At 70.7% G+C, this 56,293-nt stretch carries 51 protein-coding genes and 1 tRNA gene (1 of these 52 running past the window's edge); 30 read left to right on the top strand and 22 right to left on the bottom strand.

From position 1 onward, the window contains the following. The 3 genes from ACWEVS_RS04310 to ACWEVS_RS04300 form a co-directional block, all read left to right on the top strand. Window positions 1-30, top strand: partial view of a TetR/AcrR family transcriptional regulator gene (locus ACWEVS_RS04310; RefSeq protein ID WP_452549851.1) — the 3' portion only. The gene continues 573 nt to the left of window position 1, outside the view; only the last 30 of its 603 coding nucleotides appear in the window; its start codon lies off the left edge, out of view; its stop codon occupies window positions 28-30. A 35-nt stretch (window positions 31-65) separates the two neighbouring features. Then, window positions 66-1,340 carry an SMI1/KNR4 family protein gene (locus tag ACWEVS_RS04305; RefSeq protein ID WP_452549850.1) on the top strand — a complete coding sequence of 425 codons (1,275 nt, stop codon included), beginning with the start codon at window positions 66-68 and terminating at the stop codon, window positions 1,338-1,340. Window positions 1,341-1,472: 132 nt separating this feature from the next. After that, the gene (locus ACWEVS_RS04300; RefSeq protein WP_449918180.1) at window positions 1,473-2,456 is read left to right on the top strand and encodes a sporulation protein; all 984 of its coding nucleotides are present in this window, start codon (window positions 1,473-1,475) and stop codon (window positions 2,454-2,456) included. A 137-nt stretch (window positions 2,457-2,593) separates the two neighbouring features. Here ACWEVS_RS04300 and ACWEVS_RS04295 read toward each other — a convergent pair whose 3' ends face one another. The 5 genes from ACWEVS_RS04295 to ACWEVS_RS04275 all read right to left on the bottom strand — a co-directional run bounded on the left by ACWEVS_RS04295 (window position 2,594) and on the right by ACWEVS_RS04275 (window position 6,521). Continuing rightward, window positions 2,594-2,863: a GlsB/YeaQ/YmgE family stress response membrane protein gene (locus ACWEVS_RS04295; RefSeq protein ID WP_452549848.1), complete on the bottom strand. Its 270-nt coding sequence runs from the start codon at window positions 2,861-2,863 to the stop codon at window positions 2,594-2,596. A gap of 108 nt (window positions 2,864-2,971) precedes the next feature. Then, the gene (locus ACWEVS_RS04290; RefSeq protein WP_449918176.1) at window positions 2,972-3,181 is read right to left on the bottom strand and encodes a hypothetical protein; all 210 of its coding nucleotides are present in this window, start codon (window positions 3,179-3,181) and stop codon (window positions 2,972-2,974) included. Next, window positions 3,182-5,812 carry a WXG100-like domain-containing protein gene (locus tag ACWEVS_RS04285; protein ID WP_452549846.1) on the bottom strand — a complete coding sequence of 877 codons (2,631 nt, stop codon included), beginning with the start codon at window positions 5,810-5,812 and terminating at the stop codon, window positions 3,182-3,184. A 32-nt stretch (window positions 5,813-5,844) separates the two neighbouring features. After that, window positions 5,845-6,150, bottom strand: coding sequence for a hypothetical protein (locus tag ACWEVS_RS04280; protein WP_449918173.1), 306 nt, complete (start codon window positions 6,148-6,150; stop codon window positions 5,845-5,847). Next, entirely contained in the window at window positions 6,147-6,521 is a 375-nt protein-coding gene (locus tag ACWEVS_RS04275) for a YbaB/EbfC family nucleoid-associated protein (RefSeq protein WP_449918170.1), read from the bottom strand. Before ACWEVS_RS04275 ends, ACWEVS_RS04280 begins: the two co-directional genes overlap by 4 nt. 398 nt (window positions 6,522-6,919) lie before the next feature. Between ACWEVS_RS04275 and ACWEVS_RS04270 the strand changes: the two genes are divergently transcribed. After that, window positions 6,920-7,060, top strand: coding sequence for a hypothetical protein (locus tag ACWEVS_RS04270; RefSeq protein WP_449918168.1), 141 nt, complete (start codon window positions 6,920-6,922; stop codon window positions 7,058-7,060). Window positions 7,061-7,101: 41 nt separating this feature from the next. Here the strand turns inward: ACWEVS_RS04270 and ACWEVS_RS04265 are convergent, their stop codons facing one another. Then, entirely contained in the window at window positions 7,102-8,304 is a 1,203-nt protein-coding gene (locus tag ACWEVS_RS04265) for an FAD-dependent monooxygenase (protein WP_449918167.1), read from the bottom strand. Window positions 8,305-8,462: 158 nt separating this feature from the next. Here ACWEVS_RS04265 and ACWEVS_RS04260 point away from each other — a divergent pair, with 158 nt between their 5' ends. After that, a complete protein-coding gene (locus tag ACWEVS_RS04260) occupies window positions 8,463-9,347 on the top strand; it encodes a DMT family transporter (protein WP_452549843.1) in 885 nt (294 codons plus the stop codon). Here the strand turns inward: ACWEVS_RS04260 and ACWEVS_RS04255 are convergent. The 3 genes from ACWEVS_RS04255 to ACWEVS_RS04245 all read right to left on the bottom strand — a co-directional run bounded on the left by ACWEVS_RS04255 (window position 9,324) and on the right by ACWEVS_RS04245 (window position 12,668). Next, window positions 9,324-9,452: a hypothetical protein gene (locus ACWEVS_RS04255; RefSeq protein WP_452549842.1), complete on the bottom strand. Its 129-nt coding sequence runs from the start codon at window positions 9,450-9,452 to the stop codon at window positions 9,324-9,326. The two genes, ACWEVS_RS04260 and ACWEVS_RS04255, sit on opposite strands and share 24 nt — an antisense overlap. 321 nt (window positions 9,453-9,773) lie before the next feature. Continuing rightward, entirely contained in the window at window positions 9,774-10,946 is a 1,173-nt protein-coding gene (locus ACWEVS_RS04250) for a hypothetical protein (RefSeq protein ID WP_452549841.1), read from the bottom strand. A 114-nt stretch (window positions 10,947-11,060) separates the two neighbouring features. Then, window positions 11,061-12,668, bottom strand: coding sequence for a dolichyl-phosphate-mannose--protein mannosyltransferase (locus tag ACWEVS_RS04245; RefSeq protein WP_452549839.1), 1,608 nt, complete (start codon window positions 12,666-12,668; stop codon window positions 11,061-11,063). Window positions 12,669-12,746: 78 nt separating this feature from the next. Between ACWEVS_RS04245 and rsmI the strand changes: the two genes are divergently transcribed. Together rsmI and ACWEVS_RS04235 are read left to right on the top strand one after the other, a co-directional pair. Continuing rightward, window positions 12,747-13,595: a 16S rRNA (cytidine(1402)-2'-O)-methyltransferase gene (gene rsmI / locus ACWEVS_RS04240; protein ID WP_452549838.1), complete on the top strand. Its 849-nt coding sequence runs from the start codon at window positions 12,747-12,749 to the stop codon at window positions 13,593-13,595. 36 nt (window positions 13,596-13,631) lie between these two features. Then, window positions 13,632-15,161, top strand: coding sequence for a dolichyl-phosphate-mannose--protein mannosyltransferase (locus ACWEVS_RS04235; protein ID WP_452549836.1), 1,530 nt, complete (start codon window positions 13,632-13,634; stop codon window positions 15,159-15,161). Here the strand turns inward: ACWEVS_RS04235 and ACWEVS_RS04230 are convergent. Beyond that, complete coding sequence (locus ACWEVS_RS04230) at window positions 15,112-16,587, bottom strand: hypothetical protein (RefSeq protein WP_449918156.1); 1,476 nt, start codon at window positions 16,585-16,587, stop codon at window positions 15,112-15,114. The two genes, ACWEVS_RS04235 and ACWEVS_RS04230, sit on opposite strands and share 50 nt — an antisense overlap. Before the next feature lie 286 nt (window positions 16,588-16,873). Here ACWEVS_RS04230 and ACWEVS_RS04225 point away from each other — a divergent pair, with 286 nt between their 5' ends. Together ACWEVS_RS04225 and metG are read left to right on the top strand one after the other, a co-directional pair. Beyond that, entirely contained in the window at window positions 16,874-18,103 is a 1,230-nt protein-coding gene (locus ACWEVS_RS04225) for a glycosyltransferase family 2 protein (protein ID WP_449918154.1), read from the top strand. A gap of 75 nt (window positions 18,104-18,178) precedes the next feature. Next, complete coding sequence (gene metG / locus ACWEVS_RS04220; RefSeq protein WP_449918151.1) at window positions 18,179-19,723, top strand: methionine--tRNA ligase; 1,545 nt, start codon at window positions 18,179-18,181, stop codon at window positions 19,721-19,723. A gap of 48 nt (window positions 19,724-19,771) precedes the next feature. On the opposite strand, the gene ACWEVS_RS04215 is transcribed toward metG, so the two are convergent. From ACWEVS_RS04215 to ACWEVS_RS04205, 3 genes are all read right to left on the bottom strand, one after another. Next, entirely contained in the window at window positions 19,772-20,233 is a 462-nt protein-coding gene (locus tag ACWEVS_RS04215) for a GNAT family N-acetyltransferase (protein ID WP_452549834.1), read from the bottom strand. Between the two features lie 53 nt (window positions 20,234-20,286). Beyond that, on the bottom strand, window positions 20,287-20,589 hold the full coding sequence (locus ACWEVS_RS04210) for a DUF4326 domain-containing protein (RefSeq protein ID WP_452549832.1): 303 nt from the start codon (window positions 20,587-20,589) through the stop codon (window positions 20,287-20,289). Between the two features lie 147 nt (window positions 20,590-20,736). Then, window positions 20,737-21,849: a PP2C family protein-serine/threonine phosphatase gene (locus ACWEVS_RS04205; RefSeq protein WP_452549830.1), complete on the bottom strand. Its 1,113-nt coding sequence runs from the start codon at window positions 21,847-21,849 to the stop codon at window positions 20,737-20,739. Between the two features lie 117 nt (window positions 21,850-21,966). Here ACWEVS_RS04205 and ACWEVS_RS04200 point away from each other — a divergent pair, with 117 nt between their 5' ends. Continuing rightward, complete coding sequence (locus ACWEVS_RS04200; protein ID WP_452549828.1) at window positions 21,967-22,824, top strand: TatD family hydrolase; 858 nt, start codon at window positions 21,967-21,969, stop codon at window positions 22,822-22,824. A gap of 115 nt (window positions 22,825-22,939) precedes the next feature. Here the strand turns inward: ACWEVS_RS04200 and ACWEVS_RS04195 are convergent, their stop codons facing one another. Together ACWEVS_RS04195 and ACWEVS_RS04190 are read right to left on the bottom strand one after the other, a co-directional pair. After that, window positions 22,940-24,103 (bottom strand): hypothetical protein, encoded by a 1,164-nt coding sequence (locus ACWEVS_RS04195; RefSeq protein WP_452549826.1) that lies wholly within the window; start codon window positions 24,101-24,103, stop codon window positions 22,940-22,942. After that, on the bottom strand, window positions 24,100-25,650 hold the full coding sequence (locus ACWEVS_RS04190; protein ID WP_452549825.1) for a serine/threonine-protein kinase: 1,551 nt from the start codon (window positions 25,648-25,650) through the stop codon (window positions 24,100-24,102). Before ACWEVS_RS04190 ends, ACWEVS_RS04195 begins: the two co-directional genes overlap by 4 nt. A 55-nt stretch (window positions 25,651-25,705) precedes the next feature. On the opposite strand from ACWEVS_RS04190, the gene rsmA reads away from it, so the two are divergent. After that, window positions 25,706-26,572: a 16S rRNA (adenine(1518)-N(6)/adenine(1519)-N(6))-dimethyltransferase RsmA gene (gene rsmA, locus ACWEVS_RS04185; RefSeq protein WP_452549823.1), complete on the top strand. Its 867-nt coding sequence runs from the start codon at window positions 25,706-25,708 to the stop codon at window positions 26,570-26,572. A 583-nt stretch (window positions 26,573-27,155) separates the two neighbouring features. On the opposite strand, the gene ACWEVS_RS04180 is transcribed toward rsmA, so the two are convergent. Continuing rightward, window positions 27,156-27,416 carry a hypothetical protein gene (locus ACWEVS_RS04180; RefSeq protein ID WP_449918133.1) on the bottom strand — a complete coding sequence of 87 codons (261 nt, stop codon included), beginning with the start codon at window positions 27,414-27,416 and terminating at the stop codon, window positions 27,156-27,158. 871 nt (window positions 27,417-28,287) lie between these two features. Between ACWEVS_RS04180 and ACWEVS_RS04175 the strand changes: the two genes are divergently transcribed. Further along, the gene (locus ACWEVS_RS04175; RefSeq protein WP_354905454.1) at window positions 28,288-28,659 is read left to right on the top strand and encodes an NlpC/P60 family protein; all 372 of its coding nucleotides are present in this window, start codon (window positions 28,288-28,290) and stop codon (window positions 28,657-28,659) included. A gap of 690 nt (window positions 28,660-29,349) precedes the next feature. On the opposite strand, the gene ACWEVS_RS04170 is transcribed toward ACWEVS_RS04175, so the two are convergent. After that, a complete protein-coding gene (locus ACWEVS_RS04170) occupies window positions 29,350-30,153 on the bottom strand; it encodes an arginase family protein (protein ID WP_452419423.1) in 804 nt (267 codons plus the stop codon). Between the two features lie 717 nt (window positions 30,154-30,870). On the opposite strand from ACWEVS_RS04170, the gene ACWEVS_RS04165 reads away from it, so the two are divergent. After that, window positions 30,871-31,773 carry a 4-(cytidine 5'-diphospho)-2-C-methyl-D-erythritol kinase gene (locus tag ACWEVS_RS04165; protein ID WP_449918130.1) on the top strand — a complete coding sequence of 301 codons (903 nt, stop codon included), beginning with the start codon at window positions 30,871-30,873 and terminating at the stop codon, window positions 31,771-31,773. Window positions 31,774-32,233: 460 nt separating this feature from the next. Beyond that, complete coding sequence (locus ACWEVS_RS04160; RefSeq protein WP_354905462.1) at window positions 32,234-34,042, top strand: ABC-F family ATP-binding cassette domain-containing protein; 1,809 nt, start codon at window positions 32,234-32,236, stop codon at window positions 34,040-34,042. A gap of 556 nt (window positions 34,043-34,598) precedes the next feature. On the opposite strand, the gene ACWEVS_RS04155 is transcribed toward ACWEVS_RS04160, so the two are convergent. Then, complete coding sequence (locus ACWEVS_RS04155) at window positions 34,599-35,090, bottom strand: MarR family winged helix-turn-helix transcriptional regulator (RefSeq protein WP_354905465.1); 492 nt, start codon at window positions 35,088-35,090, stop codon at window positions 34,599-34,601. Between the two features lie 56 nt (window positions 35,091-35,146). Between ACWEVS_RS04155 and ACWEVS_RS04150 the strand changes: the two genes are divergently transcribed. Together ACWEVS_RS04150 and ACWEVS_RS04145 are read left to right on the top strand one after the other, a co-directional pair. Then, window positions 35,147-35,923, top strand: coding sequence for a trans-aconitate 2-methyltransferase (locus ACWEVS_RS04150; protein ID WP_452549821.1), 777 nt, complete (start codon window positions 35,147-35,149; stop codon window positions 35,921-35,923). A gap of 135 nt (window positions 35,924-36,058) precedes the next feature. Next, window positions 36,059-37,504 (top strand): CYTH and CHAD domain-containing protein, encoded by a 1,446-nt coding sequence (locus ACWEVS_RS04145; protein WP_452549819.1) that lies wholly within the window; start codon window positions 36,059-36,061, stop codon window positions 37,502-37,504. On the opposite strand, the gene ACWEVS_RS04140 is transcribed toward ACWEVS_RS04145, so the two are convergent. The 4 genes from ACWEVS_RS04140 to ACWEVS_RS04125 all read right to left on the bottom strand — a co-directional run bounded on the left by ACWEVS_RS04140 (window position 37,492) and on the right by ACWEVS_RS04125 (window position 42,260). Next, window positions 37,492-38,301 carry an NUDIX hydrolase gene (locus ACWEVS_RS04140; protein ID WP_452549817.1) on the bottom strand — a complete coding sequence of 270 codons (810 nt, stop codon included), beginning with the start codon at window positions 38,299-38,301 and terminating at the stop codon, window positions 37,492-37,494. The genes ACWEVS_RS04145 and ACWEVS_RS04140 overlap by 13 nt on opposite strands. Next, window positions 38,294-40,354, bottom strand: coding sequence for an RNA degradosome polyphosphate kinase (locus ACWEVS_RS04135; protein WP_452549815.1), 2,061 nt, complete (start codon window positions 40,352-40,354; stop codon window positions 38,294-38,296). Before ACWEVS_RS04135 ends, ACWEVS_RS04140 begins: the two co-directional genes overlap by 8 nt. Before the next feature lie 54 nt (window positions 40,355-40,408). Further along, window positions 40,409-41,239 (bottom strand): TetR/AcrR family transcriptional regulator, encoded by an 831-nt coding sequence (locus ACWEVS_RS04130; protein WP_452549813.1) that lies wholly within the window; start codon window positions 41,237-41,239, stop codon window positions 40,409-40,411. An 82-nt stretch (window positions 41,240-41,321) separates the two neighbouring features. Next, a complete protein-coding gene (locus ACWEVS_RS04125; protein WP_452549811.1) occupies window positions 41,322-42,260 on the bottom strand; it encodes an acyl-CoA desaturase in 939 nt (312 codons plus the stop codon). 281 nt (window positions 42,261-42,541) lie between these two features. Between ACWEVS_RS04125 and ACWEVS_RS04120 the strand changes: the two genes are divergently transcribed. The 14 genes from ACWEVS_RS04120 to ACWEVS_RS04055 all read left to right on the top strand — a co-directional run bounded on the left by ACWEVS_RS04120 (window position 42,542) and on the right by ACWEVS_RS04055 (window position 55,878). Continuing rightward, window positions 42,542-42,613 (top strand) — tRNA-Gln (locus ACWEVS_RS04120). Window positions 42,614-42,752: 139 nt separating this feature from the next. Further along, on the top strand, window positions 42,753-44,201 hold the full coding sequence (gene glmU, locus ACWEVS_RS04115; RefSeq protein ID WP_354905480.1) for a bifunctional UDP-N-acetylglucosamine diphosphorylase/glucosamine-1-phosphate N-acetyltransferase GlmU: 1,449 nt from the start codon (window positions 42,753-42,755) through the stop codon (window positions 44,199-44,201). Beyond that, a complete protein-coding gene (locus ACWEVS_RS04110; RefSeq protein WP_354905483.1) occupies window positions 44,198-45,175 on the top strand; it encodes a ribose-phosphate diphosphokinase in 978 nt (325 codons plus the stop codon). The genes glmU and ACWEVS_RS04110 overlap by 4 nt, the downstream gene beginning before the upstream one ends. A gap of 115 nt (window positions 45,176-45,290) precedes the next feature. Next, window positions 45,291-45,944, top strand: coding sequence for an RNA polymerase sigma factor (locus tag ACWEVS_RS04105; RefSeq protein ID WP_452549809.1), 654 nt, complete (start codon window positions 45,291-45,293; stop codon window positions 45,942-45,944). Then, window positions 45,944-47,032, top strand: coding sequence for a CU044_5270 family protein (locus tag ACWEVS_RS04100; protein ID WP_452549808.1), 1,089 nt, complete (start codon window positions 45,944-45,946; stop codon window positions 47,030-47,032). The genes ACWEVS_RS04105 and ACWEVS_RS04100 overlap by 1 nt, the downstream gene beginning before the upstream one ends. Before the next feature lie 219 nt (window positions 47,033-47,251). Further along, entirely contained in the window at window positions 47,252-47,770 is a 519-nt protein-coding gene (locus tag ACWEVS_RS04095; RefSeq protein ID WP_449918104.1) for a hypothetical protein, read from the top strand. Window positions 47,771-47,968: 198 nt separating this feature from the next. Continuing rightward, complete coding sequence (locus ACWEVS_RS04090; RefSeq protein ID WP_449918102.1) at window positions 47,969-48,586, top strand: 50S ribosomal protein L25/general stress protein Ctc; 618 nt, start codon at window positions 47,969-47,971, stop codon at window positions 48,584-48,586. 70 nt (window positions 48,587-48,656) lie between these two features. Next, window positions 48,657-49,241, top strand: a complete 585-nt coding sequence (gene pth, locus ACWEVS_RS04085) for an aminoacyl-tRNA hydrolase (protein ID WP_354905495.1) — start codon at window positions 48,657-48,659, stop codon at window positions 49,239-49,241. A 72-nt stretch (window positions 49,242-49,313) separates the two neighbouring features. Further along, window positions 49,314-50,753 (top strand): sugar transferase, encoded by a 1,440-nt coding sequence (locus ACWEVS_RS04080; protein ID WP_354905498.1) that lies wholly within the window; start codon window positions 49,314-49,316, stop codon window positions 50,751-50,753. Continuing rightward, window positions 50,753-51,517 (top strand): 3'(2'),5'-bisphosphate nucleotidase CysQ, encoded by a 765-nt coding sequence (locus tag ACWEVS_RS04075; RefSeq protein ID WP_449918100.1) that lies wholly within the window; start codon window positions 50,753-50,755, stop codon window positions 51,515-51,517. The genes ACWEVS_RS04080 and ACWEVS_RS04075 overlap by 1 nt, the downstream gene beginning before the upstream one ends. 17 nt (window positions 51,518-51,534) lie before the next feature. Continuing rightward, a complete protein-coding gene (gene cysD / locus ACWEVS_RS04070) occupies window positions 51,535-52,449 on the top strand; it encodes a sulfate adenylyltransferase subunit CysD (protein ID WP_354905501.1) in 915 nt (304 codons plus the stop codon). Window positions 52,450-52,498: 49 nt separating this feature from the next. Beyond that, window positions 52,499-53,755 (top strand): sulfate adenylyltransferase subunit CysN, encoded by a 1,257-nt coding sequence (cysN, locus tag ACWEVS_RS04065; RefSeq protein ID WP_354905502.1) that lies wholly within the window; start codon window positions 52,499-52,501, stop codon window positions 53,753-53,755. 312 nt (window positions 53,756-54,067) lie between these two features. After that, window positions 54,068-54,961, top strand: a complete 894-nt coding sequence (locus ACWEVS_RS04060; RefSeq protein ID WP_354905503.1) for a sulfotransferase family protein — start codon at window positions 54,068-54,070, stop codon at window positions 54,959-54,961. Then, window positions 54,958-55,878 carry a glycosyltransferase family 2 protein gene (locus ACWEVS_RS04055; protein WP_452415734.1) on the top strand — a complete coding sequence of 307 codons (921 nt, stop codon included), beginning with the start codon at window positions 54,958-54,960 and terminating at the stop codon, window positions 55,876-55,878. Before ACWEVS_RS04060 ends, ACWEVS_RS04055 begins: the two co-directional genes overlap by 4 nt. Window positions 55,879-56,293: the final 415 nt, after the last annotated feature.

Raw genomic sequence — 56,293 nt, 5'->3', positions numbered from 1 at the left:
GGCGTCGTGCGGGAGAGTGCGGGCTTTTGACCCCGTAAAGAGGAATTCCAGGTACTCTGCCGGACGTGCGGCGATTGATCATGTCCCGCGGGGTCTGGCTGGCGCTGTTCGCGGCCGTCGTGGCGGCGGGGATCGTGGCGATCGTGCGTTCTCGCCGGCGCCCGCCGGTTCAGCGGGCTGAGGCGGCTCCCGCCACCCCCGTTCCCGCCCCCGCCCCTCCCGTCACCCCCGTTCCCGTCCCCGCCCAGAGCAGCAGGCCTAGGGCACCGTGGCCTCCGGCGCCGGTCCTCGGCACCCCCACCGCCGAGGATCTCCACCGTTACGCCGCCAGACCCTCCGTCCTGGACCACCCCGCGTTCGCGGAGATGGACGACCGGCCGAGGGTGCCGCTGGAGCCGGCCGTCCGACGCCGCCTGACCCGCTGGGGCATCGCCGGGCTGACGCTTCTCGTCCTGGCCGCCGGCACCCAGGCTCTCGAATCGGCCGTCTTCTCCAAGGAACGACCAGAGGAAGAGGCTCGCCAGGTCGCCTCCTTCGTGTCGCAGGACGCGCTGTGCGACAAGACCACCTCGGATGTCGATGCCAGGTGCCTCTTCGCCGCGATCGACGAGCGCCAGGCCGATGAGCGCCAGGTCGTCGAGCGCCAGGTCGTCGAGGGCGTGGAGACGCAGGCGCCGGCGCCGGTGCCGGACTACCAGCCGACGCCCGACGCCGACTGCCGGCCCGGCAGCGCCGGCCCGCGGGTACGGAAGGTCGACGCGAAGGTGGCCCGGGCGGTGAACCGGCAGTGGCGGCGGATCGAGGACTGGCTGAAGACGAACGCCCCGAAGTCCTATCGCACGCTGGGCAGGCCTGGAAGGGCCGAGGACATCGCGGCGGCGGAGGCGCGGATGGGCTCGCCGTTCCCCGACGACCTGCGGGCCTCGCTCCTCCGGCACGACGGGACGGTCGAGGTGAAGGACGTCTGGGGTTTCGGCTTCCTGGGCAACTGGAGCCTCAGCGTCGAGGAGATGCACGGCACGTGGCGGCAGCTGTGCGAGATCGACGGCGAAGACATCCGCGACGGGGGCTTCTCCGATCCGCGAACCGACTGGTGGGACGGGCGCATGCTGCCCATCGGCTCCGACGGGTCGGGGAACCACCTGGTGATCGACTCGGTGGAGCGTGACGTCGGCGACACCGATCACGAGGGCAGCATGACCTTCACGCCCGGAGGGCGCCCGATCCGCTCGTACTACGCCCTCCTGAAGGCCACCGCCGACGCCATGGAGGGCAACGGCTCCATCGGCTACTGGAAACCCAAGGCGGTCGCCGGCGAGCTCGACTGGGAAGTCCTCTGAGGCATGGGAAGGGGTCGTCGGTCACAAGCCGGCGGACCCACGCCTGACCTGCCTTGGAACCCGGCCCGCACGTTGATCGTTCAGGCGGGTGGCTGACACATGCCATCAACCGTCGACAGGGAGAGACAAGCCGTGGTCTTCAAACGGATGCTGGGCGCATTCGGTGTGGGCGCCCCCTCGGTGGACACCGTCCTGACCACTCCGCGCACCCAGCCGGGCGGGACGCTCACCGGCGAGGTACGGCTCAACGGCGGCGACTTCGACGCCGACATCGAGCACATCACCCTTGGCCTGGTCGCCCGGGTCGAGATCGAGTACGGCGAGGGCGAGGGAGCCGGAGTGGGTGAGTTCTCGCGCGCCCAGGTCTCCGGCCCGTTCGTCCTGCGCAAGGGCGAGGAGCGCACCATCGGCTTCAGCATCCCGGTGCCGTGGGAGACGCCGATCAGCGAGATCGGCGGACAGCAGCTGAACGGCATGGCGCTGGGCGTGCGCACCGAGCTGGCCATCGCCAAGGCCGTCGACAAGGGCGACCTGGACATGGTCTCGGTCGAGCCGCTGCCCTCCCAGCTGCGCATCCTCGAGGCGTTCCTCCAGCTCGGCTTCCAGTTCAGGTCGGCGGACCTGGAGGTGGGCCAGATCTACGGCTCCAGCCAGCAGCTGCCGTTCTACCAGGAGATCGAGTTCTACCCGCCGCCCCAGCACGCCGGGATCGTCGGCGAGGTCGAGCTGACCTTCGTCACCAACCCGGGCGGCCTCGAGGTCGTCCTGGAGGCCGACAAGCGGGCCGGCCGCTACTCGGGCGACTCCATCGGCCGCTTCACCATCAGCCACGACGACGCCATGCGCACCGACTGGCCGAGCGAGATCGGCCGCTGGCTCGCCGGTCTCAGCCAGTACGGCGGCCACCACGGCGGTTACGGCCACGAGGGGTACGGCCACGGCGACCACCACGGCGGTTACGGTCACCACCAGCACCACGAGCAGCACGGCGGGCCGGGGTGGGGCGCGGTGGCCGCCGCCGGCGCGGCGGGCGTGGTCGGCGGCCTGGTGGCCGGCGAGGTCATCGAGGAGATCTTCGAAGGTGACGAGGAGGAAGGCGGAGACGGCGACTGGTAGCGCGCCGCAGGGGCGGTCCGGACGACGAGCCTGACGGGCGGGCCGACCGGTAGCCGTCTCCGCGCCGGACTGTGCGCCACTCAGAACACCGGCCGGGCCACGAGTTCGTCTCGTGGCCCGGCCGGCGACGGTGGGACCTACGTGCGGCGCCTGCCGTACGCGCCGGCGGTGAGCGACACCCCGAGTGCGGCCAGCGCCACCTGGATGCCGAGCTCGATCCAGTCGATGCCCGCCGTGTCCGCCACCCCCAGGGTGGCCGCGACGGCGGTGCCGACGAGTGCCGCGACCACACCGATCACGATCGTCAGCCAGATGGGCATCCGCTGCCGCCCCGGTACGACCAGACGCCCCAGGGCGCCGATGACGATACCGATGAGGACACCGGAGATGATGCCGGTGATTTCCACGCTGCGACTCCCGAAGGTCGGCGATCTCTCTCGTTCCGGTCAACGAACGCCCCGCAGGCGTGGTTCCTCGGAGGGTGCGCGTCGAGAGCCGCCGCGGGAACGGGTGGGCTAGCCGACCGGCACGATCTCCACGTAGCCGTTGCTCCAGCCGGTGTACCACTCGAACACCTCTGCCGCGCTCAGCCCGCGCGACGCCATGGTCTGGACGAACATGTCATGGAGCTCCGCGGCGCTCGCGGTGAGCTCGCCGTCACCGGTGAGGTCGATCGTGCCCAGGAGCCGCCCGGTGTGGATCTCTCTGACCTGCAACACTGTCACTCACTCCTGATCGAAGATGGAGGTCGTCGCCGAGGCGTTCTCCGCGATTCTCTCCCATCGCTTCCAGACGCCGGCGAACCAGTCGCCCCGGCCCAGACCCTCGAAGTACGGCCGGACGGACTGGATCTGCCGGCTCAGCCGCACGACGTCGGAACGGCTCAACTCGTTCGGGATGTACTCGAAGCTGCTGACGATGTACCCGGACATGTCTCTCGACACCCAGTGGTCGGCGAACGGGCTGATCGTCACCTCGGCGATGCGGCCCACGTACTGCGGCGGAAGGCCCTCGAACGAGCCCGACATGTCGATGCCCCAAGGCTCCCCGTGCTCGTCGAGGATGATGTTGAGCCGGTTGGCGTCACCGTCGACGGCGAGCACGTGGAGCAGGCCCAGGAGCTTGGCCGCCAGGGTCGTCGGTGCGGGAAGGAAGCCGAGCGCCGTGCCGTCGCCGATGAAGGGCATCACGATCGTGTGGGGATCGAGACGGTGGATGGGCGGCACATTGGCACCGATGGCCTCGCCCAGGATCGACCCCAGCACCTCCGCGTCCGCCTGTCCTGTCCGCTCGACGACCTTGTGCACCCAATGGGACCCGTCGCTGAGGTGGTGCGAGGTCACGCTGCGCGCGGATACGCCGCCGGTCAACCTGTGGCCGTCCTCCTCCGGGCGGAAGCCTTCGAAGGCCCGGGCCAGTTCGGGGGGCAGGGGCCGGTGCCCGGGGTGCGGGGGGATGTTCGACGGTTGCGAACGTCCGACCTGGTCGGGGGGTCGGCTGATCGACTCGTCGATGCGGTTTCTCGGGGTTTGGGCGTCCGGCGCGTGCGGCAGCGGTGAGGTGGCGGCCTCGGGTGCGGAACGGGAGTTCCCGCCCTGTGCGGTCGACCGCGCGTAGTTGTCGAGGCTGTAGGCGATGCGCGGGTCGCGGGTCTCGGGTGAGCGCGGGACGGCGGCCTGCGTGGTGGGGGACGGGTGGTTGTCGAGGCTGTAGGCGATGCGCGGGTCGCGGATCTCGGGTGAGCGCGCGCCGCCGGAGCCGTCGCCGGAGGCGTGCCCGACCGGCTGTGGCGCGGCGCGGTCGCCGTCCGCCAGGTGCGTTCCCGGCCCTTGCCGGGACCCGTCGGCGTGCGTCGTCGGGCGGTCCGCGGGTGGATCCAGCGGACGGTTGATCAGGTCGTCGATGCTGCGTCTCGGACCCGTGGCGCTCGGCTCCGGCCGGGCGGGACGCGGCACCTCGTCGGCGCCTGCCCGCCGTGGGGAGAGATCGTTCGGACGTGCCGACGAGTCGTCGGCTCGGCGTCCCTCGACGATCGGCGTCCGGTCGCCGCCCTGACGCGACGGCCCTTCCTGCCTGGCTCCCGTCTCCGGTGCGGCGCGCGTCCCATGGCTCTCGGGGACGCCGCGTCCCGGGGCGGTTTCGGGAACCGCATGGTGCGGTGGGCCGGCCGGCACGCGCGCAGGTGCCGCAGGAGGGGTTCTCGGCCCCGGCGCGGCCGGTTCGCCCCGGACGGGGGCCGGGGGTTCGGGGCGCGTGATGAACGGGGGCGCGGCGATGTCCGCCTGGGCGGTGCGCGTGAAGAGGCCGGGCGTGCCCGTGTGATCCTTGGGCCCGACTCGGGTGGGGGCCTCCGGCGTGGTCTGGGCGAGGCTGGTGATGGCACCGTCGGCAGGCCCGAGGACGCGGCGAGGGGAACCCGGGGGTGGTCCGCCGTCGGGGTGAACGGCAGGCGGTGCGCCACCCCCTTCGACATGGCCCGGCACGTGCGCCAGCAGATGCTGGCCGTCCGCGCCCAGGGCGGCGGAGGTGCCGCTCTTGAGGATGAGGTCCCAGTCCAGCGGCTTGCCGTCCAGCGCCAGGCTGATCGCCGTGGTGGCCGACCCCGCGATGCCGTACTGCGCCATCTGGCCGGGCATCGTGGTGGTCAAGGCGGCCAGCAGCCTCTCGCCGAAGGCCGCCTCGGCACGGGCCACACCGGCCCGTAACGCCGGGGTGGCCAGCCGTCCCAGCCCGCCGCCCAGCAAGCCGGTCAGCAGTCCGTTGATCGCGCCGTCGCGCAGGCTGACCAGGAGCTGGTTCACGTCGACGTCGTCCCGCCGTCCCCCCAGGACCTGGGAGAGCTGCGTCGCGAAATCCATCCCCCCGCCGAAGACGGCGAAGGCGGCCATCAGCCTGAGTGTGTGCATGGCGATCTGCAGCGCGCTCATGCGCGTGATCTGCAAGAACGGCCGGAGCAGCCATGGTGCCTGCCAGAGCAGCAGCGGCAGCGCGACGATCAGGAAGACCACGATAAGCGTGATCATGCGTTGGGCGTGCTGGATCGTCACTCCGACGGCGTTCAGCGCGATCGCCGCGTCGATCAGTTTCTTGACCAGGTCGGCCTGCCGCCCGCCCACCGTCCGCTGCACGTGCGCCACGAAAGCCTGCTGGGCATCGCCGTCCCACGCGTCGCCCACCAACCTCGCCGTGGCCGGATCCGCCGCGGCCGTGCCCGCCACCACCCGGTGCGCCGTGGCGACGCAGGCGTCAGCCATCCGGAAGCACCGCTGCGGATCGCCCTCCGGCCAGGCCATCCCGGTGACCCAGTCCACGTACGGCCGCAGGAACTCCGGCACCACGCACCCGTCGAACCCCATGATCGACCGCCGTCAGCGCCTGTCGGTGCCGATCACACGTTCCGCCGGTTGGCCTGCTCGGTGACCTCGTAGACGTCGGCGTTCACGCGCAGGCCGGTGCCGGTGTAGGTGAGCTCGTCGAGATAGGCGTCGAACGCCGCGAAGATCTCTTCCTCGATCCGGGGGAGGTGCTTGGCCAGCTCCGCCCCGTACTGATCGCTGCCGAGTGCCGTCCTGTCCCTGTCGAAGGCCTTGCGCAGGGCCTCCTTGGCGTCGGCCACCTCGATGTGCCGGTCGCCGAACACGGCGCTCTCGCGCCGGATCGTCTGCCAGTCGGCGGAGTAACCTTGCCGGTTCATGCCGAACCGGGGTAAGGCAGCAAGGAGTCGAGGTCCGCGCCCTCGCCGAAGATCTCCTCGTACGGCAGGCCCTCGGGAAGCAGCGGGCCCACCAGTTCCCTCGACCGATCCGCCACGGCGGCCGTCGCGCGCGTGATCTGTTCGGTGATCGCGTTGGCGAGTTCGGTGGGCGACAACCTGCGATAGACCCTCGGGTTCAGCTCGATACGGCGCACCTGCCCACGCGGCCCCACCGTCACCGTGACCATCTCGTCGTCCGACTGAACGGAGACTTCCACCTTGTTGAGCTCGGCGTACGCCTCCTTGATCCGGCGCGCCTGCCGTTCGTACTCCTCGGTGAGCTCGCTGAGCGTCGCGCTGAACTCGTCCACCCCTGACTCACCTCCATCGACGCCATGACGCCTCATCCGCGAGGCGTGCGAGCCTCGTCTCCACAGCCGCCAGGGCGACCTGGCCGAGCGGCAGGTGGAGCGTGTGGCGACCATCTCTGGTCGATGGATCATGAGGGCGCCTGAGCGTAACATGACCGGCCCGGCGCGGACGAGGGTCGCGGCGGAGGTCAGGACGCGGCGTCTCCCGGGCGCGGCCGGTTCGAGGCGCCAGGTCCCCGTCCCGGTAGGCGGAGGTGAGGCCCCGTCCGACGTATGACCGGTGTTGACCGGCAGGTAGGCCAGGTCGCGGGCCATCGCCCTCGCCTGGCCGGTCACGATCCGGGATCCGGCCAGCGGCCGGCAGGCTGCCGCACTGCGTCCACGACGAGGAGGACCGGATGGTGCCGTCGTCCTGCCCTGCCATGGTCGACGACCTGCGTCACGAGCGGGCCCGCACCGGCGAGACGATCGGCCGGCTCCGGGCCTCCCAGCAGGTCGTCGAGGAGATGCTGGACACCGCGTTGAACAGGACCGCCTGAGCGGAATCGGGCTGTCCACGTCGCGCGGCGGCGGCGCGCCCTCAGTACTTCTTGAGCGAGATGGCCGTGGCGGCCTTGTGGATGGGCTCGACCATCTTGGCCGTCATCCGGTCCTTGCCCGGCAGGTAGTGCATCAGCGACAGCATCGTCATCGCGATCCTGACCTGGGCCTTGCTCCGCATCACCATCCGCTTGATGTTGGCGGGCCCGAGCTTCTGGTTGGCCGCGGCGAAGGGCCGCATCTCCCTCTCGTAGGCCGCGAAGCCGGCCTCGTGGTCGCCGCCCGCCGCGGCCAGCTCGCCGGCCAGGACGTAGGCGCCCACCAGTGCCAGGCTGGTGCCCTGGCCGGAGGCGGGGGAGGCACAGTAGGCGGCGTCGCCGACCAGCGCGACCCTGCCGGTGGACCAGCGGTCCATGTGCACCTGGCTGAGGGAGTCGAAGTAGAAGTCGGGCGCGTCGGCCATGCCCTGGAGCAGGCGCGGGACCTCCCAGCCCTCGGCCGCGTAGGCGTCGGCCAGGATCCGCTGCTGCTGGGCGCGGTCGCGGGGGTCGGGCGCGCCCTGCCCGTCCGCGGAGAACAGGAACATCGCCTTCGCGCCGGTGTCCTTGGCGGTGCTGTAGGTCAGCGCGGTACGGCCGGGGCCCACGTAGGTCAGCTCCCACCGGTCGAGGTCGAGGTGGTTGGGCACGCTGAAGATCGAGACGTAGTAGCCCATGTCGCGCACGAACCGCTGCTCGGGGCCGAAGGCCAGCCCGCGCGTGTTGGAGTGCAGCCCGTCGGCGCCGACCACCAGGTCGTACCTGGCCTGCCTGCCGCTGTCGAAGACGACGTCCACGCCGTCGGGGCCCTCGGTGAGGGAGGCGATGGAGTCGCCGAAGCGGTAGTCGACCGTGTCGCGGGTCAGGTCGTACAGCAGCTTGCTGAGGTCGCCGCGGAGGATCTCGGCGTCCTCGTGGACGCGGCCGCCGAACGTGTCGCCGTCCATGGAGGCCACCCGCTTGCCGGCCGCGTTGACGATCGAGCCGCCCTGGACGTCGGTCCGCTCGCGGCGGATCTCGTCGAGCAGGCCCATGTGGGCGACGACCTCGAGCGCGGCTCCCCTGATGTCGATCTTGTAGCCGCCCGCGCGGATCTCGGGTGCCCGCTCGACCACGGTGGGGGTGAACCCGTGGCGGTGCAGCCAGTAGGCCAGGGTCGTGCCGGCGATGCTGGCACCCGAGATCAGGACGGTGCGGTTCTTCATGGGAGGCTCCTGGGGGAGAGGGGGGTTCTGCCTGCAATCCAAACCATACATGCGTCTCATACGCTTGTGCAACACCCCTGTCTTAGACGTGCGTGTGAAAATGCGGGAGCCGATCCCCGCGAGCGTTCTGTCGGGGCGTGCTCGTAAGGTGGCGTCCCATGGAGAACAAGGCCCTCGTCGCCGCAGGCGTCACCGTGCTGCTGTGGGCCTCGGCGTTCGTCTCGATCCGCAGCGCCGGCGCCGAGTACAGCCCCGGAGCCCTCGCCCTGGGCCGGCTGCTGGCCGGGTCGGCGGTGCTGGCGGTGATCTGGCTGGCGCGTGGCGGCGGCGTCCCGCCCCGGGCGGCGTGGCCCGGCATCCTCGGCTCTGGCCTGCTCTGGTTCGGGCTCTACATGGTGGCCCTCAACTGGGGTGAGCAGCTCGTCGACGCGGGCACGGCAGCCATGGTGGTCAACATCGGCCCGATCGTGGTCGCCCTGCTCGGCGGCTGGCTGCTCAAGGAGGGCTTCCCCCGCGCCCTGCTCGCCGGGCTGGCCGTGTCATTCGTGGGGGCGGCGATCGTCGGGGTGTCGATGTCCGACGGCGGGCGCTCCTCGCTCGGCGGCGTGCTGCTCTGCCTGCTGGCGGCCGTCTCGTACGGCATCGGCGTCGTCTTCCAGAAGCCCGCCCTCCGCCACGCCAGCGCCTTGCAGGTGACGACGTTCGGCTGCTTCGTCGGCGCGGCCGCCTGCCTGCCGTTCGCCTGGCAGCTGGTCGAGGAGGTGTCCACGGCGTCGGTGGGCGCCACGCTCAACGTCGTCTACCTGGGCGTCTTCCCGACTGCCCTCGCGTTCACCACCTGGGCCTACGCGCTGGCCAGGACGACGGCCGGGAAGATGGGCGCCACCACCTATCTCGTGCCCGCGATCGTGGTGTTGATGTCGTGGGCCGCGCTGGGCGAGGTGCCCGGATGGCTGACGCTGCTCGGCGGCCTGCTCTGCCTTGCGGGGGTGGGTGTCTCGCGCAGCAGGCCCGTGCGGTCAGGCGGCCGGCGCGTGGGCTGACCTGGAGCCGGCCTGCCGGTCCGGTGGGACGAAGGAGATCAGCAGGCAGATCGCGCCGAGCGGGATGAGGTCCTTGCCGGCGACCGGCAGCCCGAAGCCGGGCACGACCCGAAGACGAACGAGTCGCCGCCCAGCGGCCTCCCGCGCCCCCCGCGCTTCCGCGCCCCCCGCGCTTCCGCGCCTTCCGCGCCTCCCGCGCTTCCGCGCCTCGCGCGCTTCCGCGCTTCCGCGCCTTCCGCGCTTCCGCGCCTTCCGCGCTTCCGCGCTTCCGCGCCTCCCGCGCTTCCGCCCGTCGTCGGGCGCTGTGCGCGCGGGCGCGGCGGGAGGCGGGGTGTGGGGCGCGGGAGGCGGGCCGCTTCCTTGTCGAGGGGGCGGAAGGGTCGCGGGAGGGGATCCGGCACGGACCCCCTGCCCCCGGCGGCGCGCTTAGACGCTCACGTACTTCCGTGGTCGAAGCGCGTGGGCCCGTAGCGCCGCCAGCGCCGCCGACTGCCCGGCGGGCGTCAGCCGTATCGAGCCGTCGAGGGTGACGCCGAGGCCCAGCGCCGTGACATGGCGCAGGAGCGTCGCCAGCGTGCCGGCGACGTCGTCGGGACGCCAGCCCTCCCCGCCGACCACCTCGGAGACCTTCGCGCAGAGCTCCGCCCACGGCAGCGGGTCGCCCGAAGCGAGCAGGAGCAGCGCCGCCTCGCCCGCCGACACGGTGAGCTCGCTGTCGCTCTGGCCCAGCAGCAGGCCGGTGGCCGCCTCCCACAGGTCGTCGGGCGAGGCGAGCAGGCGGCGTCCCTCGGCGGTGATGACGAGCCTGGTCCCGAAGGGCCGGATGACGCCGAGCGTGTGCTCGGCCAGCTCGCGCAGCGCGATGGCCTCCGGCGAGGGCGGCAGCCGCAGCGGCACGCCCTCCTCCGAGGCGGCCAGCGCCAGCAGTCCCTGCAGCGCGGGCAGCGGCGCGGGCGGTACGGGCGCGTGCAGCCGTACCTCGAACGGCTGGGCCAGCTCGCGGCGGGCGGGCCCGCGGCCGAGCACCCAGCGGTTGAGCCGCTCGCCCTGCACCCGGTGCAGCCAGCTGTCGCCGCCGAGTTCGGGGCGCGGTTCGGTCAGCCAGCGCCGGGTGAGCTCGACCTGGCCGTCGAAGTCGGGGGAGGTCAGCATGGCCAGCTCGAGCGCCGCCGAGCACGCCACGTGCGCGCCCAGTTCCTCGGGCCCCATGATGGTGCTCCACTGCAGCTCGGGCACGTCGGGCGGGAGCACGCCGGTGGCCTTGAGCGCCTGGTGGTAGGCGGCGGTGCCGGCTTCCTCCCCGTCACGCTCGTAGGTGCGCAGGATCTCGGTCGTGGTCGGTGACTCGCACAGCGCGGCGTAGCGGTCGAGACCGCCGAGCCGCAGCAGCCGGCCGAGGGAGACGGCGGTGCTCTCGCGGTCGCCGTCGACCTTGATCGGCAGGGTGAACCAGAGGAATTCGCATACGTCGAGCTGAGTGACCGTCTCCAGCGGCTCGCCGCCGGTCAGCCACTCCACCGCGGTCCTGGCCTCGTCGGCCACTTCGGGCTCGGATCGCTCCAACTCCAGGAGAAGGGCGGCCACGTCCGGTGCAGGCATGCCTCGAAGTTTGCCGTATGGACCCCAGCCCTGACGATGACCGAAACCGGTGCGTATCGGGTCGTGCACGGCGCCTACCCTACGAAACCAGTTGCAAGCGGACAGTTCTCTGGATCATATCCACCGTGACCGGAGCAACATGCGGGCATTCCAATCGGCATACGGGATCACCTCGCCCGACAGGACGGGGTAGAGCCACCCGAAGTTGATCAGTGCAAGCAACGCGAACGCGCCGATCACCGCGGCGCCGATCATGCGGCGGGACGGCGAGGCGGTCGACGGGCCGATGATCAGCCCTGCGGCCAGCGTGAGCGCGAGCACCATGAACGGGACCATCGGCGCCGCGTAGAACAGGAACATCGTGCGGTTGTCGGCGATCGCCCAGTAGAACCAGGGCAGCCAGCCCATGAGGTAGGCCAGCAGGACCGCCCCCGCTCGCCAGTCGCGGGAGGCGACGTACCACACCACCATGGCGATCAGCGCGGCGAGCCCGCCGTACCAGATAACGGGGGTGCCGACGCCGAGGACCGCCTCCGAGCAGTCCTTGACCCCGCAGATGTTCTGCCTGCCCTCGTAGAAGAAGGCGACGGGGCGCAGCAGCAGCGGCCACGACCACGGCTCGGACTGGTAGGGGTGGGAGGAGTCGAGCTGGCTGTGGAAGCCGAGGACCTGGAAGTGGTAGTCGATCCACGACCCGATCGAGTGGATGACGAAGTGGACCGGGCCCTGCGAGGTCGCCTCGGTCCAGTTGCGGCTGTATCCGGTGGCGTTGGCGAACCAGCCGGCCCACGTGGCGACGTAGGTGACCGCGGGCACCAGCGCCATGGCCATGAGCCCGGAGGGCACGTCCTTCTCCAGCGCCCCCGCGTACGGCGAGCGCAACCCGACCGCCTTGCGCGCCCCCGCGTCCCACACCAGCGACATGATCGCGAAGGCGACGAGGAAGAAGATGCCCGACCATTTGACCGCGCACGCCGCGCCGAGGCAGACCCCCGCCGCCAGCCGCCACGGCCGTACACCCAGGTAGGGGCCCCGGTCGGTGTGTGTGGCGCTCTCGTACCAGTCGACCAGGCGCGAGCGGGCCTTGTCGCGGTCGACCACCAGGCAGGCGAACCCGGCCAGCACCCAGAACATCAGGAAGACGTCGAGCAGCGCGGTGCGCGAGAGCACGAACGTCAGGCCGTCGAGCGCCAGCATCAGGCCGGCGAAGCAGCCGAGCAGCGTGGAACGGGTCATCCGGCGCGCGACCCTGGCGATGATCAGGATCGACAGCGCGCCGACGAAGGCCGCGGCCGCCCGCCAGCCGAAGGGGTTGAGCCCGAACAGCCACTCGCCCGCCGCGATCATCCACTTGCCGAGGGGCGGGTGGACGACGTAGGAGGCGCACTCGCCGATCTTGTCGGCCGCGCACTGCTTCCACATCTCACCGGTCCGCCCGGCGAGGACCAGCTTGTCGGCGTCCTTGACGGTGACGCGCTCGACCCCCCAGGTGAGCAGGGAGTAGGCGTCCTTCATGTAGTAGGTCTCGTCGAAGACCACGGCCTTGGGCCGAGCGAGGTCGGTGAAGCGGAGCACGGCGCCGAACACGGCCACGACCAGCGGCCCGATCCATCCCCAGAGGACGTTTCCCGGCATGGCCGGGACCAGCCTGTCGCGTAGGGATCGCGCAGGCTCGCCCTCTGCTTTGGAGAAGGCCTGGTGCGAGAAATCGGTCACGGCCATTCGGACATCGTAGGGGCCCCAACGCGGTAGGTACGTAAGAAACACCGCCCATTTGGGGCTGCCTGACACAATGGCCAGGTGAGAGAACAGGGCAGGCTGGTGCTGGCGGGCGCGCCTATCGGTCAGGTCGGCGACGCGTCACCAAGACTACGTGAGGCGCTGGAGAACGCCGACGTGGTCGCCGCCGAGGACACCAGGCGACTGCGCAGGCTGGCCGCCGATCTGGGCGCCGAGATCGGCGGAAGGATCGTCTCCTACTACGACCAGAACGAGGCCGCCCGCGCCACCGAGCTGATGGAGTCGCTGCACGACGGCCGCACGGTGCTGGTGATCACCGACGCGGGGATGCCGGGAGTGTCGGACCCCGGCTACCGCCTGACCAGCATGGCCGTCGAGGCGGGCATCACGGTCACCGCGCTGCCCGGCCCCTCGGCCGTCACCACCGCGCTCGCCGTCTCCGGCCTGCCCAGCGACAGGTTCTGCTTCGAGGGCTTCCCGCCCCGCAAGCCGGGGGAGCGCGCCCGCAGGCTGGCCGCGCTGGCCGGCGAGGAACGCACCATGGTGTTCTTCGAGGCCCCGCACCGCCTGGCGGCGGCGCTGCGGGCGATGGCCGAGGCGTTCGGTCCCGGCCGCAGGGCCGCCGTCTGCCGCGAGCTGACCAAGACCTACGAGGAGGTACGGCGGGGCGGCCTCGCCGAGCTCGCCGACTGGGCCGAGGCGGGGGTGAAGGGCGAGATCACCGTGGTCGTCGCGGGCCACGTCCCCGACGCGGGCCCTCCCGACATCGACGCGCTCGTGAGAGAGGTCGACCGGCGCGCGGCCGAGGGCGTCCAGCGCAAGCAGGCGGTCGTCGAGGTGGCCAAGGAGGCCGGAGTCCCCAAGCGGGAGCTGTACGACGCGGTTCACAGGAGATCGCCGACCGCCTAAGGTGCCAAGGTGGGAAATAGGCGACTAGTTCCCCCCATGCCGGTCGATACGTTATGGGGATGGGTGGGCCCGCTCCTGGTCACCGCCTTCGGGGGATTCCTTCGGTTCTTCCGGCTCGGCGAGCCGCACGCGGTCGTCTTCGACGAGACCTTCTACATCAAGGACGCCTACGCGCTGCTGAAATTCGGCGCGGAACGGCTCGCGCTCGGCACCACCGACGACCCGATCGCCGACCGGATGATCCTCAGGGGCGACCTCGACATCTGGAAGACGTGCCCGACCGTCGCGGAATGCGCCGAGTACGTCGCCCACCCCCCGCTCGGCAAGTGGATGATCGCCGTCGGCGAGTGGCTGTTCGGCATGACCCCGTTCGGCTGGCGCTTCGCCGGCGCGGTGGTGGGCACGCTGTCGATCCTGATCATCGCCAGGGTCGCGCGCCGGATGACCCGCTCCACGCTGCTCGGCTGCCTGGCAGGGCTGCTGCTGGCGCTCGACGGGCTGCACTTCGTGCTCTCGCGCACCGCGCTGCTCGACATCTTCCTGATGTTCTGGGTGCTGGCCGGGTTCGCCTGCCTGGTGGTCGACAGGGACGCGGCCAGGCAGCGACTGTCGGCGTGGTACGCGACCTCCCTGCCCACCGCGCTGGGGCCGTCTCTCGGAATCCGGCCCTGGCGGCTGGCCGCCGGCGCCTGCCTGGGAGCCGCGTGCGCGGTCAAGTGGTCCGGGATCTTCTTCCTCATCGCCTTCGCCGCCATGTCGCTGGTGTGGGACGCGGGCGCGCGGCGGGCGCTCGGGCTGCGGCAGCCGTACAGGGGAGTGGTGCTGCGGGACCTGACCGGCGCGCTCGGGGCGCTCGCGCTGCTGCCCGCCGGGGTCTACCTGCTCAGCTGGACCGGCTGGTTCGCGCGGGCGGAGGGCTGGGGGCGCAACTGGGAGCAGGCCACGACGGCGGGCCCGGTCTTCTTCGTATTCGACTCGCTGCGCTCGTGGCTCGGCTACCAGCTCCAGGTGCTGGGGTACCACACGGGCCTGTCGAAGGAGCACCCGTACATGTCGGAGCCGTGGCAGTGGCCGCTGCTGCAGCGCCCGGTGTCCTTCTACTATCCGAGCGATCCGGCGCCGACCGGCTGCGGCGCCGACAAGTGCTCCTCGGCGGTGCTAGGCGTCGGCACGCCCGCCCTCTGGTACCTGGCCGCGCTCGCGCTGCTGGCGCTCGTCGCGTGGTACGTCTCCTCGCGCGACTGGCGGGCCGGCGCCGTCCTGCTCGGCTACGGCGCTGGCTGGCTGCCCTGGTTCTACTACGCGATCGCCGACAACCGCACGATGTACCTGTTCTACATGGTCCCCGTCGTGCCGTTCATGGTGCTGGCGCTCGTGCTCGTCGCCGGGATCGCGCTGGGCCCGGCGAGCGCGCCGCCGGTCAGGCGGGCCGCCGGAGCGGCGGCCGTCGGCGCCTGCGCGCTCGTCGTGCTGATCAACTTCTGGTGGCTCTACCCGATCCTGTCGGCCGAGACGATCACGTTCGGACAGTGGTGGGCTCGGATGCTGATGCGCTCCTGGGTGTGAGCGCGGAGCGGCGCAGCCCGATCCCGTGCCTGAGCGTGATCGCCGCCGCCAGGCACGCCAGCGGTACGGCGGGCAGCAGGTAGCGGTAGTCGAACTCCGCCGTGGCCGCGGGCGCGAGGATCAGCCCGAACGCCCCGAGCCACGGCAGCAGCACGGGCCCGCCCAGCCTCCGCCACCTGACGACCACGCCCGCCAGGCCGATCAGCAGGATGCCGCCGAGCATGACGCCCTGTAGATAGAACACCTTCTGGTAGGCGCTCATGATGTCGGCCCACGGCTGCACGATCCTGGTCTCGGCCGGCCCCTGCTCGTACATGTAGGCGTCGGTGTCGGCGAACCCGCCCACCGTGTTCCACCTCGGCAGCCGCTGCGGCCGGCCGTTCGCGTCGAGATCGTAGTAGGGGCGGAACTGGTACATGTTGAAGGTCTTCGAGTCGGGGAAGCGCGGCCTACCCCAGGTGAAGGCCCGCATGAAGTCGCGTGCCACGACCGCGAGGTAGTCGCCCGGCTGAGACAGGATCGCCCGCTTGGCGAACTCGCTGGCCAGCTCGTTCTTGAAGCCGTCGAACTTCTTGCCGGGCAGCCGGTGCAGCACCTCGTTGCCCGAGCCGTCCTTGCCGCTGCCCGTGCCCCACAGGTACCACTGCGCGTACGGCATCCGCTCGCTGACTGGCTCCTCGATGCACATGAGGGCCAGCGGCAGCTCGCGCGGCAGGTCCAGCTTCATCTTGGTGCAGTCGGCGAAGATCGACGTCCGCATGTACAGGATGAGGCCGTCGCTGTTGGTCATCGCGAACTTGCCGAAGGCGGTGGAGAACCACGTCATGTAGGCCAAGACGGGGATCGCGCAGGCGGTGACCATCGCCACGACCGGCTTCCACCCGCTGCGCTTGACCAGCATGTAGACGACGACCAGGCCGAGGATCGGCAGGCCGATCGAGCGGGTCAGCGCCGTGAGGGCGAGCAGGAACCCGACGACCGCGCCGACCTTCCACGACATGCGCCGGTGCCAGAGGACCAGCGTGATGACGCCCACGACCAGCAGCGTGAACATCGTGTCGGACATCACCAGTTGCTCGAGCTGGATCTGGTAGGCGTCGAACAGCACGGGGACGGCGGCCAGCGTCGCGCCCCACTTGGGCAGCGCGAACTTCCTGCGCAGCAACACGTAGATCAGCACGCCCGTGGCCAGGCCCATGAGGTGCTGGGTGAAGATCACCACGGAGAAGCTGTGGAACGGCCGCAGCAGCATCAGCCAGAAGCTGTAGCCGTCCGGCCGGACCGCGCTCGGCCTCGGGTGCAACGCCACCGAGACGTACTCGTAGGAGTCGTTGAACCACATCGCGGGGCCGTAGCCGAGCATCGCGAAGAGCCGCAGCAACGCGCCCAGCGCGAAGGCGGTGACGAACACGCGGTGTCTGCCCACGTAGGACAGCAAACGAGCCTTTCGCCCCGGGGCGGAAGGCTCGACACGCGTTCTCTCGGCAACGCTCACCATGCTTTGACCTCCACCGCTCCTGTTGCAAAGGACCGGATAGTCCTGTCCGGCGGTAGGCCCAGCATCGACAGTGCCGAGCAACCCGATTCTATCATTGGGGTCTTCGCCGAAGATTCTCTCAAAGAATGCCAGCCGTTTCTGGGACTTGACCCGACCACCATGGGGCACAGGGCATGATGGTTGGCTGGAAGCGCTGTGACTGAAGGGTCTGGACGTGGAACTGACGGTGGTCATGCCCTGCCTCAACGAGGCAGAGACCGTGGAAGTCTGCGTACGCAAGGCTATTGCGTGCATGGAGGAGCACGGCATCGAGGGCGAGGTCCTGATCGCCGACAACGGCAGCACGGACGGCTCGCAACAGCTCGCGCGTGACGCGGGTGCCCGCGTGGTCCACGTTGAGGCGAAGGGCTACGGCAACGCGCTCATGGGCGGCATCCGCGCCGCCAGGGGCAAGTACGTCATCATGGGCGACGCCGACGACTCCTACGACTTCACCGCGCTGCTGCCGTTCGTCGAGCAGTTGCGCGACGGGGCCGACCTGGTGATGGGCAACCGCTTCAAGGGCGGCATCGCCCCTGGCGCCATGCCCGCGCTGCACCGCTACCTGGGCAACCCGGTCCTGTCGTTCGTCGGCAGGCTGTTCTTCCCCAGCGCCATCGGTGACTTCCACTGCGGCCTGCGCGGTTTCCGTCGCGACTCGATCCTGCGCCTCGGGCTGCAGACCGGTGGCATGGAGTTCGCCAGCGAGATGGTGGTGAAGTCCACCCTGCAGGGCCTCGACGTGCGCGAGGTGCCCACCACGCTCTCGCCCGACGGCCGCTCCAGGCCGCCGCACCTGCGCTCCTGGCGTGACGGCTGGCGCCACCTGCGCTTCCTGCTGCTGTACAGCCCCAAGTGGCTCTTCTTCATCCCCGGCCTCGTCCTCATGGCGATCGGCCTGGTCGCGGGCGCCGCGCTGACGTTCGGGCCGGTGAAGATCGGCGAGCTCGCCTTCGACGTCGACACGCTGGTCGGCGCGTCCGCCGCGGTGGTGATCGGTTTCCAGGCGGCACTGTTCGCCCTCTTCACCAAGGTCTATGCGGCCGAGGAGGGATTCCTCCCGGAATCTCCACGCGTCCGCAAACTGATCAGCATCGTGACGCTGGAGAAGGGGCTGGTCGTCGGCGGCCTGCTCGCCCTGGCCGGTCTGGTCGGACTGGTGATGTCGCTGGTCCACTGGCAGGTGCGCAGCTTCGGTGCGCTCGACCCGCGCGAGTCGCTGCGCATCGTCGTCCCCTCGGCCACCGCGCTCATCATGAGCTTCCAGACCATCTTCGCCGCCCTGTTCGTCAGCATCCTGGGCATCAGGCGCACCAAGGAGACGGCCACCGACATCGCCGCCAAGGCGGCCGAAGAGGCGGCCGAGGCCGTCACCAGGGAGCAGTCCTCCGCCCCCCAGGGGTGAAGACCGGCCGGGCGCGGCGCGGCATCCTTCGCGATGCCGCGCAAGACGCTTGGCCCGAGCCTTAGTCTTGGTGTCATGTTCTACGTCTCCACGCCGATCTACTACGTCAACGACGCTCCTCACCTGGGCCACGCCTACACGACCGTCGCGGGCGATGTGCTGACGCGCTGGCACCGCCAGCGTGGCGAGCAGGTGTGGTTCCTGACGGGCACCGACGAGCACGGCCAGAAGATCATGCGCACCGCCGAGGCCAACGGCGTCACGCCGCAGGAGTGGGCCGACAAGCTGGTCGAGGAGGCGTGGAAGCCGCTCTGGCGGCACCTCGAGATCGCCAACGACGACTTCATCCGCACCACGGAGAAGCGCCACACCGAGCGGGTCCAGGAGTTCGTCCAGGACCTCTACGACAAGGGCGAGATCTACAAGGGTGGCTACGAGGGCCCCTACTGCGTCGGCTGCGAGGAGTTCAAGACCCCCGGCGAGCTGCTGGAGGGCGACCTCTGCCCGATACACAAGCGTCCGGTCGAGTGGCTGCGCGAGGACAACTACTTCTTCAAGCTCTCCGAGTACGGCGAGCGCCTCCTCGACTTCTACGAGGCCAACCCCGGCTTCATCCAGCCCGCCTCGGCGCGCAACGAGGTCGTGCAGTTCGTCCGGCAGGGCCTGCAGGACCTGTCCATCTCCCGCTCCACCTTCGACTGGGGCATCCCGATCCCGTGGGACGACAAGCACGTCATCTACGTGTGGGTCGACGCCCTGCTCAACTACGCCACCGCGGTCGGCTACGGCTCCGACCCCGCGCGCTTCGAGCAGATCTGGCCGGCCAACGTCCACCTGGTGGGCAAGGACATCCTCCGCTTCCACGCGGTCATCTGGCCCGCGATGCTGATGGCCAACGGGCTGCCGGTGCCCGGCAAGGTCTTCGCCAACGGCTGGCTCATGGTCGGCGGCGAGAAGATGAGCAAGTCCAACCTGACCGGCATCTCGCCGCAGCAGCTCACCGCGCACTTCGGCGTCGACGCCTACCGCTACTACTTCCTGCGGGCCATCCCGTTCGGCCAGGACGGCTCGTTCTCGTGGGAGGACTTCGCCGCCCGCTACACCTCCGAGCTGGCCAACGACTTCGGCAATCTGGCCTCCAGGGTGGCGGCCATGGTCGGCAAGTACTTCGACGGCGAGCTGCCCGCGGCCGCCGTCCGGGAGGAGGCCGTCGCGGCCGCGCTGGCCGAGGCCGTCGCCAAGGCCGACAAGGCGATCGGCGACGACCTCGACTTCGTCGGCGGTCTCGGCGCGATCTTCGACTTCGTGCGGCTGGTCAACGGCTACCTCAGCGAGCAGGAGCCGTGGAAGGTGGCCAAGGACACCTCGGACGAGGGCCGCGCCAAGCTGGCGACGATCCTCTACACCGCGGCCGAGTCGCTGCGCGCGGTGGCGGTGCTGCTCAACCCGGTGATGCCGGCCACGGCGGAGAAGCTGTGGGCGTCGCTGGGCGCCGAGGAGCACCTGGGCGCGCTGGCGGAGCAGCGCGTGAGCGAGGCCGGGCAGTGGGGCAGGCTGCCCGCGGGCGCGCGGATCGTGAAGGGCGAGATCCTCTTCCCGCGCCTGGAGAGCGCGGAGTAGGTAGCGCCGTCCCCGCCCTCCGCGGTCACGCGGAGGGCGCTCGGCTGCTCAGCCCTCGTCGCGGAGCACGAGCATGATGTGGTCGTGCTCGCCGTACCGGACCGTCCCGGTGCGCTGGAAACCGTGCTTCTCCAGCAACCGCACCGAGCCGGTGTTGCCGGCGAAGGGGTCGGCGTGGAGCGGGCGGGTCCGCTCCTGCCGTAGGAAGAGGCCCAGCGCCGCCGTGCCGATGCCCCGGCCCCAGTACTCCCGGCCCAGCCAGTAGCCGATGAAGCGCCGGTCGTCGTGCCACCAGGCCACGAGGTTGCCCGCGACCACGCCGTTCACCGTGACCGCCTGGACGTACACGGTGGGATCCGCGAGGATCCGCGTGGTCCAGTGGGTCATGAAGGCCTCCCGCTCCCGGGGGGCGAAGTTGGACCGCCGGGTGGCCTCCGGGTCCTGTTCCTGCTGGAAGAACAGCTCCAGGTCGGTTTCCGCGACATCCCGCAGCCGCACATCGTCGCTCATGCGCAAGGAGTCTGGCACCGGGCACCGACAAACCAGGGGGCGGCCACGTGACCTCACCCGTCGTCGGCCAGGATCTCCAGCCAGATGTCGGCATGGCAGGGCTCGTCCGGTTTGCACCAGCAGGCGAGGTCGTGGCCTGCCAGCTCGCGGCGAGCCTGCTCGACCAGCTCCGGGTGCTCGTCGAGGTAGCGGCGGAACAGCCGGAGAGCCTCGTCCCGCCCGCGGTTCTTGATGGGGTACGGATTGCGGTAGGGGCTGGCGGGCAGGCCCGGACACGCCCGCCCGACGTAGACGGCGCCGGGCGGGACGTGTCCGTGGTAGAGGTCGCCGATGACCTTCACCCTCCGGGGCGTCATGCCATCCATTCTTCCCTCAGGACGACGAGGGCGTTCCCAGGACGACGAGAGCCTTCCCTCGGAACGACGAGAGGCGGCGGAGGGCTCGGCCGTCGAGCCGCACGACCGGGCGCGGATGTCCCGCCTCTCGGCGGCCGGCGCGTCGGGTCAGGTGCGCCAGATGACGACGAGGGCGGAGTCGTCCTCGCGGTTGCGGACGGTCTTGACCAGCGTGGCGGTCTCGCCGAAGCCTTCCCGCACGAGCGAGTGGGCCGCGCCGAGGATCCGGTCGAGGCCGGTGTCGGGGTCGGCGCGCGGTCCCCAGAGGCCGTTGGTGAACAGCATGAGCGCATCGCCCTTGCCGAGCGTGCCCTCCGCCCCGGCCCGCGCCGGGTTGTCCACCACGCCGAGGGCGACGCCCTGCGCGGCGGCGGGCTGCCAGGTGCCGCTGCCGCCGAAGTACTGGGCGGCGGGCGGGTGGCCCGCGCAGGTGACGGTGTAGGCGCCGCTCTTCAGGTCGAGGTCCAGGTGGACGGCGGTGACGAGGCGTTCTCCGCCCTTGCGGGCCAGGTAGTCGTCGCAGGCGGGCAGGAAGCGTGCGGCAGGCACGGTGCTCAGCAGCCCGCCGAAGGTGCCCGACAGCATCAGCGCGTGGGCGGCGGCGTCGTTGCCCTTGCCCGACACGTCGACGAGGGCGAGTTGGAGGCGGGAGTCCTCCAGGTGCGAGACGAGGAAGTCGCCGCCGAACAGCGCGCCGGGCGCGGCCTGCAGGGCGACCTTGCGGCCCCATCCGCGGGGCAGCGGCGGGATCTGGTTGATCGCTTTGAGCTGCGCTTTCAGCTGGATGAGCGCGTGGTCGCCGCGCAGGCCGTGGATGCCGACGCCGTCGCGCGTGTAGGCCAGGAACACGGCGAGGACGGCCACCGCCGCCAGGATGACCAGCTGCGCGATCTCGACCTTGACGGTCAGCGTGACGAGGGCGGAGACGGCCGAGGCCGTCAGGACGACGGCCAGGGCGGGCAGCCTGAGCTGGAGCCCGCCGAGAAGGATGATCGGGGCGAGCATGATCGGTGGCGCCCAGGCGACGCCGAAGGCGACCGCGAGCGGCCCGACGGCCAGGGCGGTGAGGGTGAGCACGGTCAGCAGCAGGCGGTGCCGTCGCATGCCCAGGGAGGGAGTGGTGTAGGTGGTGACCGCGGGAGGACGCCCCTCGCCCGTGGAGAACTCCATCACCTTGTCGCCGGGTGACCAGACGCTGCGGACGGCTTCTACCACGGACATGACACTCCCGCCTGTGTGCAGGTGTCCGAGTTTAGCGAGGGGAGGCCCGGCATCCAGGGTGTCTTGCCGTACACCTGCGGGCCGTATCCCCGGGACGGTCCCGGTACCTTGGGGTGGGTGAGCAAGCTTCCCGCCGCGCCTGAGCCGCTGACCACGCCCGTCTTCGACAGCCACTGCCATCTCGACATCATGGTGGGCAACCGGCAGGCCTCCTCCGGCGATCCGGTGGCCCAGGCCGCGCAGGCGGCCTCCGCCAGCGTGGAGAGCATCCTGGCCGACGCGCGCGCGGTGGGTGTGCGCACGCTCGTGACGATCGGCTACGACCTGCCGTCCTCGGTGTGGGGCGCACGGGTGGCGGCCGCCCACGCCGACGTCTACGCGGGCGTGGCGATCCACCCGAACGAGGCGCACGCCGCCACGCCGGAGGTGCTGGCCGAGATCGAGGCGCTGGCGGGTGAGCCCGACGTGCGGGCGGTCGGTGAGACGGGGCTCGACTACTTCCGCGACTGGGCGTCCAAGGACGACCAGCACGCCGGCTTCCGCGCGCACATCGAGATCGCCAAGCGGACCGGCAAGGCGCTGGTCATCCACGACCGCGACGCCCATGACGACGTGCTGAAGGTGCTCGCGGCGGAGGGGGCGCCCGACCGGGTGGTCTTCCACAGCTACTCCGGCGACGCCGAAATGGCCAAAAAGTGCGTCGAAGCCGGATATTTCATGTCGTTTTCCGGGCCGGTGACGTACAAGAATGCCGGCTACCTGCGGGAGGCGGCCAGGGTGGCGCCCAAGGAGCTGATCCTGGTGGAGACCGACGCGCCGTACCTGCCGCCGGTGCCGCACCGCGGCAAGCCCAACGCCCCCTACCTCATCCCGCTCACCCTGCGCTGCCTGGCCGAGGTCAAGGACATGCAGGTGGACGATCTGTGCGCGGCCGTGAACGCCAACGGAGAGGCTGCCTTCGGCATGTTCCGATGATCCCCTCCCCTGCGCGGTCGGCCTCGCGCGGGTGATGGCTGGAGGACGACGAGGCGATCCCCAGCCGGCAGGGGCAGTGGCTACCCCGCGGCGCCGGGCTGTTCGACCGACCGGCTCAGCCCGCCGCCGACGCGCCGAACTCGACACCTTCCGGCGGCGCGAGCACCTGGACGGTGTCCTCGTTGCGCCCAGCGAGGCCCGCCACGCCGTACGGCGGAGCGTCGGGCGCCCCGGCGAGCAGGCGGTTGCCCGCGAAGGCCACCGACCAGCCGAACCGGCCGCCCCGCGGGGAGACCACCCGGCGCTCCTCGGTGCCGTCCTTGGCCGACAGGATCACCACCGCTCCCGTGCCGCCCTCGTCGGGGGCGCCGACCGCGAGCCTGCCGTCCTTGGAGCCGGCCAGCGAGAACCCGAAGGCGCCCGTACCCGTCACCTTCTTGACCGGCTTGGCCGCGGCGTCGAGCAACTGCACGAAGCCGCCCTGCGGCGCGCTCGCCGCGATGCCCGCGCCCTCGGCGTAGGCCACCGCGTAGCCGAACCTGTCGCCCGCCTTCCGGTCGGGCGGCTCCCACCTGACACCCGACAGCTTCTGCGCGGTCACGTCGGCGATGAGGACCACCGAGCCCGAGTCGAGCTTCCCCTGACCGTTCTGGACGCCCGCGCCGTCGTCGTTCTCGTACGGCGCGCCCACGATCAGGCTGTTGTCCTTGCCGAAGGCCAGCGCCCAGCCGAACTGGTCGCCCACCTCGGGGCTCCCCGGCACCTCCGGGGGCGCCTGGTCGATCTTGCGCAACGTGCTCTCGCCCTGCCCGACGTAGAGGGAGCCCGTGTCGGCCAGATCACCCGTGTCCTCGTACGGCGCGCCCACGGCGATCAGCGCGCCCTTGGCCGCCACCGACCAGCCGAAATGCGCGTCCGCCTGCGGCTCGGGGGACACCAGCGTCTTCCAGGTGCCCCTGGACAGCAGGTAAGCGACCCCCGCGTCGGCCAGCCCCTCCACGTCGGTGTACGGCGCGCCGACCAGCAGATCGGTGCAGCCGTCGCCGTCGACCTCGCCCAACGCCACCGACCAGCCGAACCCGTCGTTCTCCTGAAGGGCGGGCGGCTTGACGGGCACCACCTTGCCGTTGGAGATGAGGTGGACCGAGCCCGGCCCGTCGAACGGGTCGCCCACCGCCGCGTCGCCCGTGCAGGCCATCGCCGACGAGGCGACAGCGCCACCGTTTCCCGAGGTCAGACCGGCTGCGAGGAGGGCGGCGGCCAGGAGTACGCGGGTCATGACAGCCGCACCTCGATCTCCTTCCCGCCCTGCAGCATGGTGCCCGACAGCACGGCCGGCAGACGCTGCGGCGGCAGGTCGAACACGAACGTCCCGTCGATGCGCCCGCCCGCCGGGATGGACTGGGGAACCGCGCTGGACAGGCTGGTGGCCTGGTGGCGGGCGCCCCGGTCGTCGAGCAGGGTGACGGACGGCGTGCCGACGGCGCGTGCCGTACCACCGGGATTCACCAACGTCCACTTGACCACGCAGAACCGGCCGGTGACGGGCCGGCTGCCGCCGTAGTCGGCGAGCCCGCAGGCGGGCCGCTGGGAGACGATCAGCTGCGGATCGTCGAACCCGGTGCCGAGCGTGAACCGCTTGCCGACGTCGGTGGGCGCCGTCGCCCGGGAGGCGACGGACCCCTCGGTCGGCCGGTCCACCGGCGAGGGCGACGAGCCGCTGGCGATCAGGATCGCGATGGTGGTCACCAGCGCCACCCCCGCCGCGACCGCGGCGACCAGCCAGCGCTTGGTCGTCGGCTTGCCGGCTTCCGCGGCGACCGGGACGGGCTTGGCCGGCACCTCGGTGAGCGGCTGCGCGGCGAACGTCGTCGACAGCACCTCGGTGGCGTCGGGCTCGTTGACGACGTTCGGCGGGGGCCGCCACGCCTGGCCGAGGAGCTCTCCGGCGACCACCGTGGGCGGGTCGGCGCTGGGGACGCGCCCGCCGACCAGCGCGATCAGCAGGTCCTGGGCGGTCGGCCGCTGGAGCGGGTCCATCGCGGTGGCCTGCCGTACCAGGTCGTTGAGCGGTGCCGGCAGCGCCCCCAGGTCCGGCGCCTGGTGCAGCACCCTGGTCGCCAGCGTGATGGCGTCGCCGCGCCCGAAAGGGTGACGGCCGTTGCCCGCGAACGCCACCAGGCAGCCCCAGGCGAAGATGTCGGCCGCGGGCGTCACCTGCTGTCCGCGCACCTGTTCGGGCGCCCACCAGCCAGGACTGCCCAGCAGTTCGCCCGACAACGTGAAGTTGCTCTCACGGTCGAGGGCGCGCGAGATGCCGAAGTCGATCACCCTGGGCCCCGACATCGACAGGATCACGTTGGCCGGTTTCAGGTCACGGTGCACCAGCCCCGCCACGTGGATCGCGGCGAGCGCCGCCGCCACCCCCAGCGCCACCCCGTGCAGCGCGCCCGGCTCCAGCGCGCCGTACTTGGTGATCTGGTCCGACAGCGGCACGCCCGAGATGTACTCGGTCACCAGATACGGCCTGCCCACGCCGTCGTTGCCGTTGTCGAGCACCTGCGCGGTGCAGAACGACGCCACCCTGCGCGCGTTGTCGACCTCCGCGTGGAACCGCGCGTTGAAGCCCTCCTGGTGGGCGAATTCGGTCTTCACCACCTTGACCGCGACCGGCCGCCCTGTCGGTGCGATCGCCAGGAAAACCGTCCCCATGCCGCCTTCGCCGAGCCGCCCGAGCAGGCGGTATGGACCGATCTCACGCGCGTCTGCCGGACGCAGTGGAGTGGCGCCCGTCGGCTCCATCAGGGACGTCCCTTCGTCGTTCATCCCATCCTCCTCCTCCTGCCGGGTTCTTCGTAGCGTCGGGGATGCTGGAGACTGAATGCGTGACATGGGGAGTGCCATTGTGAGCCTGCTAGGCCCGGTAGAAATACGTAATTTGGCCGACAAGCTGGACCTTCGTCCGACCAAGAAGTTCGGCCAGAACTTCGTGATCGACGGCGGCACGGTCCGGCGGATCGTGCGCACGGCCGGGCTGTCGCCCGACGACGTGGTGATCGAGGTCGGCCCTGGGCTCGGCTCGCTCACCCTCGCGCTGCTGCCCGAGGCCGCCCACGTCGTCGCCGTGGAGATCGACCCCGTGCTGGCCACCCAGCTTCCGCTGACCGTCGACACCCGCGGCCTCGGCGACAAGCTGACCGTCGTCCAGGCCGACGCGCTGAAGGTCGGCCTGGACGACTTCGGCGGGCACGTCCCGACGGCCCTGGTCGCCAACCTGCCCTACAACGTCTCGGTGCCCGTGGTGCTCCACCTACTGGAGGCGCTGCCCTCGCTGCGCAAGGGCCTGGTCATGGTGCAGGCCGAGGTGGCCGACCGGCTCGCCGCCCCGCCTGGCTCCAAGGTGTACGGCGTGCCGTCCGCCAAGGCCGCCTGGTACGCCGACGTGCGCAGAGCCGGGCCCGTCGGCCGGACGGTGTTCTGGCCGGTGCCGAACGTCGACTCCGGCCTGGTCTCCCTGGAACGGCGCGACCCGCCCGCCACGTCGGCGACCCGCGCACAGGTCTTCTCCGTGGTCGACGCCGCCTTCGCGCAGCGGCGCAAGACGCTCAGGGCCGCGCTGGCCTCGCTGTTCGGTACGGCGGCGCGGGCGGAGGAGGCGCTGCGGGCGGCGGGGGTGGAACCTTCGACACGGGGCGAGCAACTGGACATCGTGGCCTTCGCCCGGATCGCGGAACACCTGACGGGGTGAGGTTCGGCTTCCGTCTCTTCGCGTCGGCGTGGGTTCTCGCCCGGGGTGCGGGCTCCTGATCGGGTTGCGGGCTGTTGGTCGGGGCAGGGTCTGTTGGTCGGGTTGCGGGCTGTTGGTCGGGGCAGGGTCTGTTGGTCGGGGCCGCGGTCTGTTGGTCGAGCCGCGGTCTGTTGGTCGAGCCGCGGTCTGTTGGTCGAGCCGCGGTCTGTTGGCCGGGGCGTAGATCCTTGGGGCGGGGCGGGGCGGGCCGTCGGTCGGGCCACGGTCTGGGCGCGGGCCGTCGGTCGGGTTGCCGGCCGTCGGTTGGGATGCTCCGGTCCGGGCGCGGCCCTCGGCCAGGGTGCGGTTGCCTGGTGTGTGGGTCACGTTGGGGTGTGCCTCCGCCTGTAGGCGTGGGTCGGCTCGGGGTGGATCGCCTCGGGGTGGGTCGCCTCGGGGTGGATCGTCGGTTCGCCCGCTGGCGCTGCGGCTGCCGTCGCCCTGTCCACAGCCGGTGCGCCTGCGAGCGCCCATATCCACAGAACGCCGCTCGGCCCCTCCCACCCAAGCCACTCCGCACGATCCTGAGCCTTCCTTCCACGGCTCAGGAGGTTCTGATGTGGCTCACCATCGGTTTTCTCGCCACGCTGGGCGCCTCGCCGGGGACGGCGGCCGCCCTCGCCATGCCGCCGTGCCCCGGCACGGTCAAGCCGCCCGGCGACCATGCCCACACAACGGTCGTCCTGTCCTCGCATACGTGCGCATCAGCGACCCGCTGGCCGGGGATGCGCATCCCCGCCACCGACGCCGACTGGCTCACCGCCTGGGCCGCCCGCATCCCCACCTGGAAGCGTCCGCCAGGCACCTCACCTCACATCTCCTGGTCCCCGCCGGGCACCTCACCCCACACTTCATGGGCTCTGCCAGGCACCTCACCCCACACTTCATGGGCCCTGCCGTCCCGCTGGCCCCTACCCCCTGATCGCTCAGCGCCGGGGCAACCGCTCCCGCCCGATCACCTTGTCCCCCGATGGACAGTCCTCCCAGATCATGTAGCCCTCGACGAGGTGGCGCGGCCTGACCATCCCATCCCCGCATGGGCCACACCCCAAGACCGCTCCGCCCCCGCCTGGCCGGTGCCGCCGACTCTCCCTGCTCACGGCAGGGAAGTACCGCCCGGGCATCCTGTCCCCGGGTGGTTGATGCGATCAGATCTCCCCGACCACGTCCGGGGAGTACCGCCCGGGCGTTCGGTCGCAGGGTGGTTGGTGCGGCGAGATCCCGACGCCTTCGGATGGGTGATGCCGCCAGGGAGTCCTACCCGCGGGTGGCAGGTCAGGTCGGATATCGGTGCCTTCGGACGGGCGGTGCCGTCAGGACGCCCTGTCCGTGAGTGGCTCGCGCGGTCGGATCGTCATCCCCGCTGGGTGGTGCGGCCCGGGAGTCCTGTCCCCGGATGGCTGATGCGGCTTCCCGGGTGGCTGATGTGGCGAGATCGCGATGCCTCCGGATGGGTAGTAGTGCGGCCTGACGCGTTCGGGCGTGTGGGGTCACCCGATGGACGTGGCGCGGATCAGGTGGTTCCTCGTCGCCCCGGCGTCCGTGCCCCGCGTGAGCGTCAACGCCCCAGCACACCGCGAGGCACGGGCAGACCGCGCAAGACGACACCCGGCACCGGCAAACCACGCGCCACCCGAACCAAGGGCGACACGGCCGCCGGCGCGGCGATCGCCCGCTTGGGGACCCCGTTCTCCTGGGGCGGCGGCACTCCCTCTGGACCGAGCCGGGGCATAGGCAGAGGCGCGGGAACCATCGGCTTCGACTGCTCGGGCCTGACGCTCTACGCCTGGTCGAGAGCAGGCGTACGGCTCGGCCACTACACCGGCACGCAGTTCCGACAGGGCAAACGCGTCATGCTGCCCGACCTGCGCCGGGGTGACCTGGTGTTCTTCGGCGGCGGCACCGGTGACCCCACCCACGTGGGCCTCTACCTGGGCGACGGCATCATGATCCACGCCCCCAAGACCGGCGACGTGGTCAAGAAGACCAACTTCCTGGCCTCGGCCTACTACCGCGCCCGCTACCGAGGCGCCGTCCGCCCCGGCTGACCCGAGGAAACCTGCGGGTCGCCTGGGCCGCGCATCCCTCAGACGACCCTGCAGGGAACCCAGCACATCGACGACGAAAAGCCTCGGTGCAAATCGCAAGGAACCGGCCTGACCTCCCGTGCCTGGCCAAGGGGCCCTGTGATCAGCCTTGCGTAGGGAAGCCATGGGTGTGTTCCGTGACCAGGGACCTGCGGAGGCGTCTCCAGGACACATGGGCACGCCCCGCCACGAAGGGCGCGTCCTGGTCACGAAGGGCACGTCCTGGTCACGCTGGGAACGTCCTGGTCACGCTGGGAACGTCCTGGTCACGCTGGGAACGCCCTGGTCATGCGGCACGCCCCGGTCATGCTGGGCACGTCCCGGTCACGCTGGGCACGTCCGGGAGCGGTCAGCATTCGGATACTGCCGACCATGGTGACGGACGACGGCGGACACCGCCGACGGGTCGCTGCAGCGCGCCTACGGGTCACTGGCCACCGGGGTTCTCACGCGCCGGAATCGGCACCCAGGGCGACAGGGGGAGGAAGCGGCGCAGTGCTGCCCGGCCGATTGCAGAGCTGGCAAGGAGGCGTCGGTGACAGGCGTCGCCACCAGGGTGGCCAAGACGAGCGCCGCGACCAGGGGGCCAAATCGCGGGACAGGTCCGGGGTGAGGATCGTTGTGATCAGCGGGCCGAATCGGGTGGGTGGGTCAGGAGGCGCTGGCGACGAGCATCGCGATCAGCGGGCTGAGGAGCGTTTGGTCCTCCAGCCGAACGGGCTCGTACTCCGTGATGCCGAGCCCGGCCGGCTCGAAGCGCTCCACCAGCGCCGCGACCAGCTTGAGGAGGTGATCGGGCTGCAACCCGCCCGGCGCAGGACTGCCCACGGACGCGAACACCCCAGGATCCAGCACATCGAGGTCGATATGCACGTAAACGGCCTCAGCCCCGGTGGCCGCCACCGCCTCCACCAGGACCGTGGGGTCGGACAGCTCGGCCACGGTCACATGGGTGAGGCCGCTGTCGGCGATGAAGTCCCGCTCGCCGGGATCCAGGTCACGCGCCCCGGCCAGGACCACCCTGCCGGGACTGATGGCCCGTCCCGGCAGCAACTCGCCATGCCCTTCGCCGGTGAGCGCGCGAAGGATCATCCCGTGAAAGGCGCCGGACGGGGACGACGCCGGAGTGTTGAGGTCGCCGTGCGCGTCGAACCAGACGAGGCCCAGGCGCTCGCCGTACCGGTCGAGGGCGGCGGACACGGGCGCCAGTTCGACCCCGCAGTCCCCGCCCACCGTGACCACAAGCCCGTCCCCGACGCCGTCAACCGCTGCTCTCGCCCTGGTCGCCGTGACGGCGAAGGCGGCGGGCGAGTCGCCGTCCGCGACCTCCACCCGGTGTCGCGCGGCGTCCGGCACCATCGAGGCGAGCAGTCCTGCCCCCTCGACCAGTCGCCGAGCCGTACGGGAGCCCGAGCCCTGCCACTGCGGAACCTCGATGACCGTCACCTGAGACATCGGTGTCACCTCGTCTGTGCTGGTTGCCTCCGGCGGGACCTCGCCGTCGGCAGGATATGCCCGCGCCACCCGCCCGAGATCAGCCGCCCAGTCCCGCTTGCCCAAGTCCAGCCGTTCAGTCCCGCCGGCCCGAGTCCAGCCGCTCGATCCCGCGCGCCCGAGATCAGCCGCTCGATCCCGCGCGCCCGAGATCAGCCGTTCAGTCTTGCCCGCCCGAGATCAGCTGCTCAGTCCCGCGCGTCCGAGCCCGCTGAGTCCCGCCCCCCCGAGGTCAGTCGCCCACGAGATCCCTCAGAACCCACTCCACGTCCTCACGAGCTGGCCCCTTCACGACTCCACCCGCCTTCCGTGTCTCCAGCCGGGCGATTGTCACCGCATGCCTCCTTGGCCCCGCGGATGCCTGGGGACCCCGAACTGCCCTCGCCCTCTCTGAAACCGCACCTCCCGTGACTCCGCACTGCCCTTGCCGGCTCCGGAACCGCGCTTCCCGCGACTCCGTACTGTCCACGCCAGTTCCCTTGGCTCCGTACTGTCCACGTCCTCTGCGGAACCGCGCTTCCCGTGGCTCCGTACCGCCCTCGCTCGCCGGGAAACCGCACTTCCAGGGCATGCCGCTCGAAACTCCCAAGCTTGGGCATGGAATTGCGTGGCCGGTGGGTGGGCACCGCTAGCATCGAAGGCCTTGACCCACCAGGCGACGAGAGTGACAGAAGATCGATGAGTTCCGTGACCGTCCGGGTGCCCGCAAAGGTCAACGTGCAGCTGTCCGTGGGCCCGCTGCGGGATGACGGCTACCACGACCTGGTGAACGTCTTCCTCGCCGTCTCCGTCTTCGACGAGGTGATCGCGAAGGAGTCGGAGACCGTCTCCGTGAAGGTCGAGGGTGAGTGGACCGACCAGGTGCCGGTCGATGACGGCAACCTCGCGATCCAGGCGGCCAGGGCGCTGGCGAAGCACGCGGGCAGGACGTACGGGGTCGAGCTCGTGATCCGCAAGGCGATCCCGGTGGCGGGCGGCATGGCCGGTGGCAGCGCGGACGCGGCGGGCGCCCTCGTGGCCTGCAACGAGCTGTGGGGTCTGGGGCTGCCGCGCGAGGATCTGATGGAGATCGCGGCCGACCTGGGGAGCGACGTGCCGTTCTCGCTGCTGGGCGGTACGGCGGTCGGCACCGGCAGAGGTGAGCAGCTGGCCGAGCTGCCGACGGACGGGCGGTTCCACTGGGTGTTCGCCATCGCCGACGGCGGCCTGTCGACGGCGAAGGTCTACGCCGAGTGTGATCGGCTGCGGGAGACACGGGGCGAAAAGGTGCCGTGGCCGCAGGCGAGCGAGGCGCTGCTGACGGCGTTGAAGAAGGGCGACGCGCGGGCGCTCGGCGCGGAGCTGGTCAACGACCTGCAACCGGCGGCGTTGTCGCTGCGTGGTTCGCTGGCGCGCACGCTGGGGACGGGCCAGGCGCGGGGCGCTCTGGGCGCGATCGTGTCGGGGTCGGGGCCGACGTGCGCGTTCCTGGTCGCTGACGAGGAGCAGGCGCGACAGCTGGCGGTGGCGCTCGTCGAGGAGGGCGTGTGCCGTACGGCGGTGCCCGCCTACGGCCCCGTGGCGGGCGCTTCGATCGTGTGACCGGCCGGGAAACGGTCGTCTTGCGCGTGACCGGGGCTCTTGCCAGGTGGTGTCCCGGGTCGGGACGGCGGCGCCAGATGGTGCCGTGGGGAGCTGGCCGGGTGGGTGTGGCGAGGTCGCGCCTGCGGTCGGGATGGTGGCATCGGAAAGGGCCCGCGCTGAGCTGCGTGATGTGGCCGCCGACGGCGGACGATGGGTCCTGCAACTTGCGACGTCGTGGCTGGCGTTCGGCAGACGGTACGGGCCGGAGGGCTGGCGGCGCGGCCCGGAGAGCAGGCGCGCGGGTCGAGAGGGCTGGCGGCGCGGCCCGGAGAGCTGGCGCGCGGGCCGAGAAGGCAGGCGGTGCGGGCTCGGAGGGCAGGCGGTCCGGGGGGCCGGGCGAGGGCTGCGTGAGGCTGCCGTATCGCCGAGTGCTTGGTCGCTTAGCCAAATGGGGCGGTAGTCCGTACCCTTGGGGACGATGAATCTGGTCAATCTCGAGTCGGTCTCCCACGCCTACGGGCCCAAGCCGCTGCTCGCCGACGTCTCTCTCGGTATCGAGGCCGGTGAGCGCATCGGCGTCGTCGGGCGTAACGGCGGCGGCAAGACGACACTGCTGTCCGTGGTCGCGGGCGGGTTGAAGCCCGACTCCGGGCGGGTGACGCACAACAGGGGTCTGCGGGTCGGTCTGCTGTCGCAGCGTGACGACCTCGATCCCGGCAAGAGCGTTCACGAGACGGTGCTGGGTGCCAGGGCCGAGCACGAGTGGGCGGGTGACCAGACGATCAGGGAGATCCTCGCCAACCTGATCGGCGATCTCGATCTGGAGAGCCCGGTCGGCGACCTGTCCGGCGGGGAGCGGCGGCGTACGGCGCTGGCGAAGCTGCTCATCGACGAGCACGAGCTGATCCTGCTCGACGAGCCCACCAACCACCTCGACATCGAGGCCATCGCCTGGCTGGCGGCGCACCTGGCGCAGCGCAGGAGCGCGCTGCTGGTCGTGACGCACGACAGGTGGTTCCTCGACGCGGTGTCCACCCGGACGTGGGAGGTCGTCGACGGCAGGGTGGAGCGCTACGAGGGTGGTTATGCCGCCTACGTGCTGGCCAAGGCCGAGCGGGCGCGCATCGCGCAGGCCGCCGAGGAGCGCCGCCAGAACCTCATGCGCAAGGAGATTGCCTGGCTGCGCCGGGGTCCGCCCGCGCGTACGTCGAAGCCGAAGTTCAGGATCGAGGCCGCGCAGGCGCTGATCGCCGACGAGCCGCCGGCGAGGGAGACCGTCGAGCTGATGAAGTTCGCGGCGGCCAGGCTCGGCAAGACGGTCTACGACCTGGAGGACGTCACGCTCCACGCGGGCGGGCCCGGCATGGGCCCGCTGGTGCTGGAGCGGTGCACCTACCAGTTCGGGCCGGGCGACCGCATCGGGCTGATCGGGGTCAACGGCTCCGGCAAGTCGTCGCTGCTGCGCCTGCTGGCCGACCAGGTCAAGCCGGACGCGGGCCGCGTGGTCACCGGCCGCACGGTACGGCTGGCGTACCTGTCGCAGGAGCTGGCCGAGGTCGACCCGACGCTGCGGGTGCTGGAGTCGGTGGAGCGGATCCGCAAGTACGTGCAGCTCGGCAAGAGGGAGTGGACCGCCTCCCAGCTGCTCGAACGTCTCGGCTTCAAGGGCGAGGCGCAGTGGAAGGTGGTCGGTGAGCTGTCCGGCGGTGAGCGGCGGCGGCTGCAGCTGCTGCGCCTGCTCATGGACGACCCGAACGTGCTGCTGCTCGACGAGCCGACCAACGATCTCGACATCGAGACGCTGAACGAGCTGGAGGACCTGCTCGACGGCTGGCCCGGCACCCTGGTGCTGGTGAGCCACGACCGCTACTTCCTGGAGCGCGTGGCCGACAGGTGCGTGGCGCTGCTGGGCGATGGGCGGCTCTCGCTGCTGCCCGGCGGGGTCGACGAGTACCTGGAACGGCGGGCGGCGGGCACGGCGGTGACGGCCCGGGTCGCAGGCGCGGCCGCGGCGGCTGCGGCCGCTCCGGTCGAGAAGGTGGAGAAGGTCGAGGCCGCTGGGCTGTCGGCGAAGGAGGAGCGTGAGCTGCGCAAGGAGCTCAACCGCCTCGAACGCCAGCTCGACAAGCTCAGCGGGCAGGAGGACAAGCTGCACGCCGCGATGGCGGAGGCGGCCAGCGACTACGCCAAGCTGGGCGAGCTGGACGGCAAGCTGCGCGAGATCCTCAACGAGAAGGACGCGGTCGAGGCGGAGTGGCTGGAGGTCGCCGAGCGCCTGGGCGAGTGACCGGCGACCAGGTCACCCGCCCAGGCGCGGCGCCGGGGCTCCCGGTGGTCGGCGAGGGAAGACGGCAGAGGCCCGCGCCGGGGGTTCCCGAAGGCCGGCGGTGCGCTGACGTCCAAGATGCCGACGTCCGGGCACGCTGACGTCCCGACGGACTGCTGTCCGGGCGCGCTGCTGTCCGGGCGCGCTGCTGTCCGGGCGCGCTGCTGTCCGGGCGCGCTGACGTCCAAGAGGCTGACGTTCGGGCGAGCTGACGTCCAGGGGGTTGCTGTCCAGGCGGGCTGACGTCCCCGGGGCGGGCCGGGGCTGAGGTGCTCGACAGATGGCGCGGGCCCGGGCTCTCGAGGCTGACGTGCCCGACGGTTGGCGCGGGCCTGGGCTGTCGGGGGCTGACGTGCCGGACGGTTGGCGCGGGTCTGAGGTCTCGGGGGCTGGCCCAGGCTGGGCTCCCGAAGGCGGGGATTCCAGGTCCCCTGGTCAAGGCCGGGCAGAGAGCCGGGCGCTGGAGGTTTCCCAGGGTGTGGCCGGGGGCACGAGGACGCGACAGGGATTCGGGGCGTCAGGAGTCGAAGGGTGTGAGAAGGGTGCGGAGCAGATCTGCCAGGACCTTCTGCTCGTCGCCGCCCAATCCGGCCAGCAGTTCCCGTTCGCGCCGCAGCAGGTCGGCGAAGGCCGCGTCGACCCTGGCCCGTCCGGCGTCGGTCAGCGACACGAGCACTCCGCGCCGGTCCTCGGGGTCGGGGCGTCGCCGTACCAGACCGGCCTGCTCGAGCCGGTCGATGCGGTTGGTCATCGTTCCGGAGGTGACCAGGGTCGCGCGCAGCAGCGCGCCCGGTGACAGCTCGTACGGCCCGCCCGCCCGCCGCAGCGCGGTGAGCACGTCGAACTCCCACGGTTCGAGGTCGTGTTCGGCGAAGGCGGCGCGGCGTGCCCGGTCGAGGTGGCGGGCCAGGCGGGAGACTCGACTCAGCACCTGCAGCGGCGTCACATCGAGATCGGGGCGCTCCTGCTGCCAGGACGCCACGAGCCTGTCGACCTCGTCCATCGTCATGGCACAAAGTGTACTGTCTTGACATCGAGATATCTCTCTCGATATCAATTATCTTTATGTCAAGAGATATCTGGGACCCGGCGACCTACGCGAAGTACGCCGACGAGCGCGGCCGGCCGTACGCGGAGCTGGTCGGACGCGTGTACGCGGATGCCCCCGATTATGTCGTCGACGCCGGCTGCGGCTCAGGGGAACTGACCGCCACGCTCGCCGAGCGCTGGCCGGAGGCGACCGTCTACGGCTTCGACTCCTCGCCGTCGATGATCAGCAAGGCCCGCGAGCTGAAGACCACCGCCCGCTTCGACGTCGCCGACGTCACTCTGTGGCACCCGGACCGCCCTGTCGACGTGCTCGTCTCGAACGCGCTGCTGCAGTGGGTGCCGACGCACCGCGACCTGTTCGAGCGGTGGGTCGACGACCTCAGCGCGGGCGGCTGGCTCGCCTTCCAGATGCCGGGCAACTTCGACGCCCCGAGCCACGTGCTGGTCAGGCAGCTGTGCGCGAGCGAGGCGTGGCGCGACAGGCTCGGCGACTTCGAGCGGCCCTGGCCGGTGGCCGAGCCGGTGGAGTACGTCGACCAGCTCAGCGGCCTCGGGCTGCGGGTGGACGCCTGGGAGACGACCTACGTCCACATCCTCCAGGGCGAGCGCGCGGTGCTCAACTGGATCTCCGGTTCGGCCCTGCGCCCGATCTTCGACCGCCTCGACGCGGGCGAGCGGCAGCGTTTCCTCGACGAACTCGCCGGCCTGCTGGACGACGCCTATCCGGCCAGGCCGTACGGCACGCTCTTCCCGTTCCGGCGGGTCTTCGTGGTCGGTCAGAAGGTGCGATAGCGCACCGAAAGCCTTCTGAACAGGTCGAATATGGGTAGGAATACCGTAAGGGTGCTGCCCGCCACCTGACAGCGAGGCTCCGATCAGCCTTCTCCTGTTCATCGCGCAGTGGCATCATTGTCCGCAATTCGACACTTGCGAGGTGTAGTGGGCATCGAGATCGAAGACAAGTTCGACGTTCCTGACGATTACGAAGTCCCCGACCTCAGCAAGTTCGGCGAGGTTCTTGGGCCGAGAAGCTACCAACTCGTGGCGCTCTACTACGACACGCCCGATCTACGGCTGGCCGCCAGGGGTATCACGCTGCGCAGGCGCAGGGGCGGCGCGGATCCCGGCTGGCACCTCAAGCTGCCCCGGGCCAAGGGCGCCCGTCAGGAGATCCAGCTCCCGCTCACCCGCAGCACGAAGATCGTGCCCAGCGAGCTGGCCGAACTCGTCCAGGCCTACACACGCGGCGCCGCGCTGGCCCCCGTGGCCGAGCTCGACTCCCGCAGGAGCGTGCGGGTGGTGTCGGGGCTGGTGGAGGTGGCCGACGACCGGGTGAAGGGCACGGTGCTCGGCGACGAGTCGCGCGTGGAGCGCTGGCGCGAGGTCGAGGCCGAGCTGCTCGAGCAGGGCGACCCGAAACTGCTGGCCAAGGTCGGCAAGCGGCTGCGCAAGGCGGGAGCCGTACCCGCGGGGACAGAGAGCAAGCTGGCCAGGCTGCTCAAGCCGACACCGCCGGCGCGCGCCCAGGTCGGCGACGGCACCGCCGCCGACGTCGTCATCGCCTACCTGGCGGGACATGTCGACGCGCTGCTGGCGCAGGATCCGCGCACGCGCAGGGCGGAGGAGGACGCGGTACACCAGATGCGCGTCGCCTGCCGCAGGATGCGCAGCGCGCTCAAGGCGTTCAAGACCGTCGTGCAGGACACCGTGCACCTCCAGGACGAGCTGAAGTGGCTCGGCACCGTGCTCGGCGAGGCCCGTGACCTGGAGGTCATCAGGGCGAGGTTCGCCCGTCATCTGGAGAGCCTGCCGCCCGAGCAGGTGGTGGGTCCGGTCCAGGCGCGGCTCGGCGACGACCTCGGCGCCCGCGAGGAGGAGGCCTACGGCAGGATCAGGGAGGCGTTGAGCGGCGAGCGCTACTACGCCCTGCTCGACGCGCTCGACGGGCTGGTCGCCGATCCGTCGCTCGGCAAGGCGGCGAAGAAGCCCGCCGACGACGTCCTTCCGGCCATCGCCGGCAAGAACTGGAAGCGGGTGACGAAGGCGTACGACACCGCGCAGACCATCGCCGAGCCGGAGCAGCGCGAGATCGCCATGCACGACGTGCGCAAGGCGGCCAAACGCGCCCGGTACACCGCCGAGGCGCTCGGAATGGGCGATCTGGCCAAGCGCGCCGAATCCATCCAGGACGTGCTCGGACTGCACCAGGACGGAGTGGTCGCCCAGGAAACGCTCGCCAAGGAGGCCGAGACCGCGCGCCAGGCGGGCGAGGACACCTTCACCTACGGCGTGCTGGTGGGCATCGAGCGGGCCACGGCCGAGCGCGCCCAGGCGGACTTCCCCGAGGTGTGGGCGGGGGTTCAGACGGGGTAACGCTCGACGCCGACGACCTTCCCGTCCGCGCGGTGGACGACGGCGAACGCGCCCTTGCGCAGGTGCAGGCGCACTCCGCCGAGCTCGGCGATCAGCGGAGGGAGCACCTTGCCGTGACTGCACACGACCGCGGGGCCGTCGAGCCGGCGGACGAGTTCGGCGGTCCTGGCGGGGTCGTAGCCCGGCTCGCTCAGCAGCGGGTCGAGCCGGATGTCGCCGTCGGGCAGGGTCTGGACGCACCGCCTGCTCGGGGAGCTGAGCAGGGTGGTGGGCAGGTAGGCGGGCAGCACCGTGGCCAGCGTGCGCGCCTGGGCCTCGCCCTCCTCGTCGAGCGGGCGCAGGTCGTCGTCGCCCGTCCATTCCTGGCGTGAGCCGGCGCTGCCGTGCCGTACCAGGATCAGGGGGGTGGTCTCGGGCGGCGCGGCGCTCAGCGCGCGCAGCAGCCGCACGTCCCACGCGTACGTCAGGCGCGCGTACGCCTCCTCGACCGGAAGCCAGACCAGCTCGTCCACCTCGGGGCCGGGCACGAACCGGCCGGAGACGGCGCGGGCCGTCCAGTAGTCGACCCGCTTCAACCGGCCCTTGTGCGGGTAGTGGGCGGGCGGCAGGGAGCGGCCGAGGGCCACGGTGAGGCCCGTCTCCTCGCGCACCTCCCGTACGGCGCCGGCGATCGGATGCTCGCCCTTGCGCAGCTTGCCCTTCGGGAAGCTCCAGTCGTCGTAGGCCGGCCGGTGGACGAGGGCCACCTCGTCGCCGCGCCGGACGACCGCGCCCGCGGCTCTGATGAAGTCAGTCATCGACTGTTCTCCAGCGCCTGGTGCCGAGCAGGTGGGTCTGCGGGTCCTGGCCGTGGTGGCGGCTCCACGTGCCGTCGGAGTTCAGCCACCAGCTGTTCGTGGTGTCGGCCATGACCAGGTCGAGCAGCTCGATCAGGTAGGCCCGGTGCGCCTGGCCGGTGACCTTCACCAGCGCCTCCACCCGGCGGTCGAGGTTGCGGCGCATCAGGTCGGCGCTGCCGATCCAGACCTCCGGCCGTCGGCCCAGCCCGAACTCGTAGACCCTGGAGTGCTCGAGGAAGCGCCCGAGAACCGAACGGACGCGGATGGTCTCGCTCAGGCCGGGAATGCCCGGACGGAGCGTGCAGATGCCGCGGACCCACAGGTCCACCGGCACGCCCGCGCGGGAGGCCCGGTAGAGGGCGTCGATCAGCTGCTCGTCCACCAGCGAGTTGGTCTTGATCCTGATCCTGGCGGGACGGCCGGCCTGCTGGTGGGCGATCTCCCGCTCGATGCGCGCCAGCAGGCCGCCGCGCAGGGAGTGCGGGGCGACGAGCAGCCGGCGGTAGGCCGAGTGGTTGGAGTAGCCGGTCAGGTGGATGAACAGGTCGGTGACGTCCTCGCCGACCAGCGGGTCGCCGGTGAGCAACCCGAAGTCCTCGTACAGCCGCGCGGTCTTCGGGTTGTAGTTGCCCGTGCCGATGTGGCAGTAGCGGCGCAGCTCGCCCGAGGCCTCCTGGCGGACCACCAGCGCGAGCTTGCAGTGGGTCTTCAGCCCGACCACGCCGTAGACCACGTGGCAGCCCGCCTTCTCCAGCTTGCGCGCCCAGGAGATGTTCGCGTGCTCGTCGAAGCGGGCCTTGATCTCGACGACGACCACGACCTGCTTGCCCGCCTCGGCCGCGTCGATCAGCGCGTTCACGATCGGGGAGTCGCCGCTGGTGCGGTAGAGGGTCTGCTTGATGGCCAGGACGTTCGGGTCCTCGGCCGCCTGCTCGATGAAGCGCTGCACGCTCGTGGCGAAGGAGTCGTAGGGGTGGTGCAGCAGCACGTCGCGTTCGCGCAGCACGGCGAAGATGTCGTCCTCGGCGTGGATCGCCTCGGAGGGGACGAACGGCCGGAAGCTCAGCTCGCCCCTGTCCAGGTCGGCGATCGCGTGCAGCCCGGTCAGGTCGAGCGGTCCGTTGATCTTGTAGATCTCGTGCGGCGCCACGTCCAGCTCGTCGACCAGCAGCTCCAGCACCTCGGGGGTGATCGTGTCCTCGACCTCGAGCCGGACCGCCGGGCCGAACCTGCGCTTGAGCAGTTCCTTCTCCAGCGCCTTCATGAGGTTCTCGGTGACGTCCTCGTCGACGTCGAGGTCCTCGTTGCGGGTGACCCTGAAGGCGTGGTGCTGCAGGATCTCCATGCCCTTGAACAGCTGCCCGAGATGGGCGGCGATCACGTCCTCCAGCGGCACGAACCGGTCCTTGGAGGCGGTCACGAAGCGGGGCAGCTGCGACGGCACCTTGACCCTGGCGAAGACCGTGTGGTCGGTCGACGGGTTCCGCACCACGACGGCCAGGTTGAGGCTGAGGCCGGAGATGTACGGGAAGGGGTGGGCCGGGTCGACGGCCAGGGGGGTCAGGACGGGGCGGATCCGCTCCCTGAACAGCTTGCGCAGCTCGGTGCGCTCCTCGCGGCCGAGGTCGTCCCACCGGACGATCTCGATGCCTTCGGTCGCCAGCTGCGGGCAGATCTGCTCGTGGAAGAGGGCCGCGTGGCGCTTGGCCAGGCCGTCCGCGACCGTCGCGATCCGCGCCAGCTCCTCGCGCGGCTTGAGCCCGCTCTTGGTACGCAGCAGCAGACCTGTGGCCATCCGCCGCTTGAGGCCCGCCACCCGCACCCTGAAGAACTCGTCGAGGTTGCTGGCGAAGATCGCCAGGAAGCGCACCCGTTCGAGAAGGGGGAGCGAGGGGTCCTCGGCCAGTTCCAGCACCCGTTCGTTGAACTGGAGCCAGCTCTCCTCGCGGTTGAGGAACCGCTCCTGAGGCAGGGGCAGATCGTTGTCGGGGTGCAGGAGCTCAACGGACATATTACGTAATATGCCCAACGAGATTGAACAAAGCGTTAACTTCTCTTCAACGACTTACTCTTGTTCGAGTTTGGCGGCCCGCTCGGCCAGCCTCGCCTCGCGCTGGCGCAGCTTCTCCTCGCGTTCCCTGGCCTTCTCGGCCTCGCGCAGCATCCGCTCGCGCTCTTTCAGCTCGCGTTCCCTGGCCTTCTCCGCCTCCTTGAGCTCCCTGGCCCTGGCCTTCTGCGCCTCCTTGAGCTCCTTCTCGGTCGGCCTCGGCAGGGCGGGCGCGGGAGACAGCTCCAGGCCCTTGCTCGTCGCGGTGATCTGCGGCCTGGGGTTGAGCCCCGTCAGCCCGTTCCACGACAGGTTCACCAGGTGCGCGGCGACCTCCTCGCGGCCGGGCCTGCGCACGTCGAGCCACCACTGGCCGGTCAACGCCACCATGCCGACCAGCATCTGGGCGTACATCGGCGCCAGCTTCGGGTCGTAGCCCCTGGCCTTGAACTCGTCGGCCAGCACGTCCTCGACCTGGCTGGCGATCTCGCTGATCAGGCTCGCGAACGTGCCCGTGCCCGAGGCGGCGTGCGAGTCGCGCACCAGGATGCGGAAGCCCTCGCTGCTCTCCTCGATGTACTGCAACAGCGCGAGCGCCGCCCGCTCCAGCTTGACCAGCGAGTGCGACGCCGACAGCGCCGCGGTGATCATGCCGAGCAGCTTCTGCATCTCGCGGTCGACCACCACCGCGTAGACGCCCTCCTTGCCGCCGAAGTGCTCGTACACCACCGGCTTGGACACCTGCGCCGTGGCGGCGATCTCCTCGATGGAGGTCCCGTCGAACCCCTTCTCGGCGAACAGCGCGCGGCTGATGGTGATCAGCTGCTCTCTTCGCTCTCTTCCTGTCATACGTCTGCGGGAACGGGATTCGGTGGTCACAGGTTCCATAATGACGGTGCCCGGTCGAAAACCGGGCACCGCTGTATCGGCACTAGCCAATGCGCTTCGCCGCCAGCCGCTCAGGCGTCGGCCACCGTACGTCGTGGACCCAGCCCAGCCGCTCGAAGAGGCGGATCACCGCCGCGCTGATGTCGATCTGCCCCTTCAGGACACCGTGACGGGCGCAGGTCGGGTCGGAGTGGTGCAGGTTGTGCCACGATTCGCCGAACGAGGGGATCGCCAGCCACCACACGTTGCGCGACTTGTCGCGCACCTCGAACGCCTCCTCGCCGAAGACGTGGCAGATCGAGTTGATCGACCAGGTCACGTGGTGCAGCAGGCCGATGCGCACCAGCGAGCCCCAGAAGAAGGCGGTCACCGCGCCCTGCCACGACCAGGTCAGCAGCCCGCCGAGGATGCCGGGAAGCACGATCGAGGTGAGGGCCAGCGCGCCGAACCACTTGTGCAGCCTGACGATGTCGGGGTCCTTGGACAGGTCGGGGGCGTACTTCTCCCTGTTGGTGCGCTCGCTCTCGAACAGCCAGCCCATGTGCGCGTAGAGCAGGCCCTTGGTCATGGACCTGAAGCCGGGGCCGAAGCGCCACGGCGAGTGGGGGTCGCCGTCCTTGTCGGAGAACTTGTGGTGCTTGCGGTGCGTGGCCACCCAGTCGAGCACCGACATCTCCAGCGACAGGCTGCCCGCGATGCCGAGGGCGATCTTCAGCGGGCGCTTCGCCTTGAAGGAGCCGTGCGTGAAGTAGCGGTGCAGCCCGACCGTCACGCCGAGACCGGAGACGACGTAGAAGAAGAAGGAGATCGCGACGTCGGTCCAGCCCAGCCCCCAGCCCCACGCGAACGGCACGGCGGCGGCGAACGCGACCAGGGGGAGGCCCACGACGAGAGCGAACATGATCAGCTCGGGCTTGGTCCTGGGCTCGGGATCCGCGTCTGGCTTGGGACCGGGCGCCGGTCGATCGGTCAGGACGGTCATGGGCTACCTCTCACGACAGGTATGAGGATGATTGTCCGGGCTACGCATCCGTAACTTACGTCAGCGTAAGTTAGGAATTCCTAAGAGGCGAATGTGGGGAAGGTGAAGGTATCGGCGAGTTGCCGAGTGGGTTCTGTGCCTTGTGGAAAGCCGTCGCCGGCTGGTATAAGCCCGGCCGAGCGGCCGAGGGTCCGCCCTGTCCGGGAGATGGAATGCGGGCGCGGAGGTGAGGTGCGGGTCGGTATCGTATGTCTAGCCGTGACACGCCAGTGTCCGGATTATCCCGGATCGTCTAATTGGCAGGACAAGTGGTTTTGGTCCACTTTGTAGGGGTTCGAGTCCTCTTCCGGGAGCTCTGAGGCGGTTCGCGGCCACCGGCTGGGTGGCTAGAGAGACACCGAGGGCGGGAAGGTATCCTCACGGTGTCGGGAGGGTGGCGGTGCGGTAGCCGTACCGCGCCCTGATCCGCCTCGTCACAGGGAGCCTCAGTCCGTGAGTGTGCCGCGCCCGGCCGCCGTCATCGTCCTCGCCGCAGGCGAGGGCACCCGGATGAAGAGCCAGACCCCCAAAGTCCTCCATGAGCTGTGCGGCCGCCCGCTGGTCGACCACATGCTCGCCGCCGCCAGAGAGCTCGACCCCGAGCGGCTCATCGTCGTCATCGGTCACGCGAGGGAGCGCGTCGGCGGTCACCTCGCCCGCAACAGCCCCGACGCGCGCGCCGTCGTGCAGCGCGAGCAGCGGGGCACCGGCCACGCCGTCCGCACCGTGCTCGAAGAGGTCGGCACGATCGCCGGCACGGTGCTGGTCACCTACGGCGACACCCCGCTGCTGCGCGGCCGGACCCTCGCCGACCTGCTCGAGGCCCACGCGAGCGAGCGCAACGCGGTCACGGTCCTGACCGCCGAGGTGCCCGATCCGACCGGCTACGGACGGATCATCCGCGACGGTTCGGGCGCCGTGCTGGAGATCGTCGAGGAGAAGGACGCCACCTCGGCGCAGCGCGCCATCAGGGAGATGAACTCCGGCGTCTACGCCTTCGACGGCCTGCTGCTGGCCGACGCGGTCAAGCGGGTCTCGACCGACAACGCGCAGGGCGAGGAGTACCTCACCGACGTGCTGTCCATCCTCAGGGCCGACGGCCACCGGGTCGGCGCCCACATCGCCGCCGACTACGTCGAGGTCGAGGGCGTCAACGACAGGGTGCAGCTCGCCTTCGCCCGCAAGGTGCTGAACCAGCGCGTCCTCGAGACGCACATGCGGGCGGGCGTCACCGTGATCGACCCCGCGAGCACCTTCGTCGACGTGCAGGTCAGGCTCGAGGCCGACGTCGTCATCCACCCCGGCACGCAGCTGCACGGCAGCACCGTCGTCGAGACCGGCGCGCAGATCGGCCCCGCCTCCACGCTGACCGACACGACGGTGCGCGCCGGAGCGGTGGTGCGCTACGCCGTGTGCGACGGCGCGGTCATCGGGCCCGAGGCCGCCGTCGGGCCGTACGCCTACCTCAGGCCCGGCGCCGAGCTGGGGCACAAGGCCAAGGCGGGCACCTACGTCGAGGTGAAGAACTCCACGGTGGGGGCGCGCTCCAAGGTGCCGCACCTCACCTACGTCGGCGACGCGACGATCGGCGAGGACGTCAACATCGGCGCCTCCGCCGTCTTCGTCAACTACGACGGGGTCAACAAGCATCACACCACCATCGGGGACGGCGTCTTCGTGGGGTGCGACACCATGCTGGTCGCTCCGGTGACCGTCGGCGACGGCGCCTACACCGCCGCCGGTTCGGTGATCACCGAGGAGGTCCCACCCGGGGCGATGGGCGTGGCGAGAGCGCGGCAGCGCAACATCGAGAAATGGGTCTTGCGCAGGCGCGCGGGCACGAAGTCGGCAGCGGCGGCCGAGAGGGCGCTGGCCGAGAAACAGCGGGAGAGTGGCACGTGACGAGCATCAAACAGCCGGGGTCGAAAGAGCTGATGCTCTTTTCTGGCCGGGCCTACCCTGAGCTGGCCGACGAGGTCGCCCGGAATGTCGGGGTCTCGCTCACGCCGACGAAGCTGATCGACTTCGCCAACGGTGAGATCTACGCGCGCTACCTCGAGTCGGTGCGCGGGTGCGACGCCTTCGTGATCCAGAGCCACACCGGGCCGATCAACAAGTGGATCATGGAGCAGCTCATCATGGTCGACGCGCTCAAGCGGGCCTCCGCCAAGCGCATCACCGTGGTCATGCCGTTCTTCGGCTACGCCAGGCAGGACAAGAAGGGCCGCGGCCGTGAGCCCATCACCGCGCGGCTGATGGCCGACATCTTCAAGACGGCGGGCGCCGACCGGCTCATGTCGATCGACCTGCACACCTCGCAGATCCAGGGCTTCTTCGACGGCCCCGTCGACCACCTGTTCGCGATGCCGGTGCTGGAGAGCTACCTCAAGGACAAGCTCGACCTGGCCACCACCACGATCGTCTCGCCCGACACCGGCCGCGTACGGCTGTCGGAGCGGTGGGCCGACACGCTGGGCACCCCCATGGCGTTCATCCACAAGCGGCGCGACCTCGACGTGGCCAACACGGTGAAGGTCAACGAGGTGGTCGGCAAGGTGCGCGGCCGCACCTGCGTGCTGATCGACGACATGATCGACACGGCGGGCACGATCTGCAAGGCGGCCGACGCGCTGTACGAGCAGGGGGCCACGAACGTCATCGTGGCGGCCACCCACGCGGTGTTCTCCGACCCCGCCGTGGACCGGTTGAAGAACTCCCGCATCTCCGAGGTGATCGTGACGAACACCTTGCCGCTGACGGAGGAGAAGCGGTTCGACAAGCTGACCGTGCTGTCGATCGCGCCGCTGATCGCGCGGGCGATCACCGAGGTGTTCAGCGACGGCTCGGTCACGAGCATGTTCGAGGGCAACACCTGAGTTCGCCTGGGCCGGTGCGCCCAGGCAGGACCTGCGGGGGAGCTGTTCCAGCTCCCCCGTTTTCTTTTCCCCGCGGCGGATCCGGGGGCCGCGTGCACACGGCTACCGGCCCGCCGTGAAGACGGATCAGGGCAGCGCCGTACCACTGGTGTCCGACACACATCGTCGAAGGGCCACCATGCATGTCAGCCCACCACAAGATCCCGAGATCCTCCTGCTGGGTACCGATGCCGAACTGATCGGCGATTCGCTGGAGCGGCCCGAACGCTTCGGCGCCGTCTTCGACCGCCATTTCGACGCCATCCACCGCTACGTCCACCTGCGCCTGGGCGAGTCGACGGCAGACGACATCGCCGCCGAGACGTTCCTGCGCGCCTTCCGCGCCAGGAAGCAGTACGACCTGTCCAAGCCCAGCGCGCGCGCCTGGCTCTACGGCATCGCCTCCAACCTCGTCGCCGACCACGCCCGCTCCGAGGCCCGCAGGTACCGGGCGCTGGCCAGGAGCGCCGCGCCCGCCGACCAGGAGAGCCACGACGAGCGGGTGGCCGGCCGGGTGTCCGCCGCGGTCATGCAGCCGGCGCTGGCCGCGGGCCTGGCGAAACTCTCGGCGGGTGACAGGGGCGTCCTGTTGCTGATCGCCTGCGCCGACCTCAGCTACGACGAGGTGGCCGCCGCCTTACGCATCCCCAAGGGAACAGTGGGCTCCCGGCTCAACCGGGCGCGCAGGAAGCTACGCAAGATCATCGGAATGAACGGGGAGGACCTGTGATGAACGAGCTCGACCTGATCAAGGAGTACCACGACGGCCTCCCCGGGCCGTCCCGGCGGGCCTCGGCGCGTGCCTGGAGCCGGCTGGCCGCGCAGGCGCAGGCGCCGGAGGGACTCGGACCGGTCCCCGCTCGCGGCCGCGGCCTGCGCCGGCTGGCCTTCAGGGTGGGCGTCGTCGCGGCGCTCGTGTCGGCCGTGAGCGCCGGCGTGGTCGTGGTGGGCGGCGACGGCGGTGGCTCGCCGCTGTCGCTGCGCCCGGCCAACGCCGCCGAACTGCTGGAGCAGGCCGCGGCGGCCTCGCTCAAGGACCCGCGGCCGCGCGCCGACCAGTTCGTCTACCTGGACCGCAAGGACCTGCAGTACCACATCGGCAGCGGCCCGGAGGGTGAGTGGGAGGGCGCGCAGGAGGTTCGCAGGGAGATCTGGGTCCCCGCCGCACCCGACGGTGAGGTGATCACCCGTGCGACCTTCGGGAAGGACGTCCTGACCCGCGGCAAGCCCTACGAGGGCCAGGCTGCCGAGGGGACGGTGAACTACTACCGCGGCGACCAATGCGTTGCGATCGCGGGCGGCGTGCTGCGCCGGGACGCGGGCGAGTTCCCGACGGAGCCGGGCGCGCTCCTGGCCAAGGTACGCCAGGAGGCGGAGCGGGAGGTCCGTGACCCGTCGACCTTCGACCAGGAGCTGGCTCCCGAGGAGATCCCGATACTGGTCGAGGGCTTCGTCGTGGACAAGCTGGTGTCGCTGGTCGAGAATCCCTTCGCCACCCCCGAGATCAGGGCCACGGTCTTCCGCGCGCTGAAGACCATGCCGAACGTGACGATCGCCCCCGACCTCGCCGACGCGGCCGGCCGGCACGGGATCGGGGCCGAGATCTCGTGGGCCGGGCTGGAGGGCAGGCAGCGATCGGAGATCGTCTTCGAGCAGGAGACCTTCAAGCTGTTCGGCTGGCGGCACTTCGAGGAGCTGAAGCAGCCCGACGGCGGCGCCAAGGAGACGCTGACAGGCAGCACGGCGTTGATGGCGAGCGAGGTCGTCGACTCCACGCCGGAGATCCCCGCGGGCAACGAGCCCCAGTACCCCTGTTGAAAGCCGGCGCCCGTCTCCTCGGCCAGGGGGCCGCCGAGGAGGCGGCGCGGTCCGCGCCGAGACACGACGTTCTTCACAGATATCCCAGCCCTCTCGAATGTCACTATGTGCACATGTATCATTGCTCTCCGTAGCCAATCGGTGGTGATGCGTACAGCGCGCCCACCGCTCCACGACAAGGACTCTCGTGAGTTCTTGCGCACACATCGGGGATGAATCATGAGCATTCGAGTGATCGGCGCGACCATCGTGGCCGCGACCGCGATAGCAGGCGGTCTGGCGGTCTTCGGCGGCGCGTCCATGGCGTCCGAGTTCAGGCCGGCGCCGACGCCTGGGCCCGGCTCGGACAACAGGACCATGTCCGACTCCGACGCCAACTCGACCTCCACCACCTCCTCCCAGTCCGCGCCCAGGAAGAGCCGGTCCAGGAACCAGAGCAAGTCGGTCTCCTGCTCCAACGGCTCCTGCACGGTGAAGCTGTCCGGCGCGCCGGTCAACAGCGCCGACCTGATCGCCACCAGCGACACCTCGGTCTCCGACCTGGGCAGGGCGGCCCTGGGTGTCAGCGACTTCATGTCCGACGGGGTCGCGGTCGAGGTGGAGGGTCAGGAGAAGGGCCTCAGGATGGGCGAGCCGGTGACGATCGGCGACTGGACCATGACTCTGGAGCGCGTCAACCCGCGCAGGTACGAGGCTCAGCTTGTCGCCACCTACAAGGCGCCGAACACGGGACGTTGATCCCGGCGCCGCAGGGGATTCCGGCGGACGTTCCGCCCCGGCCGGTCGCCGGCCGGGGCGGTTCCCCGCGCCCCGCGTGCGAGCTGAGGGGTGAGGGAAGCGGGTAGACTGCACAGGTTGCGTTCGTAACGCCTTCCGCTAGGGCGGGTGAGGGTGAACGCAGTATCCGATCTTTCCGATGCATCCCTAGGAGATGTCGTGTCCGAAGTACGTATCGCCGCCGAGTCGCGCACCGAGTTCGGCAAGGGCGCCGCCCGCAAGATCCGTCGCGCCGACAAGGTGCCCGCCGTTCTGTACGGGCACGGCATCGACCCCAAGCACCTCACGCTGCCCGGCCACGAGGTCCTGCTGGCCCTGCGCACCGCCAACGTCCTGATCCACCTCAAGGGCGAGGGCATCGACGAGCTCGCGCTGCCCAAGGGCGTCCAGCGCGACCCGATCAAGGGCTTCGTCGAGCACGTCGACCTGCTGCTGGTCAAGCGCGGCGAGAAGGTCACGGTCGAGATCCCCGTCACCACCGTCGGTGACGTCAACTCCGAGGGCCTGCTCGACCAGCAGTCGGTGAGCGTCGCGGTCGAGGCCGAGGCCACCCACATCCCGACCGGCGTCGAGGTCGACGTCGAGGGTCTCGAGGTCGGTGCCTCCATCACCGCCGGCGACCTGCAGCTGCCGAAGGGCGCCACGCTGGCCGCCGACCCGGAGACCGTGATCATCCAGGTCATCGCCAAGCCCACCGAGGCTCCCGCCGAGGCCGCCGCCGAGGGTGAGGCCGCCGAGGCCGCCGCCGAGGGCGAGACCGCCGAGGCCGCCGAGTAAGAAGCCAGAGCCCGGAACGGGGCGAGCCGGGCACGCGCCCAGCTCGCCCCGTTTTCTGCATGGAGGAGCGATGGATCGCTGGCTGATCGTCGGCCTGGGCAACCCCGGGTCCCAGTACGAACGCAACAGGCACAACGCGGGCTTCATGGTGCTCGACGAGCTGGCCGCGCGGGCGGGCGGCACGTTCAAGGCGCACAAGAGCCGCGCGCACGTGCTGGAGACCAGGGGCGCGGTGCTGGCCAAGCCGCAGACGTACATGAACCTGTCAGGGGGCCCCACCAAGCATCTCGCCGACTTCTACAAGATCCCCCCGGAGCGGGTGATCGTGGTGCACGACGAGCTGGACATCCCGTACGGCGCGCTGCGCGCCAAGTTCGGCGGCGGCGACAACGGCCACAACGGGCTGAAGTCGATCACCAAGGTCCTGGGTACCCGCGACTACCTGCGGGTACGGTTCGGCATCGGCCGCCCGCCCGGCCAGATGGACGCGGCCACCTTCGTGCTCAGGGACTTCGGCACCGTCGAGCGCAAGGACCTGGCCTTCCTCGTCGACAGAGCGGCCGACGTGGTCGAGTCGCTGGTGGAGAAGGGGCTGGAGACCACGCAGAACGCCTTCCACAGTCTCGACCTGAAGATCTCCGGCCCGCCACGCTGAAATCCCGCCATCGGGTACTACCGGGCGCTACCATTCCATGACTGTCCGTTGATACAGGTCGTGGGGGGGCAGATGACGGTCGCGAAGGTCGAGCCGCCGCTCGTCTGGCGGGCCAGCCCTCGCATGCCTGGATGGGTGCGTTCCTACCGCGTGCAGGCGTTGTGGACAGATCTGTCGTGCGCGGCGGCGGGGGCGATGCTCGCCTTCGCCGCCCGGTTCGGCGAGATCACGCCCCACGCCGCGCCGTACATCGTGCTCAGCCTCGCGCTGCCGCCCGTGTGGGTGTGCGCGGTGGCGCTCAACAGGGCCTACGAGCCGCGCCTGGTCGGCATCGGCTCGGAGGAGTTCCGCCGGATCGTGCGGTGCGGGGTGGCGCTGACCGCCGCGATGGCGATCTGCGCCTACGCCACCAAGACGGAGGTGGCGCGCGGCTACGTCGTGCTGGCACTGCCGCTGACGACCCTGCTGACCGTCGTCTTCCGGTACGGCCTGCGCCGCGCCCTGCACAGGCGCAGGGCGGCCGGGAGGTGCATGCGCAGGGTGGTGGCCGTCGGCCACGCCGCGGGCATCGCCGAGCTGGTCAGCAGGTTCCGCAAGGAGCGCTACCACGGCATGGAGATCGTCGCCGCCTGCCTGCCCGAGGACTCTCCGGACAAGGAGGTCGGCGGCGTGCCGGTGGCGGGCGGGTTCGGCGACGTCCCGCTGGTGGTCGGCCAGTACGGCGCCGACACCGTGGCGGTGCTGGCCTGCCAGGAGATGGACGGCGTGGCGCTGCGGCGCCTGGCCTGGCGGCTCGAGCGCACGCACACCGAGCTGGTCGTCGCCCCGGCGCTGATGGAGGTGGCCGGCCCGCGCACGACGATCAGGCCCGCCGCGGGGCTGCCCCTGCTCCACGTGGAGCACCCCGAGCTGGCCGGGATGCGGCAGCTGGTGAAGAACGTGTTCGACCGGCTGGTGGCCGGAGTGCTGCTGGTGCTGGCCACGCCGCTGCTGCTGGCCGTGGCGGTCGCCGTACGGCTGGACAGCCCGGGCCCCGCGCTGTTCAGGCAGACCCGCGTGGGCAAGGACGGCAGGCTGTTCACGATCGTGAAGTTCCGCACCATGCGGCAGGACGCCGAACGGCTGAAGGTGCTGCTGGTCAGCGACGCCGACGGCGTGCTGTTCAAGGTCAGGAACGATCCACGCGTCACCGGCATCGGCGCGCTGATGCGCCGCCATTCCCTGGACGAGCTCCCGCAACTGGTCAACGTGTTGCTGGGGCACATGTCGCTCGTCGGCCCCCGCCCTCCGCTGCCGGAGGAGGTCGCCAGGTACGGCGACGACGTCCGCCGGCGACTGCTGGTGCGCCCGGGGCTGACGGGGCTGTGGCAGGTTTCCGGCAGGTCGGATCTGTCATGGGAGGAATCCGTCCGCCTCGACCTGCGTTACGTCGAGAACTGGTCACTCATGCTGGATCTGCAGATCCTGTGGAAGACTTGGTCGGCCGTCGCCCGCGGGCAAGGAGCTTATTGATGACGATTCGCGACGACCATTCCCTGGCCTCCGACCTGGCGACGGAGGCGGGCGAGCGGCTGCTCGCGCTGCGCTCCCGCGAGGGTTTCGGGCACCCGCCCACGCTGCGCGCCGAGGGTGACCGGATGTCCCACGTCTTCCTCACCGAGGCGCTGGCGCGGCTACGGCCCAGCGACGGCGTGCTGTCGGAGGAGGCCACCCGCGAGGAGCGCGAAGACCCCGCCAGACGCGCGGCGGACCGGGTGTGGATCGTCGACCCGCTCGACGGCACCAGGGAGTTCGCCGAGGAGGGCCGCGCCGACTGGGCGGTACACGTCGCGCTCTGGGAGCGCGGGGCGCTGGTCGCCGGAGCGGTGGCGCTGCCCGCCCAGGGCCGCACGCTGTCGACCGGTGAGCCGCCCAAGCTGCCCGCCTACCAGGGCGGCAGGTTCCGCATCGCGGTCAGCCGCACCAGACCGCCCGAGTTCGTCCAGAGACTCGCCTACCTCGCGGGCGCCGACCTCGTGCCGATCGGCTCGGCCGGAGCGAAGATCTCCGCGGTGCTGACCGGCGAGGTCGAGGCGTACGTCCACGCGGGCGGCCAGTACGAGTGGGATTCCGCGGCCCCCGTGGCGGTCGCGCAGGCCACCGGAGCGCACGCGAGCCGCATCGACGGCGCTGAGCTGGCCTATAACCAGGAGGACCCCACTCTTCCGGATATCCTTGTTTCCCTACCGGAGCTGGCGCCAACGTTGCTCGCCGGGATCCGCGACCTGCACCGCTAATGCCGGAGGAAGCCCCCATGCTTCAGCGCGACTACACGACGTCGCAGCTCGACGTCCTAGAGGCCGAGGCCATCCACATCATGCGCGAGGTCGCCGCGGAGTTCGAGCGGCCGTGTCTGCTGTTCTCCGGCGGCAAGGACTCCATCGTCATGCTGCGCATCGCGGAGAAGGCGTTCTGGCCCGCGCCGATCCCGTTCCCGCTGATGCACGTCGACACCGGACACAACTTCTCCGAGGTCATCGAGTTCCGTGACCGGCGGGCGGAGGAGCTCGGCGCGCGCCTGGTGGTGGCCAGCGTCCAGGACTCCATCGACGCCGGGCGCGTCACCGAGGAGACCGGACGGCGCGCCTCGCGCAACCGCCTGCAGACCACGACGCTGCTCGACGCCATCGAGGACCACGAGTTCGACGCCGTCTTCGGCGGCGCCCGCCGCGACGAGGAGAAGGCGCGCGCCAAGGAGCGGGTCTTCTCCTTCCGCGACGAGTTCGGCCAGTGGGACCCGAAGAACCAGCGCCCCGAGCTGTGGAACCTCTACAACGCGCGCATCCGCAAGGGCGAGCACATCCGGGTCTTCCCGCTGTCCAACTGGACCGAGCTCGACATCTGGGACTACATCCGCCGCGAGGGCATCGAGATCCCCTCGATCTACTTCGCGCACACCCGCAAGGTGTTCGAGCGCGACGGCATGCTGCTGCCCGACGCCTCCGTGGTCAACAGGGGCGAGGACGAGCCGCTGTTCGAGGCCGTCGTCCGCTACCGCACGGTCGGCGACATGACCTGCACGGGCGCCGTGCAGTCCACGGCCGCCACGGTCGAGGAGATCATCGAGGAGATCGCGGCGACCAGGATCACCGAGCGCGGTGCCACCAGGGCCGACGACCGGGCCTCCGAGGCCGCGATGGAAGACCGCAAGCGGGAGGGCTACTTCTGATGCGCGACCTTCCCCTCGCCAGCCGTACCACCATGGGAGAGCAGCTTTAATGGACATCCTTCGCTTTGCCACGGCGGGAAGCGTCGACGACGGCAAGTCCACCCTCATCGGGCGCCTGCTCTTCGACTCCAAGGCCATCTTCGAGGACCAGCTCGAGGCCGTCGAGCGCACCTCGCGCGACCGCGGCACCGAGTACACCGACCTGTCGCTGCTCACCGACGGCCTGCGTGCCGAGCGGGAGCAGGGCATCACGATCGACGTGGCCTACCGCTACTTCGCGACGCCGCGGCGGAAGTTCATCATCGCCGACACCCCTGGCCACATCCAGTACACCCGCAACATGGTGACCGGCGCCTCCACGGCCGACCTGGCGATCATCCTGATCGACGCGCGCAAGGGCGTGCTGGAGCAGTCGCGCCGCCACGCGTTCCTGACCTCGCTGCTGCGGGTGCCGCACCTGGTGCTCGCGGTCAACAAGATGGACCTGGTCGACTACTCCGAGGACCGGTTCGAGGAGATCCGCGAGGAGTTCACCGCCTTCTCCTCCAAGCTCAACGTGGCCGACCTGACCTTCATCCCGATCTCCGCGCTCAACGGCGACAACGTGGTGTCCAGGTCGGAGAACATGCCCTGGTACCAGGGCTCCTCGCTGCTGCACCACCTGGAGAACGTGCACATCGCCTCCGACCGCAACTTGGTCGACGTGCGCTTCCCCGTGCAGTACGTCATCCGCCCGCACAAGACGGAGTTCCACGACTACCGCGGCTACGCGGGGCAGGTCGCGGGCGGCATCCTCAAGCCGGGCGACGAGGTGCTCCACCTGCCCTCGGGCCTGACCTCGCGGATCGCCGCGATCGACACCTTCGACGGGCCCGTCGAGGAGGCGTTCCCGCCCATGTCGGTCACCCTCCGGCTGGAGGACGACATCGACATCTCCCGCGGCGACATGATCTGCCGGCCCAACAACCGGCCGCACGTCGCCCAGGAGCTGGAGGCGATGGTCTGCTGGATGTCCGACGCGGCCAAGCTCGCGCCGCGCTCCAAGCTGACCATCAAGCACACCACGCGGACGGCCCGCGCCCTCGTGCGTGACCTGCACTACCGGCTCGACGTCAACACGCTGCACCGCGACGAGACGGCGACCTCGCTGGGCCTGAATGAGATCGGCAGGGTGTCGCTGCGGGTCACCCAGCCGCTGTTCGTCGACGACTACGCCCGCAACCGGCTGACGGGCGGGTTCATCCTCGTCGACGAGGGCACCAACACGACGGTCGGCGCCGGGATGATCGTCGACGCCCGAGCGTGACGTTCGACAGGGCCCGCGGTTCGACCGCGGGCCCTGTCGCTTTTCCGGGCGCTTCCCCTTTTCCGGGTGCTTCCCCTTTTCCGGGCGCTTTTCCGGGCGTTTCTCCGCGTGCTCGGGCGGGACGGGCCCTGCGTGGTCATCGCCTGCCGGGTCCTGCGTGCCTGGCCGCGCGGGCAGTACGGCCGGCGGCTCATGATCGGGTCGGTGGGGCCGCCGCTTAGGTAGATCCTTTTACGTTTCCGTGACACCGTGATTACTCTCCGCGCTAATGTCTCCACGGTCCGTATCCGCCGCACCGCCGGAGGCGAGCCCATGACCAGCCGGGTGATCTTTCTCGGCGGCCTCGGCCGCAGTGGTACCACGCTGCTCGAACGCCTCCTCGGCGAGCTGCCCGGCGTCGTGCCGCTCGGCGAGGTCGTCCACCTCTGGGCGCGCGGAGTGCTGGCCGACGAGCCGTGCGGCTGCGGCGAGCCGTTCGGGCGCTGCCCCTTCTGGCGGCAGGTGGGCGAGCGCGCCTTCGGCGGCTGGCCCCGGGAACTGGCCGAACGGGTCCTGGCCCTGCGCCACCGGGTGGACCGCACCAGGCGCATCCCCGCCGTCGGTCACCCCGACCTGGCCGAGTACGTCGCCGCCTACGACCGCGTCTACTCCGCCGCCCTGGAGGTCACGGGCGGCACGGTCGTCGTCGACTCCAGCAAGCACGCCTCGCTGGCGTTCTGCCTGTCGGCGGGCGGCGTGGCCCCCCGCGTGGTCCACGTCGTACGCGACCCCCGCGCCGTGGCCCACTCCTGGCGCAGGACGGTCGCCCGCCCCGAAGACGGCCGCCCGATGACCAGGTGGGGCGCGATGCGCACCTCCCTCCACTGGAGCGCCCAGAACCTCGCGCTCGACCTGCTGTCCCGACGGGGCGCCAGGGTGACCAGGGTCCGCTACGAGGACCTGCTCGCCGACCCCCACAGCACCCTCACCGCGCTCGCCACCGAACTGGGCCTCGAGACCCGCCTCGCCTTCCTCGACGGAGCCACCGCGAGCCTCGGCCCCGCCCACACCGCCTCGGGCAACCCCATGCGGTTCGCCGTCGGCCAGGTGCGGCTCTTCCACGACGACGCGTGGCGCGGCGGGCTGCCTCCCGTGCAGCGCGCCGTCGTCTCGGGCCTGACAGCCCCTCTCATGACCAGGTACGGCTATCGCGGAGCGGCGGCATGACTCCTTCGGTCGGCGTGGTGATCCCCACCGCGGGCAAGCGGCCGGCGCAGCTGCGGGCAGCGACACGCGCGGTGCTCGCCCAGGACTATCCAGGCCGCGTCGAGCTGGTCATCGTGGCCGACGGCGGAGACCCGCCCGCGGTCGCCGAGCAGGTGGCCGACGCCGTCGCGCCCAGGTCCCACGCCGACGGGCGCCACCGGGTGCGGGTGCTGCCCAACCGGTTCAGCCCCGGCCTGCCCGGCGCCCGCAACACCGGCATCGCCGCCTCCGACACCGACCTGGTCGCCTTCTGCGACGACGACGACGTCTGGCTGCCCGGCAAGCTCGCCGCCCAGCGCCACGCCCTCTCCGATGGCGCCGACTTCGTCAGCTGCTCCATCGAGGTCGAGTACGGCTCCCGCCGCGTCCCCAGGCTCGCCGGAACTGACCAGGTCACCAAGGCCGACCTGGTGCGCTCGCGCATGGTGATGGTGCATTCCTCGACGTTCCTGTTCCGACGCGGTGCCTACTGGGTCGACGAGAGCGCGCCCGCGGGTCAGAACGAGGACTGGGACCTCGCGTTGCGCGCCGCCAAGCGGCAGCCGATCGCGCACGTCGACCGTCCGCTGGTCAGGGTCCGCTGGGGGGCGTCGCAGTACGTCACCAGATGGGCCGACCGCATCGCCGGGCTGGAGTGGATGCTCGCCCGGCACCCCGAACTGGCCGTGGATCCGCGCGGCGCGGCGCGGATCTACGGCCAACTCGCCTTCCACCACGCGGCGCTGGGGCGGCGCAGGGAGGCGGGCCGGTGGGCGCTGCGCACGTTCGCCGCCCACCTGGGCGAACCACGCGCCCCGATCGCGCTGGCGGTGGCGGCGGGGCTGGTGTCCGCTCCCGCGGTGCTGGCCCTGCTGCACGACAGGGGTCACGGGATTTGAGCGGTCCGGCACCGCACCCCACCCCCGACAGGAGCCCCGCCGCGGACCAGCCCTCCCGGCCCACCGCCCGGGACCTGACCGGAGAACCGCTCTCCTCGCCCGGGACTCCCAGCCGCTGCCTGGGGCTTCCCGCTCCCGAGGTGTTCCCGGCTTGCGGGGTGTTCGCGGCTTCTGAGGCGTGTCGCCCGCCTGAGGCGCTCCCGGTCTCCGGGACGCCATCGGCTTCGCGCGTGGTGCTCGCTCCTGGGGCGGTTCCCGCTTCAGGGGGGTCCAGGGCTTCCGGGGCGCTTCGCGCTCCCGGGGGCTCCGCGGCTCGTGGCGTGGTCCCGGCGCGCGGGGTGCTTCCAGGCTGTTGGGCTTTTCCGGCTTCCGGGACGCTTCCGGCTCCTGGAGTGCTCCCGGCTTCCGGGACGCT

It is taken from the genome of Nonomuraea sp. NPDC003754 (assembly GCF_053605785.1).
This window is presented reverse-complemented; position numbering and strand designations above follow the sequence as displayed.

Excerpts from the sequence above, each read along its gene's own strand:
- ACWEVS_RS04285 (WP_452549846.1), bottom strand. The coding sequence starts at position 5,812 with ATGGGGTTCGACGGGTGCGTGGTGCCGGAGTTCCTGCGGCCGTACGTG.
- ACWEVS_RS04280 (WP_449918173.1), bottom strand. The coding sequence starts at position 6,150 with ATGAACCGGCAAGGTTACTCCGCCGACTGGCAGACGATCCGGCGCGAG.
- ACWEVS_RS04270 (WP_449918168.1), top strand. The coding sequence starts at position 6,920 with ATGGTGCCGTCGTCCTGCCCTGCCATGGTCGACGACCTGCGTCACGAG.
- ACWEVS_RS04265 (WP_449918167.1), bottom strand. The coding sequence starts at position 8,304 with ATGAAGAACCGCACCGTCCTGATCTCGGGTGCCAGCATCGCCGGCACG.
- ACWEVS_RS04260 (WP_452549843.1), top strand. The coding sequence starts at position 8,463 with ATGGAGAACAAGGCCCTCGTCGCCGCAGGCGTCACCGTGCTGCTGTGG.
- ACWEVS_RS04250 (WP_452549841.1), bottom strand. The coding sequence starts at position 10,946 with ATGCCTGCACCGGACGTGGCCGCCCTTCTCCTGGAGTTGGAGCGATCC.
- ACWEVS_RS04245 (WP_452549839.1), bottom strand. The coding sequence starts at position 12,668 with ATGGCCGTGACCGATTTCTCGCACCAGGCCTTCTCCAAAGCAGAGGGC.
- ACWEVS_RS04235 (WP_452549836.1), top strand. The coding sequence starts at position 13,632 with ATGCCGGTCGATACGTTATGGGGATGGGTGGGCCCGCTCCTGGTCACC.
- metG (WP_449918151.1), top strand. The coding sequence starts at position 18,179 with ATGTTCTACGTCTCCACGCCGATCTACTACGTCAACGACGCTCCTCAC.
- ACWEVS_RS04215 (WP_452549834.1), bottom strand. The coding sequence starts at position 20,233 with ATGAGCGACGATGTGCGGCTGCGGGATGTCGCGGAAACCGACCTGGAG.
- ACWEVS_RS04210 (WP_452549832.1), bottom strand. The coding sequence starts at position 20,589 with ATGACGCCCCGGAGGGTGAAGGTCATCGGCGACCTCTACCACGGACAC.
- ACWEVS_RS04205 (WP_452549830.1), bottom strand. The coding sequence starts at position 21,849 with ATGTCCGTGGTAGAAGCCGTCCGCAGCGTCTGGTCACCCGGCGACAAG.
- ACWEVS_RS04195 (WP_452549826.1), bottom strand. The coding sequence starts at position 24,103 with ATGACCCGCGTACTCCTGGCCGCCGCCCTCCTCGCAGCCGGTCTGACC.
- ACWEVS_RS04190 (WP_452549825.1), bottom strand. The coding sequence starts at position 25,650 with ATGAACGACGAAGGGACGTCCCTGATGGAGCCGACGGGCGCCACTCCA.
- rsmA (WP_452549823.1), top strand. The coding sequence starts at position 25,706 with ATGCGTGACATGGGGAGTGCCATTGTGAGCCTGCTAGGCCCGGTAGAA.
- ACWEVS_RS04170 (WP_452419423.1), bottom strand. The coding sequence starts at position 30,153 with ATGTCTCAGGTGACGGTCATCGAGGTTCCGCAGTGGCAGGGCTCGGGC.
- ACWEVS_RS04165 (WP_449918130.1), top strand. The coding sequence starts at position 30,871 with ATGAGTTCCGTGACCGTCCGGGTGCCCGCAAAGGTCAACGTGCAGCTG.
- ACWEVS_RS04160 (WP_354905462.1), top strand. The coding sequence starts at position 32,234 with ATGAATCTGGTCAATCTCGAGTCGGTCTCCCACGCCTACGGGCCCAAG.
- ACWEVS_RS04155 (WP_354905465.1), bottom strand. The coding sequence starts at position 35,090 with ATGACGATGGACGAGGTCGACAGGCTCGTGGCGTCCTGGCAGCAGGAG.
- ACWEVS_RS04150 (WP_452549821.1), top strand. The coding sequence starts at position 35,147 with ATGTCAAGAGATATCTGGGACCCGGCGACCTACGCGAAGTACGCCGAC.
- ACWEVS_RS04140 (WP_452549817.1), bottom strand. The coding sequence starts at position 38,301 with ATGACTGACTTCATCAGAGCCGCGGGCGCGGTCGTCCGGCGCGGCGAC.
- ACWEVS_RS04135 (WP_452549815.1), bottom strand. The coding sequence starts at position 40,354 with ATGTCCGTTGAGCTCCTGCACCCCGACAACGATCTGCCCCTGCCTCAG.
- ACWEVS_RS04130 (WP_452549813.1), bottom strand. The coding sequence starts at position 41,239 with ATGACAGGAAGAGAGCGAAGAGAGCAGCTGATCACCATCAGCCGCGCG.
- ACWEVS_RS04125 (WP_452549811.1), bottom strand. The coding sequence starts at position 42,260 with ATGACCGTCCTGACCGATCGACCGGCGCCCGGTCCCAAGCCAGACGCG.
- ACWEVS_RS04100 (WP_452549808.1), top strand. The coding sequence starts at position 45,944 with ATGAACGAGCTCGACCTGATCAAGGAGTACCACGACGGCCTCCCCGGG.
- ACWEVS_RS04095 (WP_449918104.1), top strand. The coding sequence starts at position 47,252 with ATGAGCATTCGAGTGATCGGCGCGACCATCGTGGCCGCGACCGCGATA.
- pth (WP_354905495.1), top strand. The coding sequence starts at position 48,657 with ATGGATCGCTGGCTGATCGTCGGCCTGGGCAACCCCGGGTCCCAGTAC.
- ACWEVS_RS04080 (WP_354905498.1), top strand. The coding sequence starts at position 49,314 with ATGACGGTCGCGAAGGTCGAGCCGCCGCTCGTCTGGCGGGCCAGCCCT.
- ACWEVS_RS04075 (WP_449918100.1), top strand. The coding sequence starts at position 50,753 with ATGACGATTCGCGACGACCATTCCCTGGCCTCCGACCTGGCGACGGAG.
- cysD (WP_354905501.1), top strand. The coding sequence starts at position 51,535 with ATGCTTCAGCGCGACTACACGACGTCGCAGCTCGACGTCCTAGAGGCC.
- cysN (WP_354905502.1), top strand. The coding sequence starts at position 52,499 with ATGGACATCCTTCGCTTTGCCACGGCGGGAAGCGTCGACGACGGCAAG.
- ACWEVS_RS04060 (WP_354905503.1), top strand. The coding sequence starts at position 54,068 with ATGACCAGCCGGGTGATCTTTCTCGGCGGCCTCGGCCGCAGTGGTACC.
- ACWEVS_RS04055 (WP_452415734.1), top strand. The coding sequence starts at position 54,958 with ATGACTCCTTCGGTCGGCGTGGTGATCCCCACCGCGGGCAAGCGGCCG.